This window comes from Vibrio sp. S457-15 (genome assembly GCF_000960545.1).
GTDB lineage: Bacteria > Pseudomonadota > Gammaproteobacteria > Enterobacterales > Vibrionaceae > Vibrio > Vibrio parahaemolyticus.
The window spans coordinates 173015-230685 of sequence record NZ_JYOQ01000005.1; the positions used below are offsets into that span (position 1 = coordinate 173015).

The 57671-nt window shown below is 44.1% G+C and carries 50 protein-coding genes, 1 tRNA gene and 1 pseudogene (1 of these 52 cut by a window edge); 11 read left to right on the forward strand and 41 right to left on the reverse strand.

Going from position 1 to position 57671, the window contains the following annotated elements:
* Window positions 1-502 carry the beginning of an 8-amino-7-oxononanoate synthase gene (gene bioF / locus UF05_RS01050; protein ID WP_045546139.1) on the reverse strand. The gene continues 650 nt to the left of window position 1, outside the view, so 502 of the gene's 1152 nt are visible here — the first part of the coding sequence; the start codon lies at window positions 500-502; the stop codon falls past the left edge of the window.
* Window positions 489-1541 carry a biotin synthase BioB gene (bioB, locus tag UF05_RS01055; RefSeq protein ID WP_025521177.1) on the reverse strand — a complete coding sequence of 351 codons (1053 nt, stop codon included), beginning with the start codon at window positions 1539-1541 and terminating at the stop codon, window positions 489-491. Before bioB ends, bioF begins: the two co-directional genes overlap by 14 nt.
* A gap of 129 nt (window positions 1542-1670) precedes the next feature.
* Between bioB and bioA the strand changes: the two genes are divergently transcribed.
* Entirely contained in the window at window positions 1671-2951 is a 1281-nt protein-coding gene (gene bioA, locus UF05_RS01060; protein ID WP_045546140.1) for an adenosylmethionine--8-amino-7-oxononanoate transaminase, read from the forward strand.
* Between the two features lie 69 nt (window positions 2952-3020).
* On the opposite strand, the pseudogene UF05_RS01065 reads toward bioA, so the two are convergent.
* From UF05_RS01065 to lrp, 8 genes and pseudogenes are all read right to left on the reverse strand, one after another.
* Window positions 3021-3287: pseudogene (locus tag UF05_RS01065) on the reverse strand (DksA/TraR family C4-type zinc finger protein).
* Between the two features lie 140 nt (window positions 3288-3427).
* Complete coding sequence (locus UF05_RS01070) at window positions 3428-4141, reverse strand: hypothetical protein (RefSeq protein ID WP_045546141.1); 714 nt, start codon at window positions 4139-4141, stop codon at window positions 3428-3430.
* Window positions 4141-5127: a peptidoglycan-binding domain-containing protein gene (locus tag UF05_RS01075; protein ID WP_045546142.1), complete on the reverse strand. Its 987-nt coding sequence runs from the start codon at window positions 5125-5127 to the stop codon at window positions 4141-4143. Before UF05_RS01075 ends, UF05_RS01070 begins: the two co-directional genes overlap by 1 nt.
* A gap of 85 nt (window positions 5128-5212) precedes the next feature.
* Entirely contained in the window at window positions 5213-6520 is a 1308-nt protein-coding gene (gene serS, locus UF05_RS01080) for a serine--tRNA ligase (RefSeq protein ID WP_005495761.1), read from the reverse strand.
* A gap of 91 nt (window positions 6521-6611) precedes the next feature.
* Window positions 6612-7901: a replication-associated recombination protein A gene (locus UF05_RS01085; protein ID WP_021447448.1), complete on the reverse strand. Its 1290-nt coding sequence runs from the start codon at window positions 7899-7901 to the stop codon at window positions 6612-6614.
* 66 nt (window positions 7902-7967) lie between these two features.
* Window positions 7968-8594 carry an outer membrane lipoprotein chaperone LolA gene (gene lolA / locus UF05_RS01090; RefSeq protein WP_005460060.1) on the reverse strand — a complete coding sequence of 209 codons (627 nt, stop codon included), beginning with the start codon at window positions 8592-8594 and terminating at the stop codon, window positions 7968-7970.
* 74 nt (window positions 8595-8668) lie between these two features.
* Complete coding sequence (locus tag UF05_RS01095) at window positions 8669-11755, reverse strand: DNA translocase FtsK (RefSeq protein ID WP_045546143.1); 3087 nt, start codon at window positions 11753-11755, stop codon at window positions 8669-8671.
* A 152-nt stretch (window positions 11756-11907) separates the two neighbouring features.
* On the reverse strand, window positions 11908-12402 hold the full coding sequence (lrp, locus tag UF05_RS01100; protein ID WP_005378234.1) for a leucine-responsive transcriptional regulator Lrp: 495 nt from the start codon (window positions 12400-12402) through the stop codon (window positions 11908-11910).
* A gap of 156 nt (window positions 12403-12558) precedes the next feature.
* Between lrp and ald the strand changes: the two genes are divergently transcribed.
* The gene (gene ald, locus UF05_RS01105) at window positions 12559-13683 is read left to right on the forward strand and encodes an alanine dehydrogenase (RefSeq protein WP_005459904.1); all 1125 of its coding nucleotides are present in this window, start codon (window positions 12559-12561) and stop codon (window positions 13681-13683) included.
* Window positions 13684-13775: 92 nt separating this feature from the next.
* Here the strand turns inward: ald and UF05_RS01110 are convergent, their stop codons facing one another.
* Together UF05_RS01110 and cysB are read right to left on the reverse strand one after the other, a co-directional pair.
* A complete protein-coding gene (locus UF05_RS01110) occupies window positions 13776-14972 on the reverse strand; it encodes a methyltransferase (protein WP_045546144.1) in 1197 nt (398 codons plus the stop codon).
* Window positions 14973-15028: 56 nt separating this feature from the next.
* Window positions 15029-16003 (reverse strand): HTH-type transcriptional regulator CysB, encoded by a 975-nt coding sequence (gene cysB / locus UF05_RS01115; protein ID WP_005459882.1) that lies wholly within the window; start codon window positions 16001-16003, stop codon window positions 15029-15031.
* A 314-nt stretch (window positions 16004-16317) separates the two neighbouring features.
* On the opposite strand from cysB, the gene UF05_RS01120 reads away from it, so the two are divergent.
* From UF05_RS01120 to UF05_RS01135, 4 genes are all read left to right on the forward strand, one after another.
* Entirely contained in the window at window positions 16318-17082 is a 765-nt protein-coding gene (locus UF05_RS01120; RefSeq protein ID WP_045546145.1) for a hypothetical protein, read from the forward strand.
* A gap of 124 nt (window positions 17083-17206) precedes the next feature.
* Entirely contained in the window at window positions 17207-17977 is a 771-nt protein-coding gene (miaE, locus tag UF05_RS01125) for a tRNA isopentenyl-2-thiomethyl-A-37 hydroxylase MiaE (RefSeq protein WP_045546146.1), read from the forward strand.
* A gap of 249 nt (window positions 17978-18226) precedes the next feature.
* Window positions 18227-19555: a sphingomyelin phosphodiesterase gene (locus UF05_RS01130; RefSeq protein ID WP_045546147.1), complete on the forward strand. Its 1329-nt coding sequence runs from the start codon at window positions 18227-18229 to the stop codon at window positions 19553-19555.
* Window positions 19552-20511 (forward strand): hypothetical protein, encoded by a 960-nt coding sequence (locus UF05_RS01135; protein ID WP_045546148.1) that lies wholly within the window; start codon window positions 19552-19554, stop codon window positions 20509-20511. Before UF05_RS01130 ends, UF05_RS01135 begins: the two co-directional genes overlap by 4 nt.
* A 71-nt stretch (window positions 20512-20582) precedes the next feature.
* Here the strand turns inward: UF05_RS01135 and trpS are convergent, their stop codons facing one another.
* Complete coding sequence (gene trpS, locus UF05_RS01140) at window positions 20583-21605, reverse strand: tryptophan--tRNA ligase (protein WP_045546149.1); 1023 nt, start codon at window positions 21603-21605, stop codon at window positions 20583-20585.
* Window positions 21606-22234: 629 nt separating this feature from the next.
* Here trpS and UF05_RS01145 point away from each other — a divergent pair.
* Window positions 22235-23191, forward strand: coding sequence for an AEC family transporter (locus UF05_RS01145; protein ID WP_021453486.1), 957 nt, complete (start codon window positions 22235-22237; stop codon window positions 23189-23191).
* 74 nt (window positions 23192-23265) lie between these two features.
* Here the strand turns inward: UF05_RS01145 and UF05_RS01150 are convergent, their stop codons facing one another.
* The 5 genes from UF05_RS01150 to UF05_RS01175 all read right to left on the reverse strand — a co-directional run bounded on the left by UF05_RS01150 (window position 23266) and on the right by UF05_RS01175 (window position 32039).
* The gene (locus UF05_RS01150; RefSeq protein WP_005477958.1) at window positions 23266-23718 is read right to left on the reverse strand and encodes a MarR family winged helix-turn-helix transcriptional regulator; all 453 of its coding nucleotides are present in this window, start codon (window positions 23716-23718) and stop codon (window positions 23266-23268) included.
* 201 nt (window positions 23719-23919) lie between these two features.
* On the reverse strand, window positions 23920-27081 hold the full coding sequence (gene vmeB, locus UF05_RS01155; RefSeq protein ID WP_005477950.1) for a multidrug efflux RND transporter permease subunit VmeB: 3162 nt from the start codon (window positions 27079-27081) through the stop codon (window positions 23920-23922).
* A 2-nt stretch (window positions 27082-27083) separates the two neighbouring features.
* Window positions 27084-28223: a multidrug efflux RND transporter periplasmic adaptor subunit VmeA gene (vmeA, locus tag UF05_RS01160; RefSeq protein WP_017448300.1), complete on the reverse strand. Its 1140-nt coding sequence runs from the start codon at window positions 28221-28223 to the stop codon at window positions 27084-27086.
* Between the two features lie 424 nt (window positions 28224-28647).
* Entirely contained in the window at window positions 28648-30285 is a 1638-nt protein-coding gene (locus tag UF05_RS01165) for a methyl-accepting chemotaxis protein (RefSeq protein WP_029803422.1), read from the reverse strand.
* A gap of 872 nt (window positions 30286-31157) precedes the next feature.
* A complete protein-coding gene (locus tag UF05_RS01175) occupies window positions 31158-32039 on the reverse strand; it encodes a DUF2971 domain-containing protein (RefSeq protein WP_029808494.1) in 882 nt (293 codons plus the stop codon).
* A 333-nt stretch (window positions 32040-32372) separates the two neighbouring features.
* Between UF05_RS01175 and UF05_RS01180 the strand changes: the two genes are divergently transcribed.
* Window positions 32373-32933, forward strand: coding sequence for a recombinase family protein (locus UF05_RS01180; RefSeq protein WP_020840356.1), 561 nt, complete (start codon window positions 32373-32375; stop codon window positions 32931-32933).
* A gap of 230 nt (window positions 32934-33163) precedes the next feature.
* Window positions 33164-33997, forward strand: coding sequence for a hypothetical protein (locus UF05_RS01185; RefSeq protein ID WP_228097405.1), 834 nt, complete (start codon window positions 33164-33166; stop codon window positions 33995-33997).
* A 257-nt stretch (window positions 33998-34254) separates the two neighbouring features.
* Here the strand turns inward: UF05_RS01185 and UF05_RS01190 are convergent, their stop codons facing one another.
* Window positions 34255-35952: a site-specific integrase gene (locus UF05_RS01190; RefSeq protein WP_045546150.1), complete on the reverse strand. Its 1698-nt coding sequence runs from the start codon at window positions 35950-35952 to the stop codon at window positions 34255-34257.
* Between the two features lie 426 nt (window positions 35953-36378).
* On the opposite strand from UF05_RS01190, the gene UF05_RS01195 reads away from it, so the two are divergent.
* On the forward strand, window positions 36379-36915 hold the full coding sequence (locus UF05_RS01195; protein WP_045546151.1) for a helix-turn-helix domain-containing protein: 537 nt from the start codon (window positions 36379-36381) through the stop codon (window positions 36913-36915).
* Between the two features lie 297 nt (window positions 36916-37212).
* Here UF05_RS01195 and UF05_RS01200 read toward each other — a convergent pair whose 3' ends face one another.
* The 6 genes from UF05_RS01200 to UF05_RS01225 form a co-directional block, all read right to left on the reverse strand.
* Window positions 37213-37929, reverse strand: a complete 717-nt coding sequence (locus UF05_RS01200) for a hypothetical protein (protein ID WP_045546152.1) — start codon at window positions 37927-37929, stop codon at window positions 37213-37215.
* Between the two features lie 24 nt (window positions 37930-37953).
* Window positions 37954-38325: a hypothetical protein gene (locus UF05_RS01205; RefSeq protein WP_045546153.1), complete on the reverse strand. Its 372-nt coding sequence runs from the start codon at window positions 38323-38325 to the stop codon at window positions 37954-37956.
* 123 nt (window positions 38326-38448) lie between these two features.
* On the reverse strand, window positions 38449-39585 hold the full coding sequence (locus UF05_RS01210) for a site-specific integrase (protein ID WP_045546154.1): 1137 nt from the start codon (window positions 39583-39585) through the stop codon (window positions 38449-38451).
* An 82-nt stretch (window positions 39586-39667) separates the two neighbouring features.
* A tRNA-Ser gene (locus UF05_RS01215) sits at window positions 39668-39755 on the reverse strand.
* Window positions 39756-39899: 144 nt separating this feature from the next.
* The gene (locus tag UF05_RS01220) at window positions 39900-40349 is read right to left on the reverse strand and encodes an L-alanine exporter AlaE (RefSeq protein ID WP_005459815.1); all 450 of its coding nucleotides are present in this window, start codon (window positions 40347-40349) and stop codon (window positions 39900-39902) included.
* Between the two features lie 456 nt (window positions 40350-40805).
* Window positions 40806-43226, reverse strand: coding sequence for a hybrid sensor histidine kinase/response regulator (locus UF05_RS01225; protein ID WP_045546155.1), 2421 nt, complete (start codon window positions 43224-43226; stop codon window positions 40806-40808).
* Window positions 43227-43279: 53 nt separating this feature from the next.
* Here UF05_RS01225 and UF05_RS01230 point away from each other — a divergent pair, with 53 nt between their 5' ends.
* A complete protein-coding gene (locus UF05_RS01230) occupies window positions 43280-43891 on the forward strand; it encodes a YecA/YgfB family protein (protein WP_005459839.1) in 612 nt (203 codons plus the stop codon).
* A 72-nt stretch (window positions 43892-43963) separates the two neighbouring features.
* Here UF05_RS01230 and UF05_RS01235 read toward each other — a convergent pair whose 3' ends face one another.
* From UF05_RS01235 to cydA, 16 genes are all read right to left on the reverse strand, one after another.
* Window positions 43964-45130: a glutathionylspermidine synthase family protein gene (locus UF05_RS01235; protein ID WP_029838909.1), complete on the reverse strand. Its 1167-nt coding sequence runs from the start codon at window positions 45128-45130 to the stop codon at window positions 43964-43966.
* Window positions 45131-45132: 2 nt separating this feature from the next.
* Window positions 45133-45702, reverse strand: a complete 570-nt coding sequence (locus UF05_RS01240; RefSeq protein ID WP_025632636.1) for a DUF1190 domain-containing protein — start codon at window positions 45700-45702, stop codon at window positions 45133-45135.
* Between the two features lie 8 nt (window positions 45703-45710).
* The gene (locus tag UF05_RS01245; RefSeq protein WP_005483612.1) at window positions 45711-46127 is read right to left on the reverse strand and encodes a DUF350 domain-containing protein; all 417 of its coding nucleotides are present in this window, start codon (window positions 46125-46127) and stop codon (window positions 45711-45713) included.
* Window positions 46127-47170: an ion channel gene (locus UF05_RS01250; RefSeq protein ID WP_045546156.1), complete on the reverse strand. Its 1044-nt coding sequence runs from the start codon at window positions 47168-47170 to the stop codon at window positions 46127-46129. The genes UF05_RS01245 and UF05_RS01250 overlap by 1 nt, the downstream gene beginning before the upstream one ends.
* Before the next feature lie 118 nt (window positions 47171-47288).
* Window positions 47289-48350, reverse strand: coding sequence for a quinolinate synthase NadA (gene nadA, locus UF05_RS01255; RefSeq protein WP_005459805.1), 1062 nt, complete (start codon window positions 48348-48350; stop codon window positions 47289-47291).
* A 211-nt stretch (window positions 48351-48561) separates the two neighbouring features.
* Entirely contained in the window at window positions 48562-49317 is a 756-nt protein-coding gene (gene ybgF / locus UF05_RS01260; protein ID WP_005495819.1) for a tol-pal system protein YbgF, read from the reverse strand.
* 15 nt (window positions 49318-49332) lie between these two features.
* Window positions 49333-49857, reverse strand: a complete 525-nt coding sequence (pal, locus tag UF05_RS01265; RefSeq protein WP_045546157.1) for a peptidoglycan-associated lipoprotein Pal — start codon at window positions 49855-49857, stop codon at window positions 49333-49335.
* 30 nt (window positions 49858-49887) lie between these two features.
* Window positions 49888-51240: a Tol-Pal system beta propeller repeat protein TolB gene (gene tolB / locus UF05_RS01270; protein ID WP_005459807.1), complete on the reverse strand. Its 1353-nt coding sequence runs from the start codon at window positions 51238-51240 to the stop codon at window positions 49888-49890.
* 10 nt (window positions 51241-51250) lie between these two features.
* Entirely contained in the window at window positions 51251-52321 is a 1071-nt protein-coding gene (gene tolA, locus UF05_RS01275) for a cell envelope integrity protein TolA (protein ID WP_045546158.1), read from the reverse strand.
* A 12-nt stretch (window positions 52322-52333) separates the two neighbouring features.
* Complete coding sequence (locus UF05_RS01280) at window positions 52334-52777, reverse strand: ExbD/TolR family protein (RefSeq protein ID WP_005485411.1); 444 nt, start codon at window positions 52775-52777, stop codon at window positions 52334-52336.
* 3 nt (window positions 52778-52780) lie between these two features.
* Complete coding sequence (gene tolQ / locus UF05_RS01285; protein ID WP_045546159.1) at window positions 52781-53479, reverse strand: protein TolQ; 699 nt, start codon at window positions 53477-53479, stop codon at window positions 52781-52783.
* A complete protein-coding gene (gene ybgC, locus UF05_RS01290; RefSeq protein ID WP_005483618.1) occupies window positions 53469-53888 on the reverse strand; it encodes a tol-pal system-associated acyl-CoA thioesterase in 420 nt (139 codons plus the stop codon). The genes tolQ and ybgC overlap by 11 nt, the downstream gene beginning before the upstream one ends.
* A gap of 172 nt (window positions 53889-54060) precedes the next feature.
* Window positions 54061-54363 (reverse strand): cyd operon protein YbgE, encoded by a 303-nt coding sequence (gene ybgE / locus UF05_RS01295; protein ID WP_005495828.1) that lies wholly within the window; start codon window positions 54361-54363, stop codon window positions 54061-54063.
* A complete protein-coding gene (gene cydX / locus UF05_RS23805; RefSeq protein WP_000270284.1) occupies window positions 54356-54463 on the reverse strand; it encodes a cytochrome bd-I oxidase subunit CydX in 108 nt (35 codons plus the stop codon). Before cydX ends, ybgE begins: the two co-directional genes overlap by 8 nt.
* A gap of 12 nt (window positions 54464-54475) precedes the next feature.
* The gene (gene cydB, locus UF05_RS01305) at window positions 54476-55612 is read right to left on the reverse strand and encodes a cytochrome d ubiquinol oxidase subunit II (protein WP_045546160.1); all 1137 of its coding nucleotides are present in this window, start codon (window positions 55610-55612) and stop codon (window positions 54476-54478) included.
* Window positions 55613-55629: 17 nt separating this feature from the next.
* Window positions 55630-57216: a cytochrome ubiquinol oxidase subunit I gene (cydA, locus tag UF05_RS01310; protein WP_005457265.1), complete on the reverse strand. Its 1587-nt coding sequence runs from the start codon at window positions 57214-57216 to the stop codon at window positions 55630-55632.
* Between the last annotated feature and the right edge of the window lie 455 nt (window positions 57217-57671).

The following is a 57671-nucleotide window of genomic DNA, read 5'->3' on the forward strand; positions in this document are numbered from 1 at the left end:
TGCCTTCATTAGTAAACAGCGTTTCTAAATGCTTAATGTCGTTGTGCTTAAAACGCTTCATTTTCGCCGTTGACAGTGCCCCTGCTTCCATCAAAGATGCGTGGTTTAATCGGTCTTGAATCAATACGTCTGATTTTTCTAGCAGGGTAAAAAGCAACGCTTGATTAGCACTGAAACCAGAACCAAATAATACCGCCCTCTCGAAGCCCAGCCATTCAGTTAACGCCGCTTCTAAGTTGCAGTGCGCAGCACTGAAGCCAGTCACCATGGGTGATGCCCCACTGCCACTGCCATAAACGCTCAGACCTTGCTGCCAAGCACGTACAAGCGCTTGATCATTGGCTAAGCCTAAATAATCGTTGCTTGAGAAGTTGATGTAGCGTCTGCCATCATGTTCTAAAATCGATTGGTTTCCGGCAAATACCACATTCATTGAACGATTCAACCCTTGCGCTTTACGAGCAGAAAGAGCAGATTCGATTCGAGATTTAAACGCTGGCATCGTAGAAAAGATCGTCTTTAGTTGGACGTGCAGCAACGCGCTCTACCACGCGATCCAGCAATTCGTTTTCTTCGATTTCATCAGGTTTTTGAGACACCTCTTGGCTGTTAATGCCGAGCTTGTTGAACAGCATCATGTCTTTGTCTTCAGAAGGGTTTGGCGTGGTCAGAAGCTTGCAGCCATAGAAAACGGAGTTTGCACCCGCCATAAAACACAGCGCTTGCATTTGTTCGTTCATGTTTTCACGGCCAGCGGATAAACGAACGGCTGATTGAGGCATCATGATTCGTGCAATCGCAATCAGGCGAATGAAATCGAATGGCTCAACATCATCGACTTCTTCCAGTGGTGTGCCCTTTACCTTCACGAGCATGTTGATTGGAACGCTTTCAGGGTGTACCGGCAAGTTAGCCAATTCAACCAACAAACCTGCTCGGTCGTTAGCACTTTCACCCATGCCGATGATGCCACCGGAACAGATCTTCATGCCAGCATCACGCACGTGAGACAAAGTGTCTAAACGGTCTTGGTAAGTACGTGTGGTAATGATGTTGCCGTAGAACTCAGGTGAGGTATCTAGGTTGTGGTTGTAGTAATCCAGACCCGCGTTTGCCAGCTGCTTCGCCTGCTCTGGCGTTAACATACCTAACGTCATACACGTTTCCAAACCCATGTCTTTTACGCCTTTGATCATATCGGTCAAATGCGGCATGTCGCGCTCTTTCGGGTTCTTCCACGCTGCGCCCATGCAGAATCGCGTCGAACCTGCATTTTTCGCTTTTTGAGCAGCGTCGAGTACACGTTCGACTTCCATCAGACGCTCTTTTTCGATGTCTGTGGTGTAACGAGCGCTCTGAGGACAGTACTTACAATCTTCTGGACAAGCACCCGTCTTAATCGACAGAAGCGTGCTTACTTGAACATGGTTGGTTTGTTGGTATTGACGATGAACAAGCTGCGCTTCAAATAGGAGATCCATGAATGGCTTTTCCATGAGATCGCGCACTTCAGCATGCGTCCAGTTATGACGAACTTCCACGTGTATTCCTTTAATCACTTTTTTGTTGTGTTGACAGTCTACTTAGTCTCGATAAACTGTCAACACAACAAGAAACAACAAAGTTTACATTGGTTTATTTTTTAACCTTAACAGCTATTGGAATAGAACATGGATCTCGCCTTCGACCGCCATCACATCTGGCATCCTTACACTTCAACGTTGACACCTCTGACCTGCTACCCAGTGGCATCGGCAAATGGTGTTTACATTAAATTGGAAGACGGTACTGAGCTTGTCGATGGCATGTCTTCTTGGTGGTCGACTATCCACGGCTATAACCATCCCCACCTAAATCAAGCGGCTCACCAGCAAATCGATCAAGTGTCACATGTCATGTTTGGCGGGATTACCCACCAGCCTGCAATTAGTTTGTGTAAGAAGTTGCTGTCCCTCGCACCAAATAACCTTGAGCATGTATTCCTTGCCGATTCAGGTTCCGTTGCCGTAGAAGTCAGCTTAAAAATGGCTCTACAATATTGGCATGCGAAGGGCGAACGTCGACCGAAGTTTCTAACTTTGCGCCACGGTTATCACGGTGACACCTTTGCAGCCATGTCGGTTACCGATCCAGATAACTCAATGCACTCTCTCTACAAAGGCTTTTTACCTGAGCATATCTTTGCCCAGTCACCAACTTGTGGTTATTGGGATGAGTGGAAGCCAGAAGACCTTGCTGACTTTGAACACAAGATTGACTCGCACCATCAAGAACTTGCAGCGGTGATCCTAGAGCCTATCGTTCAAGGTGCGGGCGGCATGCGTATCTACCATCCAGAATTTCTCAAAGGCGTGCGTAGGCTTTGTGATAAATATGACTTGTTATTGATTGCGGATGAAATCGCAACAGGGTTTGGACGCACTGGCAAATTGTTTGCCTGCGAACACGCAGATATTCAACCAGACATTCTGTGCGTCGGCAAAGCACTCACAGGCGGCTACATGACCCTTTCAGCGACGCTGGCGAGTAAACATGTCGCTGACACGGTTTGTGGTGGTGACGCAGGTTGTTTCATGCACGGACCAACCTTTATGGGTAATCCCCTCGCCTGCGCTGTAGCAACGGCGAGTTTAGAATTGATCGAACAAGGTGACTGGCAGCAGCAAACCCAGCAAATCGAAATGCTGTTTTCTGAATTACTGCCAAAACTTGAAGAATACGACTTGGTGAAAAACACCCGTTGGTTGGGTGCCATTGGCGTCGTAGAAACGCATCGCCCAGTGAATATGGAAACCATCCAAGCACTGTTTGTTGAGCACGGTGTTTGGATTCGTCCATTTGGCAAACTGATTTATATGATGCCGCCATTCATCAGCAAACCAGAAGATATTGAAAAGTTAATTAATGCGATTGATGCAGCGTTGCAACGTAAAGACTGCTTCGCTTCATAGTTCAACTCAACACGAAAACGGTTTGAGTATGAGACTCAAACCGTCTCTTTATTTACAAGAACAGCAAAGCTATCGAAGTTGACTGTCTTTACTCGCTCGTCGATTAAATAATGCTTGGCGTTGAGACACCAATTCGATTGTTGACTAAAATTCGATACAAAGACGAACACCTTTCATTGCAACTCGACGCGCTTCAGGTATCTCGTCTCCACATTCATCACAATAGTGAGCACTTTAGCCCCCTTTAATATTGCCACGAACACGGGAAATCTCGTCGTCGATGGTATTTTGAATTTGTTGGCTAACGCTATCGTCACTTGCCCACCCTACGGCCATAAGCCCTCCTCGTTACTTGAATGAGAAAATCTACTTACCGTGGTAAGGGGGATGATTATATCGATTACAAATAACAAGATAATTAGGGTGAATTAGAAAACACTATTACATTTAAGTAAAAATAGAAAACCTAAAATCAATTACCATTCTTTGATTAGTTCATATGACCCATTCTCGTGAAGCCTTGAAAGAACATACCCATGCGTAGAGCCATAGCTTCCGCTTAACACACTGTTTTCCTTTAACAATATTACATCTTCCAAACCGTCATCATTGTAATCTCCGGTCGCAAGAAGAGTAACTTTTTGGTAACCATCGGAGTTATCGTAAAATACAGCCTGAAAGTCATTCAATCGCTCAAAACTAGTGATTCTATCCATATCAGCCCATCGATGTGCTTCTTTAGACTTTCTCAATTGTTCATCAGAAATTATAAAACTCAACTCTGACGGAGATATATCCGGCAGCCTCTCACTAATGATGCTGTCTGATATATAAGAAATATTAGATGGTTTAAGAGCCCCCATCACTTTCCAAGATTCACATAAGACTTTTGTTGCCATTAACGCGGAATACTCTGAGCCCATTTTTGCGCTAAATTTTTTTTTGCTTTTTTGCTCGAGTTCTGCACAACTTTTAGCTACTGAGACTTCTCCAGATGGGGACTTTAGTGGGAACTCAAAATACCATTCTGCACCATAAGCAGCTCTGACATTGTCCTGCGTTAAGAAGGTCACTTTCTCGACAAAAAAACGATGAGAGTTGTTGTAAGGGCTATAGAAAGGCTCTATCGATATTGGTTTTGCTAATAAGCTAGAAGAAGATAAACCTAGTAAAATTAAGAGTGATTTCATTAATGCGACCTTAATAAGTTTGCTACATAAGCATTTCTTTCTGCTTGTACACCATTTCTTTTCGACTCGAGGGCGGCTTGCTGATAATTTCCGTTTCGAATATGCCCATTAAACTTTGGATAAGTATCTTTAAGTTTTGGCATACCTAAATTAAATATCATGTCAAAAAGCGCTAGCTTTACGTTGTCCGGATAAGATGTAAACGCTTCATCTCCATAGATAACCTTAAGCTCTTTTTCGAAAGACTGTATGTGATGTGCTACCTGCTCGTTCATCACACTTTCAGTTAATTTGAGGACTGTAAAGGGCTTAAACCTTGAAGCAGGCTCGGATTCACCAAAAGGCCGAGCCTTAACACGCAAAAACTCTTCCTTGATTTGCTCGTGAGTAGCAGGTTCATTTGTAGAACTGTGAACGAACGGGAGCTTTGTTGCTGCGGTAACGTCACTTAACATATTACCTACCCCAACAGTTATATAACCTCTGGTATCCAAATACATATGCTCAACTCTTCCCTCATATTGCTCTAATTTAATCTTGAGCTTCATTTTGAGGGAGGATGAAATAGGCACAGACTTCTTCGCGCTCAAAACCGTGATAGCCTGTGTCAACTTACGATGACTTCTTCCATTCACATCGATTCTTCCATCTGGACGAGCTATTTCAACAAGGTTTTTCTGAAAAGCTTTGATTGCGGCGACAGTCTTGGAGTTTTCAGGTCTAGAGCCCAGTTTCCCATCTACTTTAAGCTCCTTTATTCCCTTTAAAGAGCCAAGCAATTGGTTAATAGACCTTTGCACCGTTCGAATATCAGAATCCACATTTTTACCGCCCAAACCAACAGAGCCGCTTAATCTTATCGAAACCACGAAAGTACCTCCTTTTACATTTTGGAGGAGCTTGTCATGCCCAATAAGGCTTAGAAAAATATCATTAGAAAGAAGTTTTAATAATTTAGGACAACTATGCAATACCCCATCCAGCATTTACATAACAACGTATTTTCACTCGACGCAGATAACAAAAAACCCAGCGCTGAGGCTGGGTTTTGGTGTTCTAGTGGCTAATGAATTAACCGATGTGCGTTGCGCCGCCCATGTACTTCTGAAGTACTGCAGGGATTGCAATGCGACCGTCTGCTTCTTGGTTGTTTTCTAGGATAGCAACCATGGTACGACCAACTGCTAGACCAGAACCGTTTAGCGTGTGTACAAGCTCAGGTTTCTTCTCGCCTTTACGACGGAAACGCGCTTGCATACGACGAGCTTGGAAGTCCCACATGTTAGAACATGAAGAGATTTCACGGTAAGTTTCTTGAGCAGGAACCCAAACTTCTAGGTCGTAAGTTTTACGAGCGCCGAAGCCCATGTCGCCTGTACATAGAACGACTTTACGGTAAGGAAGTTCAAGAAGTTGTAGAACTTTCTCAGCGTGACCTGTTAGCTCTTCTAGCGCGTTCATTGAATCTTCTGGCTTCGTGATTTGTACTAGCTCAACTTTGTCGAACTGGTGCATACGAATCAGACCACGAGTATCACGACCGTATGAACCCGCTTCTGAACGGAAACATGGCGTGTGTGCTGTCATCTTGATAGGTAGATCCGCTTCGTCAGTGATAGTGTCACGAACTAGGTTCGTTACTGGTACTTCTGCTGTAGGGATTAGAGACAGTTTACGTGGCTCTTCGTCGTTTACTTTTTCCGCTAGAGGCTCAGTGTGGAAAAGATCTTTACCGAATTTAGGAAGCTGACCAGTACCGAATAGGCTGTCAGAGTTCACTAGGTAAGGTACGTACATCTCTGTGTAGCCATGTTCTTCTGTGTGAAGATCTAGCATGAACTGAGCAATTGCACGGTGTAGACGAGCGAATTGACCTTTCATCACGATGAAACGTGCGCCAGTGATCTTAACTGCACTTGCGAAGTCTAGACCGCCACCCATTTCGCCTAGGTCAACGTGGTCTTTCAAATCGAAGTCGTAAGTCTTAGGCTCACCCCAACGAGAGATTTCAACGTTGTCATTTTCGTCTTTGCCATCTGGCACTTCATCTGCTGGGATGTTTGGTACAGAAAGCGTGAATTCGTCTAGTTGAGCCATTACTTGCTCAAGTTCAACTTTCTTCGCGTCAAGATCGCTACCTAGAGTACCGATTTGTTTCTTGATCTCTTCTGCGCCTTCTTTGTCGCCAGCCGCCATTTTTTGGCCGATTTGCTTGGAGATGGAGTTACGCGTGGATTGTAAATTTTCTACTTCTACTTGAATGGACTTACGTTGTTCTTCAAGTTTACGAATAGTCTCTACGTCTAGCTTAAAGCCACGACGCGCCAGTTTAGCAGCTGTTTCATCCAGCTCTGTACGAAGTAATTTAGAATCCAGCATTGTTAATCCTATGCTTTTTGTTGTGAAATCACGCGCACTTTCCAAGCGTACGCGTTAAAAAAATTTACTGAACAAATGTATCCAAAAACGCCTACTTTTCATAGCGCTTTTGTTGGCTATTTGCGTCTAATTTAGCCAAGTAATCTAACTTTTCGCCGATTTTGGTTTCTAGACCGCGATTTGTCGGCTGATAGTACTTACGATCTGCCATTTCTGGTGGCAAATATTGCTCACCCGCTGCATAAGCACCCGGCTCGTCGTGAGCATATCGATATTCTGCGCCATAGCCCATGTCTTTCATCAGACTGGTGGGTGCATTACGCAAGTGATGCGGCACTTCATATTCAGGCAAGTTATGTGCGTCAGTGAGCGCTTGTTTCCAAGCAACATAAACGGCATTACTCTTTGGAGCGCACGCGAGATAAACAATTGCTTGAGCAATCGCACGCTCACCTTCTGCTGGACCAACGCGTGTAAAACAGTCCCACGCGGAGAGTGCAACTTGCATGGCTCTAGGGTCCGCATTGCCGACATCTTCCGATGCTATCGCAAGTAATCGACGGGCAATGTAAAGTGGATCACAACCTGCAGCTATCATACGAGCAGCCCAATACAAAGCGGCATCTGGGTTTGATCCACGAATAGATTTGTGCACAGCAGAGATCAAATCGTACCAAATGTCGCCTTTATTATCGAAGCGAGAGACTTTCTCCCCGGCTACTTCAGCAAGCAGTTTGAGTGTTATCTCTTTTTCACCCTGCGCATTGTCCTCTGCCATATCGTAGAGAAGTTCAAGGTAGTTAAGCGACATGCGAGCATCGCCGTTCACCAACTCAGCTAGACGGTCTAACACATTATCAGCAAAGTTCGCTGGCGTATCGCCTAGGCCTCGTTCTTTGTCGTTAATCGCTTGATTTAGTGCGAGTGAGATCTCTTCTTTATCCAGTGAAGTCAGCTTGTAGACTCGAGCACGAGACAACAATGCGTTGTTAAGTTCGAAAGACGGGTTCTCTGTCGTTGCGCCAATAAACGTTACGGTTCCATCTTCAATATGTGGTAAGAACGCATCTTGTTGCGATTTGTTGAAGCGATGGACCTCATCCACAAACAAGATGGTGCGGCGACCCGCCATTTTGTTCTCGCGCGCTTTTTCGATTGCAGCTCGAATCTCTTTCACACCGGACGTCACCGCAGACACGCGTTCAACTTCCGCATTGGCGTAATTAGCAGCGACTTCCGCTAACGTGGTTTTACCTGTACCAGGAGGCCCCCAAAGGATCATTGAGTGGACATGGCCAGCCTCTAACGCGCGACGCAGGGGTTTACCCGGGCCAAGAATGTGTTGCTGACCGATGTACTGCTCAATAGTTTGCGGTCTCATACGAGCAGCAAGGGGACGAAAATCTTCGTCCCCCGAGAAATCTAATGTGTAATTACTCACTACCTATTAATTCCTTTGATCGTCCACTTCCACGCCTTTTGGAACTGTGAACGTAAATCTGTCTGCTTTTGGTTTGCCAAGCTTAACATTACTGAATGTAAAGAGCCCTTTCTGACCATCTTGCTCGATGACGTTAAAGCCTTTCACTACGCCTTTCGCGTCAATATTGATCTGGAACTGACCTTGAGTAGAGTCTACTGCGGTTGGGATAAGCGTAAATTCATTCCCTTTCTGGGAGATCTTATAATTATCCCAATCACTTGCTCTGTTGCGAGTTAAGAGCACAAATGGTGTTTGCTCGGTCGCTTGCTCTTGCCAGTAAATGCTGACTTGCTCAATAAACGGGCTGTAGTACCACAAAGTTTTACCGTCTGAAACCAACAAGTTCTCATCTGGGAATGTCGTGCTCCAACGGAAAAGGCTTGGACGAGCGATTTCAACCGTGCCTTCCCCTTCCATGACCGTTTCCCCTTCTGGGCTGATCACTTGCTGAGAGAAATCGGCACTGAAGCCTTCATTCATCGCGAGGCGTTTGTTCAGTTCATCTTTTGGAGAGGCTGCATTTGCAGCAGAGAAGAAAGAAATGCTTAAAACTAGCGCTGAGAAAAGTTTCGCTGAAAATCGTTTTTTCATTCAGATACCTATCAGAGGGTCAAAGACCTAAAGTTACTCACCTCAGTTGGACTAAGGTGAGTAAAACAAGTTCATTAATCTTTTGGTGGCGCAGGAGCCAAGACTTCACGGTTACCATTGTGACCCGGCGCACTCACGATGCCTTGAGCCTCAAGCTGCTCGACAATTCGTGCGGCACGGTTATAACCGATTTTGAAGCGACGCTGTACACCAGAAACCGAACCACGGCGCGACTGAACCACGTGCTCAACCACCTGATCAAACAATGGATCCATCTCTTCATCTGATTCCATTTGTTCGCCCGGAAGCAAACTTTCTGGGCCTTGGTCACCACTGATGATTTCATCGATGTAGTTTGGCTTACCTCGCGCCTTCCAGTTGTTCACCACAGCATGTACATCATCATCCGACGCAAATGCGCCGTGAACACGAATCGTATGGCTAGAACCTGGAGGCAAGTACAGCATGTCACCCATACCAAGTAGCGATTCCGCGCCGCCTTGGTCAAGGATAGTACGCGAGTCCGTCTTCGTTGATACAGTAAACGCCACGCGTGTTGGAATGTTTGCTTTAATCAGACCTGTAATAACGTCAACCGATGGACGCTGAGTTGCAAGAATCAAGTGAATACCAGCCGCACGCGCTTTCTGAGCCAAACGAGCAATCAGTTCTTCAACCTTTTTACCCACAACCATCATAAGGTCGGCAAATTCGTCAACAACAACGACGATGTATGGCAATTTCTCAAGCAACGGCGGTTCTGTATCCATACTGTCGCCTTCTTGCCAGAATGGATCGTGAATTGGGTGGCCGGCTTCAGCTGCCATCTTCAACTTCTCGTTAAAGCCTTTCACGTTACGCACACCCAGTGCCGACATCAGTTTGTAACGGCGTTCCATTTCACCCACACACCAACGTAGAGCATTGGATGCGTCTTTCATATCAGTAACAACTTCGGCAAGAAGATGAGGGATACCTTCGTAAATAGAAAGCTCCAACATTTTCGGGTCGATCATTATGAAGCGTAGATCTTCTGGAGAAGCTTTGTAGAGCATACTCAAGATCATGACGTTTACACCGACCGACTTACCTGAACCTGTCGTACCCGCAACAAGTACGTGAGGCATTTTAGCGATGTCAGCAATGACAGCTTCACCCGCGATATCTTGACCAAGTACCACCGTCGTTGGCGATTTAGCTTGCTCAAATTGAGGGCTGCTGATGACGTCTGACAGATAAACCGTCTGACGACTCATGTTTGGCAACTCAAGACCGACATAAGGTTTGCCTGGAATCACCTCTACAACACGTACCGCCATCGCAGATAGAGCACGCGCCAAGTCCATAGACAGACCAGAAATTCGACTTACTTTCACACCTGGCGCCAAATCGAGCTCGAATCGAGTGATGACTGGGCCTGGGTAAATGCCGACTACGTCAGCTTTAATTTTGTAGTCTGCAAGCTTGCTTTCGACTAAACGCGCGACTTGCTCAAGCGCTTCACGATCGATGAAGTTTTCACGTTTTTCCGGATGGTAAAGCAATTCAAGTGTTGGCAGCGGCTCTTCTGGCACTGGTAAATTCTGTTCTTGCTTCATCAAGAATGGGTTTTGCGTCGCGGCAACTTTTACTTGCGCACTGGATACCATGCTTTGGAATGCGGCAACATCTTGATCGCCATCTTGCACTTCCTCAACCTCAACTTCTTGTGGCGCTGGTTCAAACGCTACACTCGGTTCAGGTGCCTGTTCTGGTTGAATTTGAGAAACCGATTGTGGTTGAACCATCGGTTGAGGCTCTGGTGAACGCGACTGAGGTTGAGGAGCAACATATGTCTCCTCTTCATCTACTACATCAAAATCAGAGATGGTTGGTTCAATATGTTCACTTGGCTCAGCGTGGTCGGTAATGTCATCAAGCGCACGAGTGTCAATAACAGGCTCTTCGTGTGGCGTTGGTTCCACATGGAGTTGCTGTTCTTGCTGAGCAGCAAACTGTTCATACTCTTCATAGCTTGATTCTCGTTGAGGCGTATCGTGTTCAACAACCTCTTCATGCTTGGCTTGCACCTGTTCTTGATAGACTGCGTTTGTATCCGCATAAGATTGGCTTGTTTGTTCTTCTGACGCCCAATCATCTGCTTGCTGCGCTGCAGCTTCCAACTCTTCGATGGTTACATTTAGCTGCTTGGTACGCTCAACCATTGGATCCACGTTATCTGTGCTGACCGCTTTAAGTTGTGGTTCTGGTTCAACATACGTTGGCGTCGCATTTACTGCCGCAACTCGTTGAGTTTGGGGCTCTGGCGTCGGTTTTACCGTAGACGTTTCTGATTTGGCTTGCGGCATATATATAGGATATTCGTGTACTGCCGCTTTCTCTTTTGGCTCTTCAACTTCGTAAGCCGTTAAGTGAGGAAGCGTCTCGTCGTCTTGTTGATCGTCTTCAACGTGTTTTGTTGATACTTTATCCTCAACAAACTCATCAAGCTGAGGCTCTAGCGTCTCTTGCTCTGAACCTCTGAACTTATTCGCGATGGCAGCCAATACCGCTAACGAGCGATCACCAAGCCATTCGACGATGTTCAGCCAAGAAATCCCCGTAAACAGAGTAAAACCAGCCCCCCACAGAAATAGAAGGACGAGCGTTGTACCCAGTACATTCAACGTCGGCAAAGCAAGGCTTGATAAAACATCGCCTACTACACCGCCCGATGAGAAGTACCAAATATCATCGAAGTTAATATCGGCAAGGCCGCAACTGGTCATGATAAGAACGGTTAGGCCCAGTAAACGGGTTCCCCATAGCATAAAATCAATTGGCTCATCTTCCCCTCGCTTACGACAAATCACCCACGCAGCCGCAGCCAGTAGGAAAGGGATAGGATAGGCGAGAGAGCCAAAAGTGAAAAATAGAGTGTCGGCAAGCCATGCGCCAAACAGGCCACCAGCGTTATCGATCTCCCCACCCCATGCAGTTTGGGACCAAGATGGATCAGCTGGACTAAAGGTAAATAGTGCTACAGCGAGCAATACCGAGCTAAGAACGCCAACGATAAAGCAGCACTCTTTTAAGCGTTGGAAGCCATTTAAGCGTGAAGACTGAGGCTCTTCACTAGTTTTAATGATGGTTTCGACTTTCTTTGCGTTCTCTTTGAACATAAATCAACTTGAATATGGAAATGAAATAGGAATTTGCAAAACATTCCGAGCGGCATCAAGCCGCTCGGTAAATTGATTTAACCATATCAAAGAGAAAAACCCAATTACTCTATGGCGAAAGCGGAAGCATATACCGCTTTCTTTGCAAGAAATTAACGAGTTTTAATCACAAGCTGGTTAGATTGTTTCACTTCTTCCATAACTACGTAGGTGCGAGTGTCATTTACGCCAGGTAGACGTAGTAACGTATCGCCAAGTAGTCGACGGTAAGCACCCATATCAGATACACGGGTCTTTAGAAGATAGTCAAAGTCACCTGAAACTAGATGACACTCTTGAATGTCGTCTAGCTTTTGAACAGCTGAGTTAAACTGTTCAAACACATCTGGCGCACCACGGTTTAACGTAATCTCAACGAATACCAGTAGTGATGCATCTAGGAACTGCGGATTAAGTAGCGCAGTATATCCTGTGATGTAGCCTTGACGCTCTAAGCGACGCACACGCTCCAAACATGGCGTTGGAGAAAGTCCTACACGTTTTGAAAGCTCAACGTTTGAAATACGACCGTCTTTCTGCAGTTCATTAAGAATGTTGCGGTCGATACGGTCTAGTTCCTTGGACGGCTTTTTATAGTTGTCTGCCATTTTTTATTCCACCTTATTACTTCCTTGCAAAAAAATATACTACAACTTTTTAATATTTGGTGCCAAATTTTACAAACCTATAACTATACTAGTTACAAATTCGACAATAACACCCTACAAATAGTTTTTACAACCATTATAGAAAGAGGATACAGGATGATCATTGGCGTACCTAAGGAAATCAAGAACCACGAATACCGTGTGGGTATGATCCCTGCTAGCGTGAGAGAACTCATCTCACATGGCCACCAAGTTTTAGTTGAGACCAATGCAGGTGCCGGCATTGGTTTTTCAGACGATGATTACATCGCCGTCGGCGCATCCATTCTCCCTCATGCTGCAGACGTTTTCGCGCAAGCAGACATGATAGTAAAAGTAAAAGAACCCCAAGCAGTTGAGAGAGCAATGCTCCGCGAAGGGCAAATTTTATTTACTTATTTACACCTAGCACCAGATTTTCCACAAACTGATGAGCTAATCAAGAGCAAAGCTGTCTGTATAGCCTATGAGACTGTAACAGATAATATGGGTCGTTTGCCACTGTTAGCACCAATGTCAGAAGTGGCAGGTCGGATGTCTATCCAAGCGGGTGCGCAAACGTTAGAAAAATCACACGGTGGTCGTGGTTTACTTCTTGGCGGCGTACCTGGTGTTGAGCCTGCTAAAGTCGTTATCGTTGGTGGTGGTGTCGTTGGTGCAAACGCAGCTCGTATGGCTGTTGGCCTTCGCGCAGACGTAACAATTCTTGACCGCAACGTAGACACTCTGCGTAAACTGGATGAAGAATTCCAAGGGCAAGCGAAAGTCATTTATTCTACAGAAGACGCTATCGAGAAGCATGTTCTAGAAGCAGACCTTGTTATTGGTGCAGTTCTAATCCCAGGCGCGGCAGCTCCGAAACTTGTAACAAAAGAGCATATTGCTAAGATGAAGCCAGGCGCAGCAATCGTTGACGTAGCTATCGACCAAGGTGGTTGTTTCGAAACATCTCACGCGACAACACACGCCGAGCCTACTTACGTGGTTGATGATGTCGTTCACTACTGTGTAGCAAACATGCCTGGTGCAGTTGCACGTACTTCAACTTTCGCATTGAATAATGCCACTCTCCCTTACATTGTGAAACTTGCAAACAAAGGCTATCAACAAGCTCTTCTGGAAGACAAAGGCTTCCTAGAAGGTCTAAACGTGATTCACGGTAAAGTCACTTGTAAAGAAGTTGCAGAAAGCTTTGACCTTGAATATGTAGATCCTGAACAAGCTATCGCCATGTTCAACTAACAACAAAATTAAGCATTTTTGTCACGTTTTGTTTACAAAAGCCCACAGTAAAGTGGGCTTTTTCATATAGTTGATTTAGATATAAAAAATAACTAATTCTTATATGCACAAATTAAAATATTTCTCGGCGTAACTGATTTAGGGCAAAACTCTGCCAATCTAACACGATAACCACGTTCTTCAAGATAAAGCACTTTGTCTAATGCGAGCCAGATCTCCAAAGGTCGCTGAAAAACCAGTTGCACTAAGCTCATTCTTTCCATATGCCAAAAACGTTTTATTGCCCGCTTTTCAAACTCGGCAAAGTCAATCGCTTGGTTAATCTCGATACCTTTTTCTTTCGCAGCCCAGAGACACAATGCCTCAAAACCATCACTTAACTGTGATTTTCGAATGCTTGGCACGGGTTGATACTCATCAACTCCCAAAATCTCACGTGTCAGTAAATCAAAACCAAGCCTGAATACCATCTCTTGTTGACGATGGCGACGCACACGTTCACCGCCTGTCACCGTCTGTTGCAATGGAATGCGCAGTTCATGCTTAGACAAAATGAGTTCAGACGCTCGCACTGATTGGGATAACGCTTGGTAAGTCTCGCTTTGAATCAAATGATAACAGCAAGGTGAAATCGTCATCGCCTCGATGCCGGCTTCACTTCCATATTCCATCAACCGAACATGAAGGTCACCACAAGCATGCAGTGCGACAGCATGTTGCGTCGGTTTGAATACTGCCTTGGTTTGAGGATCAAACGCGTCACCTTGGATAAAGGTCATTTTCCAATGATGTTCATTCGCGGCTTGTTGGCCGGAGTCGCATAACGCTTGTTGATATTCAAAACTGGTCACTGGTTGATCGGTTTGCGTGGTTAAGATCCGACCTAAGTATCCTTTACCCGAGCACCACTCTAACCATTCCTCACCTTGATGAGATTGAATCGCTGCCTCCCCCATCGCTGTGATCTGTTCTAGCTTGCGCCCTGGGATTCCACTGTCTAACCCTCTTTCTAGCGCTAGGCCATCTAATGCCACCGGCTCTAACTGTGTATGCCTAAGTAAGGATGGTAAATCTGGCAAAAACACACTGATTTCATCCAACGCAAGGTCTGAGTCAGCTTTGAGATTTTCTATTTGTGAGGGAGAAAGCGATTCTAACCATTGGCAAAGCTGAGGGTGCATTTCCTGCCAAGGTAATGATGGTTGAATGCTGCTTTGAAATGGCTCGAATCGCCATAATGGTTGATTCTCAATTAAGCAGTCATTAATAAATTGAAATTGCGTTTGCATAGCTCCCCCTACAATTTGGGATGGATTGTAGGGGGAATCGTAACTTGAATGAAGTGTTATCTTACCGGAAGCTCGATGTCTTTAAACATCTCTTCAATTTCAGCATTCGACTTAAGAGAAATCGCCTGTTCTACAACAGGGCGCGTTAAGTGCGGTGCGAAACGCTCCATAAAGTCAAACATGTAAGAACGCAGGAACGTGCCACGGCGGAAACCAATACTGGTTGTACTCGCACCAAACAAATGGCTCGCATCAATAGCAACTAAATCGCGGTCTTGCTCTTCATCGACGGCCATGCTCGCAATCACACCAACACCGATACCCATGCGCACATACGTTTTAATCACATCCGCATCGGTTGCAGTGAACACGACTCGCGGCGTCAAACCTTCACGGTTGAAAGCGGTATCTAACTCAGAGCGACCAGTAAATCCAAACACATAAGTCACCAAAGGATAAGCAGCTAAATCGTGAATAGTAACTAAGTCTTTCTTCGCCAACGGATGATCTTTTGGCACCACAATAGAGCGATTCCAGTGGTAACAAGGCAACATGATAGCATCTTGGTAAAGATGGAGAGCTTCTGTCGCAATCGCAAAGTTGGCTGTACCTTTTGCAATCGCTTCAGACATTTGAGAAGGCGTACCTTGATGCATGTGCAAAGACACTTTCGGGTAACGTGCCGTAAAACCTTTGATGACATCAGGCAATGCATAGCGCGCTTGAGTATGGGTTGTTGAAATATTTAACGTGCCCATTTCAGGGTGAGTATGCTCGCCCGCTACCGCTTTGATGCTCTCAACTCGAGCAAGGATTTCTTGGGAAATACGAACGATCTCTTCACCTGCTGGTGTCACTTGCGTTAAATGTTTACCACTTCGTTCGAAGATCTGGATTCCCAGCTCATCCTCTAGTAAACGAACCTGCTTACTAATACCAGGCTGAGAGGTGTATAAACTCTCTGCCGTCGCAGAAACGTTTAGATTATGGTTCACAACCTCAACAATGTACTTCAGCTGCTGCAGTTTCATCGTAATCCCTTACTCATTCACGAGATAATAATGTCATAACTAAATTGACTGCTCTTACGAGCGATATAATGATTAGTTATAACGCGATCACAACGAAATGAACAGTAATTTCTAACATATAGCTGATAACCTTAAGCAAAGAAACAATATGCACAATGTTGAGCTTATAAAAACATCGATTTTAGTGATGTTGGTTCTATCAGTAACGAAAACGTGGGTGAGGCAAAATAATCAAACAAATAAGGTGCCGAGTAAGATAAGATTCATGTATTCTTGAACGCTAGCCGTAGAAAAGTAAAAGCAGACGCAAAGATATGAATATTGGTTTAATAATCGCTTTGGTAGCCATCCTACTGGTATTAATCCTAGGCTATAACATCATGTTGCAATACAAGGTTAAAGTTGAAACCGCCAAAAGGCAGGAATCGGCACGCTATGTTGCACTTATTGATGGCACTGAAGAACTGATTGGTCACGCACACCATATTCCTTTTAGTAAGGAGCTTCTGCTGTGCCTATACAATCGTATTCTTGATGCACTAGAAAGCATGCATGAGCTTGACCCGAAAAATAAGCAGCTCACTCAACGCATAGAGAATATGAAGCAGCAAATCGGACAGCTAAAAGAAAACGGTCCGACTGGTGAAAGTACCTCTTTCAAAATGCCAAGCAGCGATAAGCAAGCCATCGTGATGCTTAAGCTGGTTAAGCGCCTGCGTGACACCGTTCGAAACGAGCACAACAAAGGCCGATTAGACACCCAGACTTACGTAACCGAAAATGCGCGTTTGGAAACGATGCAAATTCGCATCAACATCGAAAACGTGATTAAGCGAGCGAACGATTCCATTGCTCGCGGCCAACCGGGCACTGCGCTACAACTGCTTCGCAAAGGTATCGATGCGCTGAGTACAAAAAGCGATCCGTACTCCATCCAAGCAAAACAAAAGCTTGAAGAGATGCTTGGCGACTTAGACAAAAAACGCCAAGACAAAAGCGATGCAGAAATGCAGCAAATGGCAGACAAAGAGCGTGACAACGACATGGAAGCACTCTTCGGCGAGAAGAAAAAGTGGTAATATCCCCACCAGCTTTTCGCCCTATCCGATTAAAGGCTGCGTTTGCAGCCTTTTTTCTATCCAGATTTCCGTTTTACTCATGCTCTGGATGAACCAAATTTGAACGTAACGTACTAAAAATAAAATGATTAATCTCGACGCCTATCAAGATCTTCTTGCTCCTATCAATCAATTTCTGCAATGCAGCACACCCAACGAATGGGTTGAAGAAGCAAAGAAACCAGAAAACTTGCAAACCATTTTATTGGATCACTTACTGTGCGAGCTGAAAGCAGGTCAGTCAGCCATGTTCTTGATCCGCAAATACGCAGTAGATAAAGACAGTTCACATGCCTTACTTGACTGGTTCAAACCATATGAAGATTTCGCTTACCGAAAAATCGGCTCATTAGAGACATTAAAAGGTAAGAGCAATATTTCGAAAGCCATCATGGCAAAATCGGATTCGCCGTATAGCCAAGATCTGATCGATAAAATGGTTCTCTTGATCAAAGAAGAATTACATCACTTCTATCAAGTACTGGAAATCATGGAGAGCCGTGGCGTGGAATACAAAAACATTCCCGCAAGCCGCTACGCAAAAACGCTGATTTCACACATGAAGACTCATGAGCCTGAGGCGCTTATCGATAAGCTCATTATCGGCGCTTACATCGAAGCTCGCTCATGTGAACGTTTCGCCAAACTTGCGCCGCACATGGATGAAGACATTGCGAAGTTTTATATTTCCCTACTCCGCTCTGAAGCACGTCATTATCAAGACTACCTTGTACTGGCTGAGCAGATTGCAGGCAAAGATATCAGCGAGCGTATTGCATACTTCGGCCGTATCGAAGCTGAGCTGATTTCAACCCCCGACGAAGACTTCAAGTTCCACAGTGGTATACCTGCTTAGCTGTGCTAAACCGTCACTAAAAAGCCAGATGTGAGTCTGGCTTTTTTGTTTTAAATCTCACCATTTCAACCTACCCCTCAGTCTGTAAAAACCGCGCCTGTAACTTCATTTTGTTTACAACTCAGTTAGAACCAAGGTCACAAGTAGCGAACTATTTTCATCGAACCATAAGCTGTCATCCATCTTTAACGCTCGAGTAACATTTATAAATAAGAATGATTGCTCTAACACAAATCATGGATAAACAAGATGAAATTTTCGCAGTGGAGTCTTTTGCTAAGCACTTTAGTAGCATTGCCGAGCTTGGCTGATACGGACGTATACCTCACCAATAACTCAGACCAACCATTAACCATTCAGGTCAAACACGATGGCAGTGATCTGCTGCAATACGGAGAAGAATGGCAGCAACACGTGGAAGTATTAGGCCCTTGGGAAACAAAGCCCGAACTGAGTTTTAATCGTTGGGAAGGGGTGAAATCGGGTCAGAACTATCGCTTTGAAACTGTCGTATCTAACCCGCAAGGTGAAAGCATTACACTCCACCAAGTCATGGAAGGACATTGGTACAACTCGACCATTGAGTACGGTTTGTCAGCCGCCGACGTGAACTTGGCATTAAAAGACGATCGCACGATTCATCGTTCAAATACCGAGGCGTTTGGCTCTCGCAGCGCAGAGCTAGCATTTAAATCGGATAGCACCGCGCGTTATGACGATTTGTACTACACCGTCACACCAAGCAAAGTGGATGAAGCCGTCGATAACAACGAGCAAAATCTCAAATTGATGACTTACAACATTTGGGCCTTGCCTGCGATTGCGTCGCATATTGGTGAGCGTTACGAGTTAATTCCCGATTACATAAAAGGCTATGACGTACTGGCATTGCAAGAGGTTTTTGCTAGTGGTCGTGATGCATTTTTACGTGAGCTTGCAAAAGAGTACCCATACCAAACGAAGATGTTGGATAAAGATGGCTTCAACGTTTACCACGGAGGCGTAATCATTGTGAGTCGTTACCCTATCGTCAACGAGGCACAATACGTGTTCCCAGATTGTTCGGGTACCGATTGCTTCGCTGATAAAGGCGTAAACTACGCAGAGATCATCAAAGGTGGTCAGGCCTACCATGTTTTTGCTACACATACCGCATCTTTCGATACTGATACAGCGCGTGAGTATCGTCAGCGTCAATTTCAACAAATGCGCACTATGGCGCAGTCTCTCAACATTCCGAACAACGAAACGGTCGTGTACAGTGGTGACTTTAATGTAAACAAGCTGAAGTTCCCTGGAGATTACCAGCAGATGATCGCAAACCTAAGTGCGATGGAGCCTCAATACTCTGGCTATACAGCGTCTACGTTCGACCCTCGTATCAATAACTTCGCAGGCGAAGCACTATCTGGTGGCGAAAATGTGGAATACCTCGATTACGTCATGGTGAGCAACGAATATGGAGTGAAATCGTTTAACGACAACCGTGTTGATGTTCCACGTTCAACGGCTGAGGGGCTGTGGAAACATTACAACCTGTCGGATCACTTCCCTGTCAGCGCCGTGATCAAGCCATGAAGCTCAGCTTACTAATCACTGTGTCCGCCGTTTTGGCGGGCATAGTTTGGTTTTCCGTCAATGTCGACGAGCGCGATCAATTAACGCAGCTTTCTTCGGAGTTGCAGGATAAATCAATCACATTGGTTGATAGTGATTCGACGCCACCCCTGCGCCAAAGCAGTACACAAAAGTCCAATTCAAAATCAGACAACATGCCCACTGAGACTCAAGATCTTGCAGAGCGACTAAACCGTTCTAAAGGTCGAGCATTGAAAGCAGAAATCGAGACGTTTTGGCACACCTGTATGTCCGAGCTCAATTGCGAATTCAAACTTAATGAACTAGCTACAGATTTGTCTGCAGAGCGTTTTAATTTGTTAGCGAACTACCATCAACTCGATGATCTTTGGCAGCAAAGCATTGGCAACTTGTTGTTTGATGAGCAGCAACCGCTCGCCTCTCGTGTCGCACGATTAAAATCCGAAGCGAGAAAGATTTGGGGAGAGCTCGCCGAGGTGATTTTCGCCGATGAGTTCGCACTTTACGACTTCAGCTTACAAGCCGAGCAACTTGACGCCGTATCGGCTCAAGATTACGTGAAAGCATTCGAGGATTTAATCACCGAATGGCAGGGGAACGAAAACGCCTTGGGGTTAGACAGCAACCAAACAAAATATGAACGAGCGGTGGCTCTGATCCCTGCAAGTGTGAAGGGGTTCGAGAGACAAACCTTGATTCAAGAATTACAGAAAAACTATCTGTCTGAACAAGAAAGCAACCAAATCCGCACTCGTGAACAACAAATAGCAAAACAAAAGCAGCAAGTTCGCAGTTATCAAACCGAGCTAAAACAGCTCGAATCCAGATTGGCAACGCAAAGAGCCACCAGCCACGCGAGTTGGTCTGAATCTGACTGGCAGCGTTACTATCAACAAGAGATAGCGAATTTTCGTCGCGAGTTCTTTGCTTCATAAGGTGCGCATACAAAAAAGGCACGTAGCAGGTTAGCTTTCGCGCCTTTTTACTTTGTGCTCCCGAACCTATTTCAGAACAAGTTCAAGCCAAACACACTCTTAACATCGGATAAAACTTGTTCTGTTTTTTCTCGAGAGACTTGGCTGCCATGTTTAAGAATCTCGATAAGTTGCGCTTTGTCGTTCAAATACAACGCCCGTTTCTCTCGAATCGGACGCAGCATTTCTTGAAGGCATTCTTCCAATACTTTTTTCGTGGTTCCATCTCCTAGCCCGCCACGGCGATAGTGCGCTTTGAGTTGCTCGACATGCTCTTTGTCAGAGTGAAAAGCATCGAGATAAGTGAACACAATGTTGCCTTCTACTTGACCAGGCTCTTCGATGCGCAAATGGCTTGGGTCGGTGTACATGGATTTCACTGCAGCTGAGATTTCCTTTTCAGTCGCCCCTAAGTTTATGGCATTGCCCATGCTTTTCGACATTTTATTTTTGCCATCAGTACTCGGTAAACGTGGCGCATCACTAAGCAACGGACGGCACTCTTTTAGGATCTCTTGTCCGCCAAGGTGGTTAATCTTTCTCACGATTTCATTCGTTTGCTCAAGCATTGGTAATTGATCATCCCCAACCGGAACAAGTGTAGCGCGAAAACCCGTTATATCAGCGGCTTGAGAAATTGGGTAAGTCAGGAACCCTGCAGGAATTGAACGCTCAAAACCTTTGCTTTGAATTTCATTTTTTACGGTTGGGTTACGCTCTAAGCGAGCAATGGAAACTAAGTTGCTGTAATACATCGTCAATTCTGCGAGGGCTGGCAGCTGAGATTGCAAACAGATAGTGGTTTGAATGGGGTCGATGCCAACTGCAAGGTAATCTGCGACTACGTTTAGAATGTTCGAAGATACCTTTGAAGGATTGTGCGCGTTATCGGTCAGGCCTTGCATATCGGCGACCAGAATGGTTTGGTCATGCTCCGATTGTAATGCCACACGCTGTTGTAACGAACCGATGTAATGACCAAGGTGTAAAGGCCCTGTAGCTCGGTCCCCCGTGAGAATGATTTCGCGTTGTTGATGCGTTTCTTTGATGTTCATGGTTATCTCCTAGTCAAAATAGATCGCTACTGGAGATAAAAAGACAAGACACTCTTCGCTACCTTCCAGCAGCGTAAGAATTCCGCTCCGCTCTACATAGAGCGCCACCAGAAAAAGTATGATGATGAAGGTGTGAAGAATAAGTTCATGCGTCTTAAGCTAACAGGGACTAAGACAATGCTCAATCCCAATGTGAAGAAAATGCAGTGTGTGAAAATTTGCCCGATTACATCGGCAAGGACATTGCGATAACGAGAACAGCACCAAATACCGAACCAGAAACAAATGCACATAGAACGGTTTTGTTGTGTTTACTTTTCATCGATGGACTCCTATTTATCACCACCAGAGCCGCACAAGGAATGAGCACGGCTCAACTTCATTTCACTTGTCGGCGCTGGAGTTCTGTTTTATCTCCAGTGCGATAAGTCGGAGTAGTAAAACAATATATGCAACCTTCGACCAGTCGAGCTTGGTCAAACTGAGATATTAGGCTCATATCGGAATGCAACGTACATCCTAATCAACATAAGAATAAAATTTCATCGCTTCCCTATTCCCCGCCCCCTAGTTTGTGGCTTAATAGCGAAACAATAATGACTTTTTTCTTTTTTGCTGCGGATACTTACATGGATTCTGTTTTACATCAGTTGCAATTCTCTTTGTCGATCACCGGCCCCATCTGCTTAATGTTGGTGCTTGGCGTTATCTTTAAACGGTTTGGTCTCATCAACGATAACTTTATTGAAATAGGCTCTAAGCTGGTTTTTAAGGTCACGCTGCCAGCCATGTTGTTTGTCAGTATTGTGGCTTCTGAGCATGATTTTTCTGCCGCCAGTGGTTTCATCAACTACGGCGTAGTCGCGAGCATTCTGTTTTTTATTTTCACCTACATATCCGTTTCTATTCTGTTTAAGTCTTCTCCCGATCAGGGCGTGTTGATTCAAGGTGGGTTTCGCGCCAACACTGGCATTATCGGCATTGCATACGTTGCGAATGCTTATGGTTCACAGGGTGTCGCATTAGCTGCTCTGTATGTCGCCATCACCACCTTTATCTACAACGTTCAAGCGGTGATCTGCCTATCACCCAAAGGCGCTACGTCTGCCTCTCAAGCAGCAAAAATGATGGGAAGAACACTGACGAAGAACCCGCTTATCATCTCCATCGTTTTAGGTATGCTTTTCTACTTGTTGTCGATTCCGGTTCCAAATGTAGTCATTGATGCGGGTAACTATCTGTCGAAAATGACGCTGCCGCTCGCATTGTTATGTACAGGCGGGTCGTTGGATTTTAGTTTGATGAGAAAGGAAAAAGGCCCGTCTTGGTTTGCAAGCAGTTACAAGTTGATTGTCGCCCCAGTGTTGATCACGTTAGGCGCGTATTTTGTTGGTTTTCGAGGTATTGAATTGGGGATTTTATTCTTCATGAACGCCTCGCCCGTTGCGGCAGCGAGTTACGTCATGGCCCGCTCAATGGGAGGAAATGCGGTACTGGCAGCCAACATTATTGCTTTGACAACCGTGCTTTCAACCGTCACCTGCACGTTCGGTATTGTGGTTCTAAAATCGTACGGTTTGATCTGAAAAATGAAATAAAAAAGCCTCAGAATATAGCTGAGGCTTTACAAAAAGGCTTAGATTTAACGCAGAGAAAACGCTTAAGAATTATTGGCTAATGTCATTTTCCTTACCAAACGAAAAAACTCTGCCGACTCATCTTCTGATAAACAAGAGAAGAATTCGCGCTGCAAGTTCCTCATTATTTGATGAACTTTCTTTATCGTTGCTTCACCTTCTTTCGTCAAACTGAGCATTTTCAGTCGTTGGTTCGCCTCACTCTTCGAAACGCACACAAAACCACGTTTTTCCAAGTTATCGACCATGCGCTTTGCAACGCTTCGTTCGGTCAAAACGGCATCGGCTAACGCTTGTTGACTCATTGGCTGAAACTCTTCTAACGCTGCCAACGCACTGGCCATCTCTAAGGTCATCTGATTTTGACGACATAACTCTGCTTGCGCTCGGTTGCGATACATCCGTTGCATCACCCCAGAGACAAACATTGGGCTTTGATCCAAAACGGAGATAGGTGAAATTTTTTGCTCTTTCATAGCCGCCTATTTAACTTATGGCTTCATGTTATGCTTTCTGACCTTTTTATGAGGAATTCGAAACGTGATCACTCTTCCTAGGCTTGATTCAAAATCGGTGGCGTATTAAACCATCGAGTTGAAAGCATAAACAAAGAGCGCTTACGCGCCCTTTTATTATGTTTATTGTTATTAGTATAACTCAGTTAAGCTTACGAAGTCTTACTCCGACTTTTCCGTTGCTGGAGCGAGTTCTTGAGATCGCTCTTTCTGCGCTTCTTTTTGGGCACGGCGATCAAACAAACGCTCTACCACAACAAAGAACACCGGAACAAAGAAGATACCAAGCAAGGTTGCACTGATCATGCCGCCAAGCACACCAGTGCCTACCGCGTTTTGACCAGCAGAGCCCACGCCAGCACTGATTGCCAACGGAACCACACCCAAGCCAAACGCCAAGGACGTCATGATGATTGGACGAAGACGTACACGCACCGCGTGCAGTGTAGCTTCAATCAGACCTGCACCTTTCTCGTAATATTCTTTCGCGAACTCAACGATCAAAATCGCGTTTTTCGTAGCCAGACCCACTGTGGTTAACAAACTCACTTGGAAGAACACGTCGTTGTCCATTCCACGACCAAGTACTGCGAGCACAGCGCCTAATACGCCCAAAGGTACAACCAACACGACCGCAAGCGGTACAGACCAGCTTTCATACAACGCAGCAAGTACGAGGAACACGACCAAAATGGACAACGCATACAACATTGGAGCTTGGTTGCCAGACAAACGCTCTTCATAAGAGATGCCGTTCCAGTTCACCGTAAAGCCCTCTGGTAACTGCTCAACCATCGCTTCAATCTCAGCCATTGCTTCACCCGTACTGACACCTGGAGCTGCACCACCTTGAATGTTCATCGCGGCTAGGCCATTAAAACGTTGAAGCTGTGGTGAACCATACGTCCATTCACCACTTGCAAACGCCGAAAACGGCACCATTTCACCTTGCGCATTGCGTACATACCATGAGTTAAAATCTTCTGGCTGCATACGGAACTCTGCGTCACTTTGCACCATCACTTTTTTAACGCGACCACGGTCAATGTAGTCGTTGATATACGCTCCACCCCAAGCGGCGGATAGGATTTGGTTCACGTCGTTGATGCTGACATCCAGCGCGCGTAATTTAACGTGATCTACATGCACTTGGTACATTGGCGCATCAGATTGGCCATTCGGACGAACACCAACTAATTTTGGATTCTGCGCTGCCATTCCCAGTAATTGCCCTTGTGCGGCAACTAATGCTTCGTGACCAAGGCTCAGGGAGTCTTGTAGATAGAAATCAAAACCCGTTGCGTTACCCAACTCTTGGATGGCTGGAGGTGCAAACGCAAATACCATGGCTTCTTTGATGGTTGAGAAGTAACCCATAGCACGGCCTGTCAAAGATGCAGCATCCGAACCTGGTGCTTCGCGCTCAGACCAATCTTTCAAGCCAATAAACGCCATACCCATGTTTTGACCTTGACCAGCAAAGCTAAAACCAGCCACGGTAAACACGGATCTCACGTTGTCTTTTTCTTCTTCCAAGAAATAGCTACGCACTTTATCGAGTGTTTTTTCTGTCTGCTCTTGAGTCGAGTTCGGCGGCAAGATTGCCATCGAGAACACCGTACCTTGGTCTTCATCTGGTAGGAAAGACGTCGGCAGATTCATAAATAACCAACCCGCACCAGCGCTCATTGCCACAAACACCAACAACATGCGCCCAGTGCGTTTTAGTAACTTGGCTACACCAGCCTCATAACCTGCAGTCATCGAATCAAATTTACGGTTAAACCAACCGAAGAAGCCTTTTTTATCCGTAAATTCAGCGTCGCCTTTTTTCAGTAACGTAGCACACAGCGCTGGTGTCAGGATGATCGCAACCATAACTGACAACGTCATCGCAGCAACGATGGTGATCGAGAACTGACGGTAAATTACCCCGGTCGAACCTGACATAAATGCCATAGGGACGAATACTGCCGATAGGGTCAAACCAACACCAATCAACGCGCCAGTGATCTGCCCCATCGATTTCTTAGTAGCCTCTTTTGGATCGAGCCCGTCTTCGTGCATCACGCGCTCAACGTTTTCTACCACAACGATGGCGTCATCCACCAGCAAACCAATCGCCAGAACCATCGCAAACATCGTCAGGGTATTCACGCTGAAGCCAGTCGCGTAAAGAATGGCAAACGTACCCAAGAGTACAACCGGAACCGCAATCGTCGGGATGATCGTTGCACGGAAGTTCTGTAAGAACAGGTACATAATCAAGAACACCAACACAATCGCTTCCAGTAGCGTTTTCACTACTTCTTGAATCGATGCTTCTACAAACGGTGTTGTCTCAAATGGATAAGCGACTTTCAGACCGTCTGGGAAGTTTTCACTTAACTCTGCTAAACGCTCTTTGACTGCAGCCGCCGTTTCCAGCGCGTTCGCACCTGTACCAAGTGAAATACCTAAACCAGACGCCGGCAAACCGTTGTACTGACCTTGAATATCGTAACTTTCTGCTCCGCGCTCAATACGAGCAACGTCTCTTAGATAAACGTTTGCACCGCTCGCATCTGATTTCAAGATGATGTTTTGGAACTCAGCCACACTGCTTAAACGACTCGCAGAAGAAATCGTCGCGTTAAGCAGTTGACCTTTCTGCGCAGGTGCTGCACCCAATTGACCAGATGACACTTGCGCATTCTGCTCACTGATCGCATTTGCAACGTCAATTGCCGTCAGGTTGAACTGAGTCAGCTTAAACGGGTCAAGCCACACACGCATCGCATATTGAGAACCAAAAGCCTGTACTTGACCCACACCCGTCACACGGCTGATTGGGTCTTGAATGTTGGTTACAACAAAGTCGGCAATGTCGTTTTGTGTAAAATCTGGATCGTCAGAATAAACCGCCACCACCATCAAAAATGAGGTGTTAGATTTGTTCACCACAATACCTTGGCTTTGCACTTCCATAGGAAGCGAAGTCAACGCCAATTGCAGTTTGTTCTGCACTTGAACCTGCGCGATATCAGGATCGGCTTCACTATCAAAAGTCAGTGTAATGGTCGCATTGCCGAAAGCGTCACTGCTCGAAGACAAGTAACGTAGGTAATCCAGGCCTGTCATGTTTTGCTCGATAACCTGCGTGACAGAGTCCTCTACCGTTTTAGCAGAAGCACCAGGATAGCGCGCGCTGATGGTGATCGTGGTCGGCGAAATGGTTGGATATTGCGACACTGGCAAGTTGAACAAGGACATGATCCCTGCAAGCATGGTCAGAATCGCCAGTACCCAAGCAAAAACCGGACGATCAATAAAAAATCGAGCCATGATTATCCCTGCTCTCCCGTTTGGATGGTGACTGGGCTACCCGGACGCACCTTTTGCAAACCCGCTGTAATGACTTGATCACCGGCTTTTAATCCATCAATGATTCGCCATTGGTTGTCTATAACTTCAGCCGTGATGACTGGCGTAATCGCAACGGTATTATCAGCACTCACCGTCATCACCGAAGCTTTGCCTGTTGCATCGCGAGTCACGGTGTTTTGCGGGATCAAAATCGCGCTAGGGTCAACACCAGTAATCACGGTCGCACGCACGAACATGCCCGGAAGAAGTAAACCATCAGGATTTGGGAATTCCGCACGCAAAGTCACGCTTCCCGTACTTTCATCTACGTTAACTTCCGTGAACTTCATTGTGCCTTTGTGCTCGTATGTCGAGCCATCTTCAAGCGTCAATGCAACTTGCGCAGATTGATCTTCTTGCATGTGGCCTTGAGAAAGCGCCGCTTTTAGTCGCAGCAATTGAGCAGAAGACTGAACGATATCCACGTTGATCGGATCAAGTTGTTGAATCGTCGTTAGCTTGTCGGCTTGGTTTGCCGTAACCAACGCTCCCGCAGTCACATTTGACTTGCTGATCACGCCACTGATTGGCGCTTTCACACGGGTATAAGTCAAATTGATCTTTGCAGTATTGATCTTCGCTTTGGCTACGAGCACTTGCGCTTTCGCTTCTTTGTAAGCCGCTTCTGCTTCATCCAGATCTTGTTGACTGATCGATTTCTTGGTAATCAATGCGCGGTAACGTTTAACGGTTGCAAACGTCGATTCTTCAGAAGCTTGCGCACGAATCAGCTCCGCTTCTGCACTAAGCAAATCCGCTTGAAATGAAGAGTCATCAATTTGATACAACGACTGACCTTTTTCCACAACGCCACCTTCAACAAAGTTACGTTCTGAAATAATGCCCGTTACCTGTGGGCGGACTTCCGCCTCTTTAAATGCACGGCTGCGGCCCGGCAACTCAACCGTCAAAGCTTGTCGAACAGGTTCAACCGTCAACACATTCACTTCGGTTGCAGGAGCGGCGCCACCACCTTGCTCAGTTCCTTCTTGGCTTGGTTGACATCCCGCCATAAACAGGCTCGATGCAATCAGCAGCGATAGCGTAGTTCTACGTCTCATGAAACATCTCTCTTATTTTGCAAGCCCTACAAATATCCAATTCAATGCGTTCTGAATGGCTCGATTATGATTAGTGGATATGCATTTATCCCAAACAAATTAGTTAGAATGATAATTGCCCAGTGTTGTATATACAACAAAATTTACGTTTCAATACGCTTGTCGAATGCGTTTGTTGTAAAGGTGCAATAGAACTCTCAGATTTGAAGATATTGTGTTGGAAATCACACTTTTCTGTGTACAAGTTGGCGGGTCAAAAAGTGAGTAATTTGATGATAAAAACGGCGAGTGTTTGTACAGAATTTGGGGTTCAAGTCCAGATTTAATTGATTAAATCCAATTGGCGAAAAGCTACGTTAAACATCAGCTAAAAAAGAGCCCGCACATCGGCGGGCTGTTTCGCATCAATTTCAAATGTCAGAGCTTAAACTCGGAACTGGCTGACTTGCTGATCCAATCTCTGAGTTTGTTGTGACAGCATCGCAAGTGATTGCTGAGCCTGCGTGACGATATCAACAATCGAAGTACTGCTGTCTGCAATACCCTGAACGTTGGTATTCACTTCATCGCTCACTGTACTTTGTTGACTCGCTGCAGTTGCAATGTGCGTGTTCATCTCATTCATGCGTGAAATTGCATTGAGAATTTCAGCCAGAGATTCGCTTGCTCGCCCAGCAGATTGAATGGTCTCTTCACTGCTGTTTTGGCTACCACGCATCACTTCTACAGCTTGCCCTGCTCCAGACTGAAGCTTTTCAATCATAGCTTGGATTTCACCCGTACTTTGCTGCGTACGACTTGCAAGAGAGCGTACCTCGTCAGCAACCACAGCAAAACCACGACCTTGCTCACCCGCTCGCGCCGCTTCAATCGCCGCATTCAGTGCAAGTAAGTTAGTTTGTTCTGCAATGCCGCGAATTACATCTAATACAGAGGCAATATCGCTCACATCATTATCTAGCGTATTGATCACATGGCTTGCGCTTTCGATCTCTCCAGCCAAGTCACGAATCGAGCCGACCGTTTGCTCCAAAATCACATTGGTATTAGAAAGCTCATCATTCGCGGTTTGGCTTGCAACTGCTGCTTCATTTGCACTCTCGCTCACATTGCGGCTAGTCACTTGCATTTCATGCACTGCTGCAGCAACTGCTTCGCTATCGCGCTGTTGAGATACTGTCGAATCTGCAATCGTCGCGGTGAGCGAGCTTAAGTTTGCCATCTCTTGACGAAGCGTGTTTGAGCTATCAATCACCTGTGACACGGTCGCTTGAATTTTAGAAACAAACTCGTTAAATGCCTTCGCCAGCTGACCGATTTCATCTTGCGTGTTAATTTGGATTCGTTGGCTAAGATCACCATCACCCGAAGCGATTTGCGCCATTGCGTCTTTGATGTCGTTTAATGGTTTAAGTACTGTGCGTAGCAGCAGGAACACCATGCCAAGCGCCGCTAAGATCACAACGATGATACCCATTTCTAAAATCGATTCTGCTCGTGCAGTCGCCGCTGAAATGTCTGACTTCAACTCACCTTGCTTATCTTCGATAGCACTTTTCACGACATTGAGCTGGGCTCGAACATCAACAAATTGCTCCTCAAACGTGTTCTTGTGCTCGTTGTAGTAGCTTAGCCATTGAGATTGAGGCTTGCTCAACATCACTTCGTAACTTTGTAACCACTTTTGACCTAAAGTCACCAGTTTTTGCACATCAGCACCGTGTGATGCAGGCATCACTCCCGCACGCGATAGCTCAATCACTTTTTCCATACGCGGTAACGCTTTGTAAGCATTGTCTTTGTACTCGTTAATGTGATGATCAATATCTGCTTGTGTTTCTGCTAAGGCAATACCTTGAACAGCAGAAGTCGCTTGGTAGAGATCGCGGTACGCATCTTCAATCGTGAACAGGTTTGGTACGATCTGTTCATTTAAGGTGTCGCTTAATTCAGATTGCTTGCTCGTTGTCATAACATTTAATACTGAGCTCACGGTGAACAATCCAATTATCAAAGATAGAGGAATCACTATCTTTTGTTTGATTGTAAAGTTTTGGAACATGAATAGATTCCCTTAATATATATGTACAATTCGTTCACTATCATATCAAAAAAATGGACTATTCAACTGATTAACTAGATCAACTTTATCTAATATTTTTTGTCTTTTTGATAACGGTTTTGTTTTCAACAATTAATTGATTTATAGGAAATTTTCTTTAACCGAGGCAAATCACAAGAATGATAAAAAATAAATGATTCACGACGTAAAAAGTGTAACAAAATAGTACTTAAGTTGATTTCAACGTAGCCTGATTTTATTCATATTTTCCTTAGAATCACACCAAACAGTGAATGACGTTAGGCAGATGATCTATTTATGTTTAAAGCTTACAGCAACAAATAAATTGAAATAGATGGATATAAATAGGCTTTTCGAGAAGAATAAGGAAAGGAAGAAGAAAATACGAATTGATAAAACGAAAAAGCCCCAGCTGATCTGCTAGGGCTTCGAATGTGGCGGTGAGTGAGAGATTCGAACTCTCGATTGCAAGCTACCAAGTTTAAAACAATTAAAATCAACAAGTTAACAATACAACGTCTATTTACTTTGTACCACTTTTTTGTACCACCTCTAGTGTATTTTAGGAGCAGGATTGATAGGTATGCTTCCTGTCCCACTCCGGTGATAATGTCTTACTAACTATAGTTACTTAACTAGACACGTCACTAATTATGTCGTCTATGTTGTCTCTAACATTTACAGATTGATTTTGCAGTTTAAGGGCTATCGTCTTGAAAAACTCATCATCAAAATCACCACCTACTAACTCTAAATAAGAAAGCTCCAAAAACTCGTATTCAGATGAGCTCAAATTGATACTTTCCATAATTTTAGAAAAGTTTGCTCTACGCTCGATCAGGTCATGAAGATTAGACATTCTCTGCTACCAACTCATTATTTTTTATGACCTTAGTCTTAATATCAAAGTCTTTTCTATCAACGTAAGCTTCTTCTACCAACACTTTATCAAGCACTGGATGCCCCCTAAGAAGTGACAGCAGTAGCTCTCTATACCGCTGACTCATCTTCTCACCTATAACAACTCGTGAAATAACTTTAGGGTCGTAGTTCACCATTGACTCTTTAGTACCTAATCTAAACTCTGACTCGTACTCCCAATCAACAGATTTAATGCTTAGTAACTTACCCAATGTAGGGCTGTTATTTTCCACTAATTCAGCTAAATCGTCGTAAAAGTTTATAGGTTTTAAATCCTCGTAATCAATCTTAGACATCAGAACATGATCCCCATGATAATGATCTAAGCTATCAATCAGAGCTTCCTTTTCAAATTCAATGACAAACCCCCGTAAGCCATTTGCATAGTGCGACCACATAAGACGATTAGACATCGGAGAAAGGTTCTTTTCACTAGGTTCAGAAAAGCAACACCACTTATAATTATTGATTAAATTAGATACTGTTTTCTTGTGTGCTTTCTCAAACACTTTTAACTGCTTACGCTTAAATTCCAACCATGCATCATCACCTTTAAACTTGAGTTTTAATAGCATCTGTTCTTTATCTGCAAGACTTATGTCCCTGAATGCTCTTGAATGTTTAAAAAGGTTGATAAAACGGCGGTCACAATATTCCTCCGCATCTACATAATATGAAAGATCAGTGACACAACCTTCAAATGGGTCATTGAACGCATCAATATTACTAAACCATAAATAACTTGTAGCAAGTGCAGTGAAATTATCTAGGTTATCTGAAAAGAATCGGTACAACATCGGTGAATCATCCATTTTATCCTTCCTCGGAGACAATCTAAGAGTAGAGGTAACTAGGATAGTACAAATTAATAAGGTGTTAATACAAAAGCATGCTCCCAACGCTGGATGCAACTAGCTAATAATTCTCTATAAAACACCCCACGATTATCATATGGAGCACGTATCTTACGATTACGTGTCTCAATAAGACCGCAGTATCCAATTTAACCAAACAACTTAACGTACCCATTAGGTATACCCAAACGACTACGGTCAAACCTTGATCAAACAGTACCCAATAGGGTTGAATTTGAATTGTGACCACAATAAAATTTCTATCATCTAAGAGTTAAACGGGTACACCTAATGGCACACATAGCTTATCTACGTGTTTCGACCACAGACCAAAATACAGACCGTCAACTTACAGATTCTGGTATCACCTTTGATAAGAGCTTTACAGATAAATGCAGTGGTGGTTCAACCAAACGACCAGCATTAGAAGCTCTTAAAGACTACGTTCGAGAAGGAGATACAATCCATGTTCATAGCATCGACCGCCTAGCGCGTAATTTGGTTGATTTAAAGCAGCTAATAAACGACTGGACTAACCAAGGTGTTAGCGTGAGATTCCACAAGGAAAACCTAAGCTTTAATGCTGGTGGAAGTGATCATATGTCTGAGCTCATGCTGAACATGCTAGGAGCTGTAGCTCAATTCGAGTTAGCAATGATTCAGGAAAGACGTCAGGAAGGTATTGAGAAAGCTAAAGCAGCAGGGAGATATAAAGGTAGACCAACGAACAAAACAAACCATCAACGTATCTCAGAGTTACGCTCTCAAGGAGTATCTTTACGGAAGATAGCCGCCCAAGTAGGCGTATCTCTTTCAACGGTACAAAGAGCACTATCAACGAGCGCCATGTAAGTAAAAATCAAAAAATCCAATCACACATGGTTTTTAAGAATAACTAGGCAGTGCAATCGAAGAACAAACTATTTACCCCTAACCCTCCCCCCTACCCAGATTACTTAGGCGGTAGCGTGGTTGTGAGGTTAATTCATACCAACTAATAATCAAGATAGAGTTCCACCAGCAGTATAAGATGATGAAACATTATACTTTAGAGCAAATTGACCCTAGACAGCTTGTTCTCGATGAAAGGTTTCAAAGCAGACAGAGCAGCTTCAATAAACAGCAGACAAAGACAACTCAAAAATATTCTTACCAGTATAGAAAATGGCAATGGCATCAGAGAACCAATAGAAGCCTATGAGATTTATGGTGAGTTGTATGTGGTTAGTGGTTTCCATCGCACTGAAGCATGCCATGTGTTCCTTAAAGATAACCCAAGCAAAGTCCTTTCAGTACCAGTAAAGGTCTATCGAGGTTATACAGAAGCTGAAGCCTATCTGGATTCTCTCACTAAGAACATAGAACACGGTACAGCCTTAGATCAGTCTGAAATGTGGCAAAACAAGTTTAAGCAATCTTTGATGCAGGGGGAGAACCTAAAGATTCTTTCGAAGAGAGAAACCGCTAAGTTATTTGATTGTAGCCACTCTCAAGGATTACACATTGTGAACGCTCAGAAAGCCTGCGCTGAAGTTGGTTTGCCTAGTTTTAAAGAGTGGTTTAGTGATTATCAAAAAGCCGCAGAAAAACTCAGAAGAAGATTAATGAAGAGGTTTGAGGTAACGCTTTGTGACTTTGATAAAGATGGGTTTCCAATCATTAGTAGGTTAGCAAAAGCTTATAAGGGTAATAAGTTTGAGGATGATTTATCTGAAGAAGAGATAGAACAAATAGAAATATTTCGTCAACAAAGCACCCTTATTGAGTTAATCAAAAGAAACCCTATAGCTTTCAGGAAAGCCTTAAATAGCCTAGACAAGAAATCACTAGGGATAGTAGTCAAACGTAAGTGGGATGAAGACAAAGTTGTCCTTAAATACTGTGAAGACAATTCTACTGACGACGATATGTTCTAACGAGTCATAGTGAACACCTAGCGGCCACAGCAGAACCCCACAGAGAGGTCTCAGCGGTAGCCGCAAGGTAATGCGGATCTTTGGAAAGACGCTAGGGTGGTCACTTGTGACCGCCAAGATCTCTAGGTGGTCACTATAGGGATATTTAAAATAAATCAATAAAAGTTAATACCTAAAAAAAACAATAACTTAAATTAAAACACCTCGTGAAGAACGTTTTAACAATAGCACCTGTAAACCGTAACTAAGTGATACTCTTATAGCCTACTTAAAGCTAAACGAGGGAGACGGTCGATAGCTTCTTTCTTCGTCTCTAACTCAACCGTACCATATGAACCGCCTACACCCGCTGGAGTATGACCAGTAATAGCGTCACTAACAGTATCAGCAATACCCAATCTGCGCAGAGCCGTCTTGAAAGTATGCCTAAAGGCATGAGCTGGTTGGGTTGTGTGTACACCTAGAGACCTGACTGTTTGACCCCACCACTTACTGAGTGCCGCTGATTTCTTACCGTATTTGTTCTCTTTAAGCTCAGGGAACAAGAAGCCAACTGACTCCGCAACATAATCTAAGAAACCTAGTTCTATCAGATGAGCAGGGATAGGTACGTGTCTCAGTGAAGAGTTATTCTTAACGCTTTGCCCCTCACCTCTACGGATGTTGAGGTAATGTATGCCTGAATCTGATTGGGATACATCTGACTTATGTAGTTTAGACATTTCCTCTAGGCGTGCACCTGTATATCTGCACAACAAAGGAACCCAATAACAAGCCATACCATAAGGTTTACGAGCATTAGCATCATTAAATACGTCAGCTTGGAACAGTCGACGCATTTCTGAGTCAGTGTAGCCTTTTCCCTCACTTGCTTCAGTCTTCTTCTCCGCCGTGGCAACACGCACACCTACGTGTGGATTAGAGTCGATTATGCCTAGTTCAATGGCATAGCTAAACACAACAGAGGTCTTGCGTAGACAGTTCTTCACCGTAGTAGCACTTAAAGTCTCTAGACCTTGTATCTTTACAAGTTCAATTTGTTCTAGAAGAGGTCTATTCCTGATACTTGCAATTTTAGACTTAGGTAACTGAAGCAATGTATCTCGAAACTCAACGATATGCGCACGAGTTACCTCAGTAACATCCAGATCTCCGATAACTTCGATTAGACGCTCAATCTGAAGGCCAGCCTCGTACAATGCTTTAGCGTCTTTGTCTTTAAGAATCTCAGACTGGTGATACCTCTTAAACACATTAGATATGGAGTATTGAGATGCCTTTTTGCGTTTAGGCTGATGTTTATTGGCTAAAGGGTTAACTGATAGAGGTTTATCTGCAATAGGATTAGATATTGCTTCGTAGCCATAGTCACGGTTGTAACGCGCTCTACATAGCGCTTCGATGCGATGAATGTAGTGATAGAAAGCTACTGCTAATTGACGGAAAGACTCACTGTGAGAAGAGACAACTAAACCCTCTCTATCTAGTTGAGCAACAATAAACTCTTTTAGTTCATCTGCTAGCTCTTGAAGCTGGTCAGGGGTAGCAGTATCAACCTCGTTGCCACATATGGACAAAGTATCAGACAAGCCAAATTCACGGACTGTGCCTTCCGCATCTAAAACCCTTTTTAGGAAAAAATCGTAGTTACCAGAGGTGTCAACTTCATTCTTTACGTACTCATACCAACGCTCTGCGATGATTGCGCAGTCTCTAACATTGAGTTCGACATTGGATGAATTAGATAGCTTTAACTGAGCAACGGCGATCTGCTTCTGTGCATCGGATAGACACTCAGTAAATCGTGGTTTAGCTTCAGAAAGATTTTTAGTTTGAAGAGATTTTTTGAAGACTGTCTTACCGATTATAGGAACCAGCTTTTTTGGGACAGCCATTCTAAAGTAGTAAACACCAGTTTGAGGATGCTTATAAGGACTTGCCATGATGTTCGACATTGTACCTACTCTTTGTACCAGTAGGCAGCTTACATTAAAACACCAAACCCCTGTATTATAAGAAGTTCTTACACTACAAGGGCTTATAGAATGTGGCGGTGAGTGAGAGATTCGAACTCTCGATACGTATTGCTACGCAATTAGCATCACCTATCGGCGATGTGCCGTATAAAGATCAATGACTTATCTGCACTGAGAAAACAAGACTAGCACGCTAGTGTATGTAGTTGTGTGGGCTCATTCTATCGCAAAAACATACATTCTGCTGACTTTTTTAATCCCACTTTCACCTAGACTATCTACTCCATCCAAGCAACTGTCTGGATGGTGCTGTCTTTCACATATGGAATTGTGGATACACATAGATGCATGCTGAAAAGGTTTGGAGCAATCCATAGTTTCCTGAATCAAGAGGAACTATAGTTTATGCCTAGAAATCAATTTTCTATCACTAAACAAATCATTGAAGCCAATCTAAAAAAGTCACACAAATCAACAACCACTGAAACTATGGTGTTAGTTGCTCTCTCTAGCTATTTAAGCGATAAAAGGGGGATTAATGTGTTCACTTGCTATCCAAGTCAAAAAACTCTCGCTGACAATGCAGGTTGCTCAACAGTTGCAGTTAACCGCGCATTGAAAAAGTTCGAAGAACTAGGGTTTATAAAGAGCAAGTATAGAACCACGCCACAGGGCGGCTCTACTTCAAAACTTTATACATGGCTTGGGATTCCAAGACCTAAGGAAGAGGAGGCAGAAAATTCTAGCCCTACAAATGGAGCTAGTGACACTGTGAGTTTGGAATCACAAACGGATGATATTTCAGAAACCAATGATTCAGAAACTCTAGCTGGTTTAACTGCTGATGTAGTTCAACCACCGAGAGAGCAAGGTCAAACAACCAGTGACTGGTGGCATGATTTTGTACAAGAAGAATTAGAAGTTGATGAATCACCGTTCTAAGATTGCCTCTTCGGAGGCTTTCTTTCTCTGTGTTATCCCCCCTATAAACACATGTTGCCCCCCCAATAAACTGGCTTTCCTATCCCCATATACTCAGTTTAGACAAACATACTAAGGAACATACTATCTATCCTACTATTTATCATACTAAATACTTGAGTTAGACACTGAAAGAAAGGAGATAGATGGAAAGATAGATATAGATAACCACTTCCCCCTTTCAGTGAATCCTTACCCTCTCAGTGGATAGTCATGGTAAACGGACAAATCCTCTATTCGTACATGTATGAAAGTAGCCTAGTTTCGATATACCCAACTCCCTTTGAATCCTGCATTCAAGTCCCGTCTATCACATCGAGCTTGAATCTGCTTCGACATACCTTCCTTCAATCTAGTTTTTGGAGCAATCCAAATCCCTGACAGTAGTAAACACGCTATCGAATACTCTAATTGATATCGCTTAGCTTCAAAGTGATACCACTGGTATACAACTCCTTTAGCTTCACTTAGAGACATCACTTGACTTTGACCAGTTAGTGTTCTGAAAGCCATTTTAAACTCTGGATCGCCCCATTTGTCAGGTTGAGAATAAAGGCGCATAACCACACTTTTAGCCTCTTCGACTGTTAGTTGCTTGCGCTGCCTTGTTTTGTATCTTTTTATAGATTTGTTTTCTTTAAAGTTTTTATGCTCACTCACCTTTTTTGAAGCTTTGGCATCACCCTTTCGAGTGAAGCCTAACGCCTCTAACTGTCGTTGAATCTCACTTGTCATCCTAACCTTTGGTGGACGACGAGCACGTTTAGGCTTGTCAGACTTGCATGTTTTACCACGCTTAACACTAGATACAGTAGCAGTACGCCCACTCCAAGGGGTTTTGTTCTCAGTTGGGATAGACTCCGGCTCATTGAAAGTTACATCACTGGCAACCACATCACGAAACGTCACCGTAGTATTTACACTATCACCGCTGAAAACGTGATTATCTAGAGTGCGATTTGTATATTTTTTCACCTAACAATTTCCAATTTATATCGATCACTCAACTGCTAGTTGTGGTGGTAGATTGGATTTTTTCCTAATAGGTGTTCCTTGGATCGTAATACGCTCAAAGTTACCAATTGGCGTCCAGAAAAAACCACTAGATATCATTGGGTTAATAATATCTTCACCACCAGATTTCTTTAAAATATCCTCTCGTGCTCGAACTTCACGACTGCCTCTTCGAATAGGGATTACATTAAATAAGTCAAAAGAAAATGCAGAGGCTTGAGTTATCGGCAACGCTTCATAATCTGCTGGAACACCAGTTTCCATAGTTGTTATTTTGGTCGGGCGAGAACTGCACCCTACAATAGCGACAGTAGCCAGCATAAGTATGAAAGCTGATTTTACTTGCTTGATTTTCATTAAAGCCTCACGAAATTAGTTTAGTAACATTTGCTTTTTTAGCAGTAGCAGCATACTTCGCTAACTACACATATCTAATGTTAACTATGCAACCGTAAGTAAAGGAACTAAGACAATGAAATTTCAGAAAAAACCTACAGAAAGCATATCTAAAGCCTTGAGTTTGTTGTTATAAGAAAAACCAGACAAATAAATTTTACCTGTAGTTAACTTACCCACACTATGCCCCATCAGTGAACCTATCAGCTCTTCTTTCACTCCTGCATTAAATAGCTCTGTAACCACGTAGTGGCGTAGAGAGTGAAATGATACCTCTTTGATATCTAATGACTTTAAAAGCTCTGAGAAGTACTTACTAGGCTTTCCTGCATAGCCATTTTGTTTACTGTATGGAAGAGTGAATAGGTGTTCATTCTTTCCTTTACCTGCTACCAACTCATTTAGTAAATTCAGTAAAGGAGTAGTAACGGGCAAAACTCGCTTACTCGATGAATTCTTTAGTTTTTTATCATCATGATCATCATTTATGCTCAATGTTGGTTCATCTCCCAATTGAACATCACACACCCTCAACTGGGCTATTTCATTGAGCCTACAGCCTGTTAGAGCCGCTATACGAGGAAGATAATACTTCCATTCATCTTTACTCTTTTTATAGCTCTGCGTGGCTCTCAAAAGCTCTCCTAGCTCTTGCTTGGTTATAGCTCGTTTAGGTCTAACTGGTGTCTTTTCGACTGCTACTTTGAACCAATCTTGTTCTACTTTATGACCAACTCTGCCGAAACAACTAGACAGTAATCTAAGCTTCTTCTTCATAGTAGTAAGGCTACAAGTTTGGGTTTTCTTCCATTGCTCAATGTGTGACTGTCTGACACTATCTAACGTAGTTGATTGGCTTAGAGAGCTAACAAAGCTATTCCAACAGTTTTTGTATTCTGTTTGGCTTTTGATACTGAGGTCTGTTAGATGATTAGAGATATCAATACTCTGAAGCAAAAGAGCTTTCTTTGACTGAGAGCCTTTAAAATCACTATAGATTGACTTGATGTCTTCTAAGGTTGGGAGAGTAATTTGCTGTATGCGAATTGCTATTTCTGACGCGAACTTAACCGCTTGTAGGTAGTCTCTCGTTTTTAGACTCAATGTTGGCTGGTGGTGCTTACCATTAACTCTAAGATTCCAGCGGAACGTAAAAACACCCGTCCTACTGGTAATAAGGTAAAGTGATTTTCTAGAAGATAGCCTTTGATTCGATAACATGTGTTAGCTCCAGTGTGGGCTAGCGTTATCTCAATAAGCCTTTAATAAGAAAAAAGGCCTGATAAATCAGACCTTTAGAATGTGGCGGTGAGTGAGAGATTCGAACTCTCGATACGTTGCCGTATACACACTTTCCAGGCGTGCTCCTTCAGCCACTCGGACAACTCACCGAATCAAATTGTGGTTAGCATTCTTGGCTAACGAGGCGCTAATTTAATGATTATGAGCCTCATGGTCAAGGCTAAACCGTAAAAAAAGCCTTCTTTTACACTCGTTTGCTCACTAAGTAACTAAATTGAACAAAACAGTGTCAATCAAACGCCTTGATGATAACCCGGAACGCGGAACCAACGACGGCACATATCCAAAAAGTAGCCGTATAACACGCCCATTCCACAAGAAACCACAGCGTTGCTCGCAACTGCCGTAACAATTTGATCATACGATGCACCAACGGCTAAAAGAATGCCGGCGTACACAGGTGATTGGAAAAGCACATACGATACAAGATCAGACACATTTTTCATGAAAGAAGAAGGTGAAAGTTTGTTACCTTGGCGCAAAACCCAATCACGGAACATGCCATAAGGCCAAGCAATCGCGATATTTACTGGTATAGACAACGTGCGTGATGCCAGAGACTGCTCAAACGTCATTCCTGAAATCAAAATCTCGATAATCATCCCTGTAATAAAGCAAAAAACAACCATAGCAAAAGTATCCGCGGCGGCATGACGAATACAAAATGGTCCACGAGACTTCATTTACAACCCCTAAAATCAAACACTGCAATTAATAAAGAACTAAATATGATTAACTGCCACACAACTTAATTACCAGTTAATGACACTATTAAATCACAACATTTGTAGATTATGGCTCCATATTTAAAATGAAGTTGTAAATTAATAACCAACTTTAGAAACAAAAGTAGTTTTTTTCACCGTTTTAGAGAAAAAACAGGATTTTAAGGGTAAAAAAGGCACAAAAATATGGAAATGGCTTACTTTTAAGAGGGTTGAAAATGAGTAGATGGTATAGAATTGGAACAAAATTTGGTTTTATTACACCAATTACAAACGCTTATGCTACCTAGATGTAAAAACTCAGAGTATAAATGACGGCACAAAGCGCTACCGATATGGTAAAAATACGCTGAAGTTCAGGAAGTGCCAAAAGAGCGGCGAAGAAAACAAATGGACTGCTTTTTTACCTGTATATTACGGCGTAGCAAGTAACATAGTTAATGTGTCTATATCTTCCTGATCGGGTGGAGATTGACGCAGTAGATCGCGTTTAATCCTAGTGATTACCTCCGACAATACCTCATCTGTATTAGGTTGAAGGCTATCCATTATAGCAAGTAGCGCATCAAGCGCGTCTCCGAGGTTGCCATTATCTAGAGCGACATAAAAGCTAATCAGCAAAGAATCGGTTCCCAACACTTCTAATGCTTGTTGATTTTGCTTGGTTTGATATTGATACAGCAAATCGGCATGTCGGTACAAAGCATCATCCAGTTCGGACTCCACTATTGGTTTAGCAATGATATGGTCAGCGCCTACGCCTAACATGCGCTCTTGGGTCTCTTTGAACACATCTGCAGTACAACCAAATATCAGTACCGACTTCGCAGCGCTGCTCATGGAGCGAATTGCTGAGATTGCCCCAACTCCATCAAGGACAGGCATATGGTTGTCCATCAATATTAAATCGAACGGCTCTACAGCTATTTTATTTACCGCTAGCTGCCCATTTTCAACACTTGAGCATTCAAAGCCCTTTGCTCTTAAGAAGGTTTCCATAATGATGGCGTTGGTTCGATTGTCCTCTACTATCAAGGCCTTCAAACCATTGCAATTGAGCTTGTGCCTATGTCCTGATTCCACTTTCCCCGGTTCGCAAGGAGAGATCTCAACTTCAACCGTAAATGTAGTGCCGATATTTTCTTGGCTTTGCACAATCACATGACCGCCCATGTGCTCGGCGATCTCTTTGACAATTGCAAGGCCAAGGCCAGTCCCGCCGAAGCGCCTTGTGGTTGATGATTCTGCTTGCTCAAATGGGCGAAATATACGTTTTTGCGCCTCTTTAGATATCCCTATTCCCGTGTCTTTTATCGCGATAACCAACACAGTTTTGTCATAGTGAGTTTGCTCACTCAGCGTCACTTCAACAATGCCTCTATCAGTAAACTTAACGGCGTTATTGAGTAAATTAAACAACACTTGACGAAGGCGCGCTTTGTCGTTGTCATACCAGCGCCCAACTGGGACTAACGACGTCACCTTAAACTGCAATCCTTTCTCTGCACACAAGGTATGATAAACGCTTTTTATACTGCCGATGATCGATTCTATGGGGAATGGTGAGTTCGAAAACTCTACATGTCCCTGCTCTATCTTGGAGTAATCAAGAATCTCGTTCAGTAGCGTCATCATGTGATCACCAGAATCGTATAATGTACTGAGGTGTTTTCTTTGTTCGTCCGTTAACGGCGTTTTGAGCAGGATTTGAGCGGTGCCGAGTACCCCATTCATCGGCGTACGTATTTCATGCGACAAAGTGGCAAGAAAAGCAGTTTTGGCATTTGTCGACGCTTGGGCTTTTACTCTCTCTTGTTCGAGGTAAATGGTCTTCTCGTTGAATTTGGTAATGAGATGGCCGATTTCGTCCTCACTTCCGTAATCGATATCAATGATCCCGCCAGTTTTGGAATCATCAATTTTTGTAGCGATTCGTACGATAGGTTCGACAATGTATCGGTTAAGTAAATAGTACCCAACGAGAACGCATAGCAATAAGAATGGGATGATGCCGCCTTCAACACTCATGACTTGCTCGAACACTTGATCTGCCACTTTCGCCTTAGCATTGACAACTTCTAGCTTCCAATGAAATTCACCAAAATCGAGTTTACTAATGTACATTTGTTTGGTGATTTGAAAGTTGTGTTCGATGATGACATTCGATTTAGCATCTCGAATGACCACACCCAAAGAGTATTGGTTGGTGTGCTCACGAATGAATTGGAATAAGGCCTCCAAAGAAAGGTCGACCGTCGCAACGCCTGCAAACTCTCCATTTCTATAATACGGCGCAGAGGCGGTAATCATTTGAACTTGAGTGAAAGTATCAATATACACCGCAGACCAACTCACCGTGCCTGACGGTTGTTCAGCGGCTGCACGATACCACGGCTCATTGTCATAACCGCCAGATTCTGGATTGTTGTATGAATGAATCTGATCGATGTTCCCCTCACTGTTCTTGTTAAAGAACAAACTGGTAAACCGCCATCGTTCTTCTTTGAGTTCTGGTTTGGGCCACAATCCACCACTGACGATGATCTCATCGCTTAATCTTAAAATCTGAGGAATGGTCGATTTAAGGGAATTGCTTTGGTTTGAGCTTTGCGCCAGCCCAACCAAGCTATTCAGTACGCCCGTGGATGTGATGAGCGGCTCTTTTATCTGGGAAGCAAGCAGTTGGGTACGTAAATCGAGATTTCTTTCTAGTTTGTCACGGACAGGTGGCTCAACCACCAAGTACACCACCGATCCTATCGTAGCGATAAAAAAACACAGGTACAGTGTGAGAGCGAGAATGCTTTTTTTTCTAAGTGACGAACGAATTTCCATATCTGTAGACGAATCATTCCCTAATATCGATTTATCACTGATTGATTGGTAAGATGAGCGCAACCAATCAGCCCATTAACAAATGGTATTCTATTTTGAAACTACAAGACATGCTTTCTCTTCCAGAACTTGATGGAAAACTACTAAACCTAGCGAAAACTCAAGGCTTTGTAACCGCGATGGCATCAGCGCCAAACGTGTTGAACCCTCAAGAGTGGCTACCATTCTTATGGGGCGGCGAAGAGACAGCACCTTTCTCAGATGGTGAACAACTAGAACTGTACATTGATGAAATTGTACAAATGTGGAACCAAACTCGACCAGCTTTGCTAGAAGGTTCTTGGCAATGGCCTGAAGGTTGTACTCTCGATGAGCAAGACATTGTCTCAGCAAGTACTCGTGATTTCTGTGAAGGTGTACTTCAAGGTTGGCAACTGACACGTGATGATTGGGAAACGTTAATGCCAGAAGACAGCGAAGACAGCGCCCTATTGGGTGGTGTGCTGCTCTCTCTTACTATGTTGTACGATCCAGAAACCACCATTGCAACGCTTGCAGAGCAAGGCATGGAAGGCTTAGAGCAATTTGAAGAGATCTTCAATGCTATACCTGTGATGCTATGTGGTCTTACTCAACGCGGTGTTGCGTTGGCTGAAGAGCAATAAAATAACGTAATCGTCGATCATTGAAATTGAACATCTGATATGAAAAAGCTCTCCGAATGGAGAGCTTTTTCATTACGTCAAAATCACATGTGGAATGTAGCGCGCCATATCTTGTGTCACTAGGCTACTATCTTCACGAATCGAAATACCCGCCGCTCTATCATTGACGAGCCAACTACCGATTAACGTATGGTTCTGCCCAAACTTAGGCAGCGGATGATATTTCTGGACGATATTGAATTTCGATTCATAAGGCCCCGGCGTTTTCACCAAGCGCTTTCCATCTTTGACGATCTCAATATTCGCCCCCTCTCGCGAGAATAACGGTTTGATGACATAATCGTTCAAACAACTCGCGTTTGGGTCATTAGCAAAATAGGCAGGCAAAAGATTGGGATGATTTGGAAAGCGTTCCCACAACAATGGCAAAAGTGCTTTATTGGATAAAATCGATTTCCACATGGGTTCTAGCCAGTTGACGTTTGCAGTCGCTAAATATTTCGCGTATTCCTCTTCAAACATGAATTCCCAAGGATAAAGTTTGAACATCCAACGAATGGCTCGTTCGTCCACATCCACAAATTTTCCGTCTTCCGTTACACCAATATCTTCGACATGCACAAAAGCTGTCGCTAGCCCCGCCTCGCGCGCGCAGTCTTCTAAATACTGTACCGTCGCTTTATCTTCTTCTGTGTACTTGCAACAGCTAAAGTGGAGAGTTTGTCCCGGTTGATATTTGGCTATCTCCGCAAAACGCTCAATCAGAAAGTCTTGAAGAATATTGAATTGATCCGCAGCTTGATGAATTCGACCTTTGTTAACTACATCTTCCAGCCACACCCACTGCCAAAAACCCGTTTCAAACAAACTTGTCGGTGTATCGGCATTGTTTTCGAGTAGCTTTGCTGGTGATGTTCCGTTATACGCAAAATCCAAACGAGAATAGAGTGAAGGCTCTTTTCGTTGCCACGAAGACGCGACCTGTTCCCACATCAACTCAGGAATCGCACATTTCGTCAGTAGTTGCTCACAGCGAACCACCTCATCCACAATAGACAAGCACATCTGATGCAGTTCTTCAGTGGGAGATTCTAGGTCGTGCTCGATTTGCTCCAGCGTAAATTGGTAGTAAGCACTCTCATCCCAATACGGTTGCCCATACATAGAATGAAAACCAAAACCAAACTGGCGTGCTAATTCACGCCAGTTTTCTCGTTCTTGTATCTCTCGTCGAAACATAATCAACCGCCACGACTGACCGAAACCGCTTTCCCGAATCCACCTCGAGACATGGCTCTTCCAATGGTTCCGCCCCCACGTTTGTTTAAGTTACTGGTCGCGACTTTGGTCGACTGGTTACGATAGGAGCCAAAAAACTGGCCTGCACCGTTATAAAATTTGGACTTATAGCGGTACATCGGTTCCGAATAATAACTCTTGTTGTAACCTTTCAAATCATTAACTGAACGACTATAGAAAAAGCCGCCAAAATGAGGGACATAAGCACGAGAGCTTGAGCTGTAGTAACAATCGTCTTCGTAAAAGTCGTTTTCACATTCGAATTCATTGTTATAACGAGGAGCATTTCGTTCAGCACGAGTCAATGCCTCTTGGTAAGCAATATCACACTGCTCACTAAACTCTGGCGAGTTGGATTTACATTCATCGGCGTCAGAAAAAATGTAGCCTTCAGTCTTTGATTCTTGGGTCGCAAGGAAGAAAATTCCGCCAAATGCCGCGAACGGTATGATTTTTCCAAGCTTTAAGCTTTTATCCATGGAAGAACGTTTAACGTTGGAACTGCGCTTCATCGTTCCTCCTAGTACGTCATACAAGCAGCATTCAACATGCCGACCGATATAGAAACCGCCGCAAGTACAATGCCTGCAGGCAGCTCATCTTTTTCGATACGCTCAGTAACTCTTGGCAGCAAAATAAAACGCACGATGGCAAATGCGATGATTTGCGCAAGCATGGCAACAACGCCCCAAACCATAAAGTCGACAATGTTGACTGAGTTTTTTGCCGCACCCGAAATCGCAATACAATACCCCAGAAAAGCGCCACTCAACGCCACTGCGGCTGCGGTATTTTGCTTTTCCTTGATCAGATGCCATTCATCATAAGGCGTAAGCTTGACGTAGATGAACTTAAACGCCAAAACAAAAATAACGGATACTGAGAAGTAGAGTAAAAAGTTTGGAAAACCTGCTAACAGGCCGGCAATCATGTGCATTATTGTTCCTTGTTCATTTCTTTCCATGCAAAATCATCAATACGTTCATCTGCAATGTAAAACAGCTTGGTACCCGGTGGCACTTCCGCATCTAAATCTGGGTTGAGTTGGATACCGTTGCCGATATCAAACGCAATCAACGTCGCGTGGTGACGCTTTTTGATAAAGCCAAAGATGCTCTCAATGGTGGTGATAGGTTGATTCTCAGGATAAATGACTGAGTACTGTGTCATCCCACGGGTGGATGCCAGTAATTCTTGGTGCAAGGCGCTAGAGCCAGGGTCTACTGCCGCTTTCGCCAACATTTCTGCTCCTACGGCAGGAATGCATTCTGCTTTAGGGCAATGCTGACTGAGCAATCGACCTAAGGCGTCGTCTTTAAAATAAGCCAGCAAGTGTGCGTCAGGATTCACAGAGGCACAATAAAGCGCAGCGGATAGCGTAATGTCATCCGAAAGATTATCAACAATGATACAACTCGCATCAGTAATGTTGGCGTTCTTCATTTCCTGTGCGTCGGTATAACTGGTCACTTTGATAAAATGAATCTCACCCGGCAATGGGTTTTCAATATCAGAGCGACTACACAACACGATAGGGCGCTTGCCTTCTTCTTCGTGTTGCAACATACGAATCAAGTGCATTGTTCTCGCCCCGTTCCACCCAAGCAATACGATATGATTTTCCACTCTCACACTCCGTTTACCCAAAATACCCGCTCGCCAATAATCGATTGCAGAACCAGCGACACGCCCCAGTAATGCAGCAAACAAACTCAAGCCACCGGGAATAACAAACAACACAACAACCCACTTCCCTAAGTCTGTGACCGGAGAGTGATCTCCATAGCCCACCGTACTAGCGGTGACCATGAGGTAATAAATGAAGTTGGAGAAGTTGTCCGTTAGCGCTTTTTCACCCGCAAGAGCCAAAAACCCCCACGATAAACTGATGTACAAAATGCTAATAACAAGAAGGTTTCGGTTGCTCAATTTAAATAGGTGCGAACTAAGCCACTTTTTAACTACTAGCCACACAGCCATAAATATCCGGTCCCTGCATTTACAAAATCAATCAATATTAAACTATTGATAATCAAAAACAAAAAAACCAGCCATATTCGGCTGGTTTTTTGGGATTTATCTTAATAAATAGAAGTGATTACGCGTTACCTTTCACTTGCATATTTAGCTGCTCGGCAAAGTCTAGCATGCGGTTCAGTGGAATAAGAGACTTCACTCGTAGCGCTTCATCTACGAAGATTTCGTGCTCTTCTCCGCCTTCACTAAGCGCTTTTTCAATCGCTTTCAAACCGTTCATTGCCATCCAAGGACAGTGTGCACAGCTGCGACAAGTCGCGCCAGCACCAGCCGTAGGCGCTTCGATCAATTCTTTTTCTGGCACCAGTTGTTGCATCTTAAAGAAGATGCCTTTATCCGTTGCCACGATCATTTGTTGGTGAGGGAGTTCTTTCGCAGCCTTGATAAGCTGACTTGTAGAGCCGACAGCATCAGCCAATTCCACCACACTTGCTGGTGACTCTGGATGAACAAGAATCGCAGCATCTGGGTAAACACTCTTCATCTTACGAAGTGCATCAGCAGAAAATTCATCATGCACTACACACTCACCTTGCCAAAGCAACATATCTGCGCCCGTTTTATTGGCAATGTATGAGCCCAAATGACGGTCTGGTCCCCAAATAATTGGCTTATCTTCAGCGTCTAAATGTTCCACGATTTCAAGCGCGATACTTGATGTGACCACCCAGTCAGCACGAGCTTTCACTGCCGCAGAAGTGTTTGCGTAGACAACAACCGTATGATCTGGGTGTGCATCACAGAATTCACTGAATTTGTCCGCCGGACAACCTAGATCAAGTGAACATTCCGCTTCCAGCGTTGGCATTAGAATTCGTTTTTCTGGTGTCAGAATTTTAGCCGACTCCCCCATAAAACGTACGCCTGCAATAATCAGTGTGCTTGCTGGGTGGCGGTTACCAAACTTAGCCATTTCTAGTGAATCACCAACAAAACCACCTGTTTCTTCCGCTAGTGCTTGAATTTCAGGATCGGTGTAGTAATGCGCGATCAGTACTGCATCTTTTTGTTTTAGCAGCTCTTTGATGCTCGCGATATAAGACGATTTTTCTTCTTCGCTTAACGGAATTGGTTTTGGTGGGAATGGGTAAACAGTGTCGATTTTATCTAATATGTGGCTCATTGCTCTTGCTCTACGCAACTTCCTTTAATCCGCGTATTGTAACCTCGTTAATTTTTAAAAACCAACCTGTAACTAGAATTTCTAGCGGTCTAGACGTATATCTTTGTTGCATGTGGCATTTTCTTATACGTGGCAATTTTGTAAAAAATTTAAAAAGCAGAAGACATCTAAAAAGAAAAAGGAAGCCGAAGCTTCCTTTTTAGAATGGTGTTTATTTCAGCTTTGAGCCAGCCAGTTTAGCCGACGCACTACCTGGGTATTCATCGACAACTTGTTGGTAGTATTTTTTCGCTTGAGCGGCATTGTTATTACGCTCTGCGATTTCACCTAACTTAAGCAAGGCGTCAGCTCGTTTGTTAGAGTCTTTATAAGACACTACCGCAGCAAAGCTTTTCACCGCGTCTTTATCCTGTTTCTTAGCGAAGTACAATTGGCCTAACCAATAGTGTGAATTCGCTGAGTATGTGGAATCAGGATAGTCTTTCTGGAACTGCTGGAACGCAGCAATTGCACCGGTGTAGTCACGCTTTTTAAGGATTAAGTCAACCGCATTTTGGTATGCCGTTTGCTCATCAACATTTGGCGTGTATTTACCACTAGTTTCTGTTGGTTTGGTTTCTTTTACCGGTGCCGACTTCATCTCACCGCGAATACGGTCAAGCTCGACAAACAACTCACGTTGACGCTGCAACATTTGCTGCATTTCGTAGCTATTTCGCTCTAATTGACCACGCAAATCACTGATCTCTTGTGACATTTGGTCAATCTGCTCTTGCATTTGAAGCTGAACACGGTTGCGATTTTGTAGTAGACGCTCTAATCGCTCGACTTCCGTTTCAGATGAACGGCTCTTAGAGGCTGAGGATGTGCTGTTGAGATCGGATACTGGAGCTGGTGCAGCGAACGCGAAGTTCGCTGCACTTGCCAGTAACGTAAGCGCAACAGCGCGCTTAGTGTTACTGAACATGAGGATTTCCTCGAATTAGTATACTAGAACCGCGCGACGGTTTTTAGCGTACACTTCATCTGATTGACCTAGAAGAAGTGGCTTCTCTTCACCGTAGCTAACGATTGAGATTTGATCTGCTTGTACACCTAGCGCTTGTAGGTAGTTAGCAACTGCTTGAGCACGACGCTCGCCTAGAGCGATGTTGTACTCAGGAGTACCGCGCTCATCAGCGTGGCCTTCAATCGTTACTTTTAGAGCAGGGTTCTTGATTAGGTAAGAAGCGTGAGCTGCTAGCATCTCTTCGTAATCACCTGCAATTGTAGAGTTGTCAAACGCGAAGTAAATTGTTTGAGTTTCGCGAAGTGCTTGCTCTTTTAGCTCTTGTTCAGTTAGCTGACCGCTTTGATCGATCGGCGTCGCTACTGTTGTTTCTGCTGCAGCATTGTTGTTAGTTGCTGCGCCAGTGTTAGAAGCTGCGTCGTCGCTTGAACTACACGCAGTCATAGCCATTACAGGAAGCGCGATTAGTAGCCCTTTTAGAACCTTGTTCAGTTGCATCTTATTTTCCTTTATTAATCAAACTTATTACTACAAAAACGGTGACCACGCAGGCGCTCTCACACGCCCATTTGTTGCCGGTAATCTAGCTTTAAATCGACCATCAATTGACACCATCGATAGTACGTTTTTCTTGTTGTAAATCGAGCTATACACAACCATGCCACCGTTTGGGGCAATACTCGGAGACTCGTCTAATAGAGTCTTAGTTAAGACTTGAAGAGCACCAGTTTCCAAATCTTGTTTCGCCAAATTAAAACCTGAATCACTGCGATTCACCATTACTAGGAATCGGCCATCAGGTGTGATTTGACCACCCAAGTTTTGGCTACCTTGCCAAGTCAAGCGATCGATAGAACCGCTGCCCAAATTTACTTGATAAATCTGTGGTTTACCACCCCTATCCGATGTGAAAATCAGCGATTTGCCATCAGGGTGCCAGAACGGTTCAGTATTATTTGATCTGCTACGCGTAATTTGGGTGAGTTTGCGAGTTTTCAGATCAAAAGTGTACACCTGTAGAGTGCCCGTCTTAGACAGTACAAGCGCTAACTTGTTACCATCAGGAGAGAATCTTGGCGCACCATTATGGCGAGGGTATGACGTAATTTTTTCACGTTCACCGGTATAGATGTTCATGATGAAAATTTCTGCTTGGCCATTTTGGAAGCTTACATACGCAAGTTTCTGCCCATCTGGAGACCATGCAGGAGACATCAGAGGCTGCTTAGAACGCAATACTAATCGCTCATTGTAACCATCGTAATCAGCAACACGAAGCTGGTACGGGAAACGGTCTTTGTCGTTTACAACCACGTAGGCAATACGAGTCATAAATGCGCCACGTTCACCAGTCAGTTGTTCATAGACAAGGTCGGAAATACGGTGAGCGTACTCACGCATACGAGGGCCTTTTACCGTAGCCACTTTGTTAAACAAAACATGGTCTTTAGATAAAACAAGCTCGCCGTCACTCCCTAGAGCTTTGCTCTGCCCACCAGTTAACTGACCGCGTACCACATCAACAAGCTGGTAATTTACAACGTAATCGCCTTGCTCATTTTGCTTGATAGAGCCAGTTAACAGCGCATCTACACCAAGGCTTGTCCACGAATCAAAGTTAACTTCTGATTCATTGAATGGCGTTTGTGGCATTTTATTAGTTGGCACTGGGCTGAACTTACCACTGCGCTGTAGGTCAGATGCAATGACAGCAGAAATGTCGGTAGGAAGTGGTTGACTGCCCTCCCATTTAAAGGGAACAACAGCAATTGGTCGTGCCGAATCAATACCATCAGTAATGACCAGCTCCAATGCAGCGTGCGCTACATTTGTTAGACTGCCTAGCAGTACAAACATTCCTAGTAAAAGACGTTTAATCACGGCTTATCCCTTATTGTTGTAGTGCGACCGTAAGGTTAATATCCTTCAGCCTTTGGTTAACTGTTGAATCGGTTGACATCGGGAAACTTGGTACTTGTGCAATTGCACTCTTTGCAGCTGCACATACTCTAGAGTCACCAGAAAGCACGTTAACTGACGAAACAATCATGTCAGTTCCCGTAGGAATCAGCTTAATGTTAACTCTACACTCCTTTCCCAATAGGTAGTCATCCTTTAGCAATCGGCTTTGAATAAGCTGAATATAGATTGAACTGTAGCGGGAAACCTCATCAGCCACAAATTTCCCCTGAGCCTGTTGGTTTGCACTCGCTTCACTTTCTAGGCCAGCAAAAATATCATCCAGTGCAGCTTCTTGCTCTTTACGCTCACGTTCTAAACGCTCAAGGCGCTCTTTTTCTTTACGCGCTTTTTCCGCAGCTTCTTTTGCCGCTTTTTCTTTCGCAATGCGTTCTTGCTCAGCTTTTTGAGCCGCCTCGCGTTCACGTTTTGCCTTTTCTTCCGCTTCTTTTGCCGCCTTCTCGCGAGCTACTTGCTCTTGTTCCGCTTTGGCAATCGCCGCTTCTTTGGCTAAACGTTCCTGCTCTGCTTTACGTACAGCTTCTTCTTTCGCTTTACGCTCTTTCTCAAGTTTAGCTGCACGCTCTTTTTCTTGGCGAACTCGTTCTTCTTCTACTTTGCGTTCCTGCTCTTTTTGCTTGCGAGCCGCTTCAGCTTCTCTGGCCGCTTTTGCATCTTTCGCTTGCTGTTCTTTCAACTTACGAATTTGTTCTTCTTCAGCCTTACGGTTTTTCTCAAGCTGCTCCGCCTCGCGTCTTAATTTATCAAGACGATCTTGCTCTTTTTTGGCCGCTTTTTCACGCTGCTGACGAATTTCTTTCGCTTGTTGTTGCACCAGTTTAGGGTCTATCACGACAGCCTGAACCATCTGTCCAGATGGCTCAGGTTTGGTCATCGCAAAATCAGTACCCCAGAGCAATGCTGCTACCAAGAGAGCATGCAGACCTACCGATATGACTATCGGTTTAGTGTACTCTTTCGATTGTTTCTTTTTGTCTTTCATGAATATTGACGTTTATTCCCTAATATCGGTCAGGAGCCCTACTTTAGGGATTCCAGCACGACTCAATTCATCAAGTAAAAGGACAACATCAGCGTATGGCGTCGCTGCATCGCCGCCTACTGCGACTGGTGAATCAGGTTTGATGGAACGCTCTGCTTTAACTCGAACAATGACATCTTGCAGTGAAAGACCACGTTGCACTTCTTCATCGTTCACGCTTAGGCCTAAATTGCCGTCACGATCGATTTCAATGATGATAAAGCTGCTATCTGTATCCCCTGCAAGTTCTTGAGCAGGAGTTGCATTTGATGTCTTTGGTAGATCGACATCTACGCCTTGAGTTACAAACGGAGCGGTCGCCATAAAAATAATTAACAGCACAAGCATTACGTCAATATAAGGAACGACGTTAATCTCTGCCGTCATTTTTCGCTTTTTAGGTTGATAACCCGCCATGCTTTATTCCTTATCCGCGCAGTCTCGGCCAGCCATCGCTTGACGATGAAGGATGCTGTGGAATTCTTCTGAAAATGTCGCGTAAGTATGTTCCAGCTTACTTACTTTGTTGCTTAGTCGGTTATAAGCCATTACCGCAGGAATTGCTGCGAATAGACCCATAGCAGTCGCGATCAACGCTTCTGCGATACCTGGGGCAACCATAGAAAGCGTTGCTTGTTTCACTTCACCCAGTGCGATAAACGCATGCATGATGCCCCAAACAGTACCAAACAAACCAATGTATGGGCTGATTGAACCGACAGTTGCTAAGAAAGGTAGGCTTGTTTCAAGCTCATCAACTTCACGCGCAACAGCAACACGCATCGCGCGACCTGTGCCTTCCATAATGTAAGCTGGTGAGTTCGCATTGCTCTTACGTAAACGAGCAAATTCTGTGAAACCTGCGTAGAAGATTTCTTCTGTACCTGCGATCTCGTCTTTGCGCCCTTTCACTTTTTGGTAAAGTTGGGAAAGGTCTGTACCTGACCAGAATTTGTCTTCAAATTGCTCTGCATTTTTTGATGCTTGGGAAAGCACTTTGCTGCGCTTGATGATCATTGCCCATGACGCGATTGACATGCCTAGCAATGTCAGCATCACAAGTTTTACCAACAGACTGGCCTGAAGAAAGAGATCTACAATGGAAATATCAGCAGTCACTATTTGTTAGCTCCGAATTGATAAATGTTGGAATAGCTATTGGTTTCATTTTCTTATTATCGATACATGCTACCTTAACAAAGGCCTTGCACAATATCTTGCCTTGATCATTGACCAACTCTTGACAGAATTGCAAAGACGCACGTTTTATTTCTGACACTCGGGTTAATACTGTCAACTGTTCGTCCAGTCTTGCCCCTTGTTTAAAATCGATATCCATGTGTCGGACAACAAAGCCAATATTTTGTTCCAGTAACACATGTTGAGAAATACCTTTTGCACGCAACATCTCGGTACGCGCGCGCTCAAAGAATTTTAAATAGTTTGAATGATATACAACGCCGCCCGCATCGGTGTCTTCATAGTACACGGTGATCGGCCAGCGGAAGGGATTTGATGTGCCTTGCAAGGGAGTACCAATATATTCAATTCTTTAAAGTGGTTACTATAACTGAAGCAACAGCAATTGGTACTGAACGGAAGGAATATTTTTGATTTTTGTAGAAAAAATAAAAGCCAGACAAACTGCCCGGCTTTTACTCGATGATTTAATAACCAACTTTATTGCAATGTAATTCAATTTACATGAAATAAAGCGCAGTTAGATAAATTAAGATAGCTAACGAGAAGTAAGGGCTAAACAACAATTGCCAGTACCAATTTCTCGGTTTGAAGCCTACGCCGAACACCATACTTGAGCACAATGCCCAAATCAGTGCCGGGGCGATCACTGCGTTAAAGCCACCAATCGCTTGATGGTACGCTTCTGGATCCCACATCACCAATCCTACGTGCATAAAGCCAAGGATGAGGGATAAGACTCTTAACAGAGTCTTATCCATTGGTTCGTGAAACTTCGCTACCTTGTCAGCGAGATTACTCACTGTCTTTGTCCATCATTTCTGAGTGCTCTAACCAAAGAGCGTTGATGATACCGAATGCACAAGCAAGTAGTACACCTAGAATCCATGCGAAATACCACATAGTAATTGCTCCTTAGTATAGTGAGTTTTTGTTGTCTTCAATGTACTGATCATCAAGGCGACCAAACATCTTGTAGTAAGTCCAAGACGTGTAACCAAGGATGATTGGAACCATAACAAACGCTACGCCTGTCATCAGGTTCAGAGTCAACTCAGATGATGTTGCATCCCACATTGTTAGACTGTGGCTTGGCATTAGATCTGAAGGCATGATGAATGGGAACATCGCAAAACCTGCAGTAAAGATAACGCCAGCAACACCTAGGCTTGAAGTGATGAACGAAATCGCACACTTTTCAAGACGAGATGACAATACAGCAAGCAGCGGCATTGCAACACCTAGTACAGGAGCAGCCCATAGTAGTGGGTAGTTTTCAAAGTTCTTCATCCACGCACCAGCTTCACGGATTACCTCTTTGTTTAGAGGGTTAGAAGCTGCATTTGTGTCGATGCCACCAACAATCACGTAACCGTCAATGTTTTGAACCCAGAAGCCTGCGGCAACAAACGCAACCACTGTTAGTAGACCCGTGATTTGAGCGACGTTGCGAGCACGTGTGTGAACTTCACCCGTTGTTTTCATTTGTAGCCAAGTAGAACCTTGCATCAAAATCATGAACAAGCTAACCAGACCACAAAGCAGAGCAAATGGGTTTAGCAGGCCAAAGAATGAGCCATGGTATGTTGGCATCAAAAACTCGCTCAATTGGAATGGAACACCTTGTAGAAGGTTACCAAACGCCACACCAAAGATGATTGGCGGAACAAAACCACTGATTGAGATACAGATATCCCAAGTATTACGCCATTTTGGCTCTTCGATCTTAGAGCGGTAATCTAGGCCCAGAGGACGAAGCCAAAGTGCTGCTAGCGTCAGGATCATTGCTAAGTAGAAGCCTGAGAATGACGTTGCGTAAACCAAAGGCCAAGCGGCGAACAATGCACCACCAGCAGTGATAAGCCAAACTTGGTTACCATCCCAGTGAGGGGCAATTGAGTTAATCATGACACGACGTTGTGTGTCGTTTTTACCGATAATAGGTACAAGCACGCCTACACCCATATCGAAACCGTCTGTTACTGCAAAACCAACTAGTAGAACACCGATTAGTACCCACCAGATGAGTCGCAAGATTTCGTAATCAAACATCTTGTTATCTCCTTACCTTACGCTTCTACTTGGCGGCTAACTTTGTCTTCAACAGAGTCAGCGTTTTGCTCAAAGTGGTAGCGGCCAGTTTTCAGACTGCTTGGACCTTTACGAGCGAATTTCAACATTAGGTAAACTTCTGCAATCAGGAATACCGTGTATAGCGCCAAGATTGCGAATAGTGACGTCCAGATTTCACCTGCAGTCAATGCTGAAGCCGCAACGTGCACAGGAAGAATTTCACCAACAGCCCATGGCTGACGACCGTACTCAGCGACGAACCAACCCGCTTCAATCGCAATCCACGGAAGTGGAATACTCAATAGTGCAGCTTTAAGAATCCATTGTTTTTGTTCGATTTTTTGACGACATGTTTGGATAAATGCCGCACCGAATACGAACAACATAATGAAGCCACAAGCAACCATGATACGGAATGACCAGAATAGTGGCCATACTGTTGGGATTGAATCATCCGCAGCAGCTTGGATTTGCTCTTCTGTCGCATCAACAACATTGTCTGTGTAGCGTTTTAGAAGTAGACCGTAACCTAGGTCACCTTTCACTTCATCAAACGCAGTCATGTTTTCTTCTGACTTGTCACCAGCACGAAGTTTCTCAAGAAGTTCGTAAGCGTACATACCGCCACGAATACGCTCAACGTGCTCATCACGAAGGTCGCGAAGACCTGTCACTTGCTCATCAAAAGAACGTGTCGCGATGATACCCATTACGTAAGGGATCTTGATTGCGTAATCGGTGTGCATGGTTTCTTGGTTAGGAACACCAAACAACGTAAACGCTGCTGGAGCTGGTTCTGTGTGCCATTCTGCTTCAATTGCAGCAAGCTTCACTTTTTGAACTTCACCAAGCTCGTAACCAGATTCGTCACCAAGAACGATGGTTGATAGGATCGCAGCAATACCGAAAGATGCAGCGATAGCAAATGAACGACGAGCAAACGCAATATCACGACCTTTTAATAGGTAGTATGAACTGATGCCTAGAATAAACATTGCGCCACAAGTGTAACCAGAAGCAACCGTATGCACGAACTTAACCTGAGCAACTGGGTTTAGTACAACTTCAGAGAAGCTTACCATTTCCATACGCATGGTTTCGAAGTTGAAGTCCGCGCCTACTGGGTTTTGCATCCAGCCGTTTGCGATAAGAATCCAAAGAGCAGAGAAGTTAGAGCCCAGCGCCACAAGCCAAGTAACAGCTAAGTGTTGGCGTTTAGATAGACGATCCCACCCGAAGAAGAATAGACCAACAAAAGTTGACTCCAGGAAGAAAGCGACAAGTGCTTCGATCGCCAGTGGCGCACCAAAGATGTCACCTACATAGTGGGAGTAGTACGACCAGTTAGTACCAAACTGGAATTCCATGGTAAGGCCAGTAGCCACACCAAGTGCAAAGTTAATACCGAACAGCTTACCCCAGAACTTGGTCATGTCCTTGTAGATTTGCTTGTTCGTCATTACGTACATCGATTCCATAATGGCCAAAAGGAAGGCCATACCAAGGGTCAATGGTACGAATAGGAAGTGATACATCGCTGTTAGTGCAAACTGCAACCGCGATAGATCAACTACGTCAATCATGGTAACTCCTATGTGTCGGCTGAATGACACTCTCTACATATTGCAATCCATATCCAGGTGTTATTCACACTTGAATAATTGTTGAATTATCACAACTCTTTGTTGCAAAAATGTGCTTCATTGGTTAGTTAATTGTTAAGCATCAGCTAATATAGCTGGGGCTAATATTACTTGTAAAAACAGATTGTTTCAAAAGGTTTATAGCCGGAATGCGCTTTGATATACATCAATGTTTATGCGCTGAATTTGCACAAAAATCCATCACATTGATCCAGATCAACCCGTATTAGAAGCGTATGTTAAGAGAGAGTAATCAGGAGAGAAATTAACCAGTTGCATGCAAACATCGAGTTAACAATCAGTGCTTTTTTCTTACCTAATTAGTATTAGAAGAAATTCAATAAATGAGAGGTTGGTCACTTATGGTGAAAGGCTGAGCATTTTTGCTCAGCCTT

Coding starts and splice junctions, on each gene's coding strand:
- bioA (WP_045546140.1), top strand. CDS start 1,671: ATGGATCTCGCCTTCGACCGCCATCACATCTGGCATCCTTACACTTCA.
- UF05_RS01070 (WP_045546141.1), bottom strand. CDS start 4,141: ATGAAATCACTCTTAATTTTACTAGGTTTATCTTCTTCTAGCTTATTA.
- UF05_RS01075 (WP_045546142.1), bottom strand. CDS start 5,127: ATGCTGGATGGGGTATTGCATAGTTGTCCTAAATTATTAAAACTTCTT.
- serS (WP_005495761.1), bottom strand. CDS start 6,520: ATGCTGGATTCTAAATTACTTCGTACAGAGCTGGATGAAACAGCTGCT.
- UF05_RS01085 (WP_021447448.1), bottom strand. CDS start 7,901: ATGAGACCGCAAACTATTGAGCAGTACATCGGTCAGCAACACATTCTT.
- lolA (WP_005460060.1), bottom strand. CDS start 8,594: ATGAAAAAACGATTTTCAGCGAAACTTTTCTCAGCGCTAGTTTTAAGC.
- UF05_RS01095 (WP_045546143.1), bottom strand. CDS start 11,755: ATGTTCAAAGAGAACGCAAAGAAAGTCGAAACCATCATTAAAACTAGT.
- lrp (WP_005378234.1), bottom strand. CDS start 12,402: ATGGCAGACAACTATAAAAAGCCGTCCAAGGAACTAGACCGTATCGAC.
- ald (WP_005459904.1), top strand. CDS start 12,559: ATGATCATTGGCGTACCTAAGGAAATCAAGAACCACGAATACCGTGTG.
- UF05_RS01110 (WP_045546144.1), bottom strand. CDS start 14,972: ATGCAAACGCAATTTCAATTTATTAATGACTGCTTAATTGAGAATCAA.
- cysB (WP_005459882.1), bottom strand. CDS start 16,003: ATGAAACTGCAGCAGCTGAAGTACATTGTTGAGGTTGTGAACCATAAT.
- UF05_RS01120 (WP_045546145.1), top strand. CDS start 16,318: ATGAATATTGGTTTAATAATCGCTTTGGTAGCCATCCTACTGGTATTA.
- miaE (WP_045546146.1), top strand. CDS start 17,207: ATGATTAATCTCGACGCCTATCAAGATCTTCTTGCTCCTATCAATCAA.
- UF05_RS01130 (WP_045546147.1), top strand. CDS start 18,227: ATGAAATTTTCGCAGTGGAGTCTTTTGCTAAGCACTTTAGTAGCATTG.
- UF05_RS01135 (WP_045546148.1), top strand. CDS start 19,552: ATGAAGCTCAGCTTACTAATCACTGTGTCCGCCGTTTTGGCGGGCATA.
- trpS (WP_045546149.1), bottom strand. CDS start 21,605: ATGAACATCAAAGAAACGCATCAACAACGCGAAATCATTCTCACGGGG.
- UF05_RS01145 (WP_021453486.1), top strand. CDS start 22,235: ATGGATTCTGTTTTACATCAGTTGCAATTCTCTTTGTCGATCACCGGC.
- UF05_RS01150 (WP_005477958.1), bottom strand. CDS start 23,718: ATGAAAGAGCAAAAAATTTCACCTATCTCCGTTTTGGATCAAAGCCCA.
- vmeB (WP_005477950.1), bottom strand. CDS start 27,081: ATGGCTCGATTTTTTATTGATCGTCCGGTTTTTGCTTGGGTACTGGCG.
- vmeA (WP_017448300.1), bottom strand. CDS start 28,223: ATGAGACGTAGAACTACGCTATCGCTGCTGATTGCATCGAGCCTGTTT.
- UF05_RS01165 (WP_029803422.1), bottom strand. CDS start 30,285: ATGTTCCAAAACTTTACAATCAAACAAAAGATAGTGATTCCTCTATCT.
- UF05_RS01175 (WP_029808494.1), bottom strand. CDS start 32,039: ATGGATGATTCACCGATGTTGTACCGATTCTTTTCAGATAACCTAGAT.
- UF05_RS01180 (WP_020840356.1), top strand. CDS start 32,373: ATGGCACACATAGCTTATCTACGTGTTTCGACCACAGACCAAAATACA.
- UF05_RS01185 (WP_228097405.1), top strand. CDS start 33,164: ATGAAAGGTTTCAAAGCAGACAGAGCAGCTTCAATAAACAGCAGACAA.
- UF05_RS01190 (WP_045546150.1), bottom strand. CDS start 35,952: ATGTCGAACATCATGGCAAGTCCTTATAAGCATCCTCAAACTGGTGTT.
- UF05_RS01195 (WP_045546151.1), top strand. CDS start 36,379: ATGCCTAGAAATCAATTTTCTATCACTAAACAAATCATTGAAGCCAAT.
- UF05_RS01205 (WP_045546153.1), bottom strand. CDS start 38,325: ATGAAAATCAAGCAAGTAAAATCAGCTTTCATACTTATGCTGGCTACT.
- UF05_RS01210 (WP_045546154.1), bottom strand. CDS start 39,585: ATGTTATCGAATCAAAGGCTATCTTCTAGAAAATCACTTTACCTTATT.
- UF05_RS01220 (WP_005459815.1), bottom strand. CDS start 40,349: ATGAAGTCTCGTGGACCATTTTGTATTCGTCATGCCGCCGCGGATACT.
- UF05_RS01225 (WP_045546155.1), bottom strand. CDS start 43,226: ATGGAAATTCGTTCGTCACTTAGAAAAAAAAGCATTCTCGCTCTCACA.
- UF05_RS01230 (WP_005459839.1), top strand. CDS start 43,280: ATGAGCGCAACCAATCAGCCCATTAACAAATGGTATTCTATTTTGAAA.
- UF05_RS01235 (WP_029838909.1), bottom strand. CDS start 45,130: ATGTTTCGACGAGAGATACAAGAACGAGAAAACTGGCGTGAATTAGCA.
- UF05_RS01240 (WP_025632636.1), bottom strand. CDS start 45,702: ATGAAGCGCAGTTCCAACGTTAAACGTTCTTCCATGGATAAAAGCTTA.
- UF05_RS01245 (WP_005483612.1), bottom strand. CDS start 46,127: ATGCACATGATTGCCGGCCTGTTAGCAGGTTTTCCAAACTTTTTACTC.
- UF05_RS01250 (WP_045546156.1), bottom strand. CDS start 47,170: ATGGCTGTGTGGCTAGTAGTTAAAAAGTGGCTTAGTTCGCACCTATTT.
- nadA (WP_005459805.1), bottom strand. CDS start 48,350: ATGAGCCACATATTAGATAAAATCGACACTGTTTACCCATTCCCACCA.
- ybgF (WP_005495819.1), bottom strand. CDS start 49,317: ATGTTCAGTAACACTAAGCGCGCTGTTGCGCTTACGTTACTGGCAAGT.
- pal (WP_045546157.1), bottom strand. CDS start 49,857: ATGCAACTGAACAAGGTTCTAAAAGGGCTACTAATCGCGCTTCCTGTA.
- tolA (WP_045546158.1), bottom strand. CDS start 52,321: ATGAAAGACAAAAAGAAACAATCGAAAGAGTACACTAAACCGATAGTC.
- UF05_RS01280 (WP_005485411.1), bottom strand. CDS start 52,777: ATGGCGGGTTATCAACCTAAAAAGCGAAAAATGACGGCAGAGATTAAC.
- cydX (WP_000270284.1), bottom strand. CDS start 54,463: ATGTGGTATTTCGCATGGATTCTAGGTGTACTACTTGCTTGTGCATTC.
- cydB (WP_045546160.1), bottom strand. CDS start 55,612: ATGTTTGATTACGAAATCTTGCGACTCATCTGGTGGGTACTAATCGGT.
- cydA (WP_005457265.1), bottom strand. CDS start 57,216: ATGATTGACGTAGTTGATCTATCGCGGTTGCAGTTTGCACTAACAGCG.